Below are 57,671 nucleotides of genomic sequence, written 5' to 3' on the forward strand. Positions count from 1 at the left end.
GCCGAAAGCCTTGTCGTCGGCGTACCAACGCGAGGACCAGTTACGGGTGACCGCGAGACGGAACCCAGTGGGGTGAATTTTCTGACCCATCTTGACTCCTTAAGCTCCGACCTTGACCGTGATGTGGCAGGTCTGCTTCTCGATACGGTTACCACGGCCCTTGGCGCGAGCCGAGAAACGCTTCATCGATTGAGCCTTGTCCACATAAATCGTGGTGACCTTCAGCTCGTCGATGTCCGCGCCTTCGTTGTGCTCGGCATTGGCGATGGCGGACTCGACAGCTTTTTTCAGGATGCCGGCGGCCTTCTTGGGCGAGAAGTTGAGGATGTTCAGCGCCTGAGCGACCGACTTGCCGCGGATCAGATCCGCGACCAGACGGGTCTTCTGGGCCGAGATGTGAACCCCACGGATAATGGCAGTAGTTTCCATCGCTTACCTCTTCGCCTTCTTGTCCGCGGCGTGACCCTTGAACGTACGGGTCAAGGCGAACTCGCCAAGCTTGTGACCGACCATGTTCTCGTTGATATAGACGGGAACATGCTGGCGGCCGTTGTGCACAGCGATCGTCAGACCGATGAACTCGGGCAGGATCGTGGAACGGCGCGACCAGGTTTTGATCGGCTTCTTGTCTTTGCCCGTCACGGCCGCTTCCACCTTCTTGATCAGGTGCGCGTCGACAAACGGGCCTTTCTTGATCGAACGTGACATAGTGTTCGCCTCTTATTTGCGCTTGCGCCGTTGGACGATCATATTGTTCGTCCTCTTGTTGCGACGGGTCTTGAAACCCTTCGACGGAGTGCCCCATGGGCTGACCGGTTCGCGAGCTTCGCCAGTACGACCTTCACCACCACCGTGCGGGTGATCGATCGGGTTCATGGCGACACCGCGGACGGTCGGGCGGATACCACGCCAACGCATGGCACCGGCCTTACCGATTTGGCGCAGGCTGTGTTCTTCGTTACCGACTTCACCGATGGTGGCACGGCACTCAATGTGCACGCGACGCACTTCACCGGAGCGCAGACGGACCTGAGCGTAGGTGCCTTCACGGGCCATCAGCACGGCGGAAGCGCCGGCCGAACGAACCATCTGGGCGCCCTTGCCGGGGATCATCTCGACGCAATGAATCGTCGTACCCACCGGGATGTTACGGATGGGCAGCGTATTGCCGGCGCGGATCGGCGCTTCAACGCCCGAGATCAGGGTCGCACCCACTTCCACACCGCGCGGGGCGATGATGTAGCGGCGCTCGCCGTCGGCGTAGCACAACAACGCGATGTGAGCCGTACGGTTGGGGTCATATTCCAGACGCTCAACCTTCGCAGGAATACCGTCCTTGTTGCGACGGAAGTCGACAACACGGTAGTGCTGCTTATGGCCACCGCCACGATGGCGGATCGTGATGTGACCGTTGTTGTTACGGCCCGAACCACGAGTTTTCTTTTCCAGCAGGGCAGCGTGAGGCGCACCCTTGTGCAGCTTGGGGCTGACAACCTTCACCATGCCGCGACGGCCGGGCGAGGTCGGCTTTACTTTAACGAGGGCCATTTACTTCACCTCCGCAAAGTCGATTTCCTGGCCGTCCTTGAGCGAGACGTAGGCCTTGCGCTCATTGCGACGACGACCAACGAAACGGCCAAAGCGCTTGACTTTGCCCTTACGGTTGAGGACCTGCACGGCTTCGACCTGCACCTTGAAGAGCAGTTCGACGGCAGCCTTGATCTCCGGCTTGGTAGCGTCTGCCACCACACGGAAAGCGATTTGCTGGTTCTTCTCGGCGACGAACGTGGCTTTTTCAGTCACGACCGGCGCGAGAATGACTTGCATCAAGCGTTCGGCGTTCATCCGAGCATCTCCTCGAATTGCGCGATGGCCGGCTTGGTGATCAGCACTTTCTTGTAGTGGATCAGCGAGAGCGGATCGGCATAGCGGGGCTCGACCACGGCAACGTGCGGCAGGTTGCGGGTGGCGAGGTAAACATTTTCATCGACCGTATCGGTGATGATCAGCACGGAGTCCAGACCCAGCGTCTTGAGCTTTTCAGCGGCCAGCTTGGTCTTGGGCGAATCGAGCGAGAAGGTGTCAACCACAGTGATGCGGTCTTCACGAGCCAACTGCGACAGAATCGCACGGATCCCAGCGCGGTACATCTTCTTGTTGACCTTCTGGCTGAAGTTCTCTTCAGGCGAATTCGGGAACGTGCGACCACCCCCACGCCACAGCGGCGACGAGGTCATACCGGCACGAGCGCGGCCGGTACCCTTCTGGCGCCAGGGCTTCTTGGTCGAGTGCTTGACTTCAGCGCGGTCTTTCTGGGCGCGGTTGCCACTACGAGCGTTGGCCTGGAAGGCCACAACGATCTGGTGCACCAGCGCTTCGTTGAAGTCGCGGCCGAAGACGGTGTCGGGCGCGCTAAACGTCGCGGCCTGACCTTGGTCGTTCAGGAGCTTGAGATCCATTTACTTACGCCCCCTTCTTGGCCGGCGCCTTGATAGCCGGACGCACGATGACATCGCCACCAGCGTGGCCAGAGACAGCGCCCTTGACCAGCAGCAGGCCGCGCTCAGCGTCGACACGAACGACGTCGAGGTTCTGAACCGTACGGGTGGCATCGCCCAAATGGCCAGCCATGCGCTTGCCAGGGAAAATGCGGCCCGGATCTTGTGCTTGGCCGATGGAGCCAGGCACGCGGTGCGAACGCGAGTTACCGTGCGAAGCACGTTGCGAGCCGAAATGATGGCGCTTGATGGTACCGGCAAAGCCTTTACCAATCGTGGTGCCCGTCACGTCGACTTGTTGACCGGCTTCGAAGACGGATTCCACAGCGATGACCGAACCGGCCGCGAATTCAGCGGCGCGAGCGGGATCAAGACGGAATTCCTTCAGGTTGCTGCCGGCTTCAGCGCCAGCCTTGGCGAAGTGACCGGCCTCAGCCTTGGTCACGCGCGAGGCGCGACGATTGCCATAAGTCACTTGGATGGCGGCGTAGCCGTCGGTTTCCAGGGACTTGACTTGGGTCACGCGGTTGTTGGACACGTCCAGCACAGTGACCGGGATGGACTCGCCTTCCTCGGTAAAAATGCGGGTCATGCCGACCTTGCGACCCACCAGACCCAGCCGATGCGCGGCGGGCGTGGGTGTCGTATTCGACATCGTTTTCTCCATTCCCGACTGCGATTGGTCGGGGCTAATCAGGCAAAGGGTAACGGCCCTCACCCTACAGTACAAAGAACTTGCTTCAAGCACCCAAGACGTAAATCATGTCCGCGCGCAAAAAGCGATAGTTACTCTTGCCACAAAATGGCAAGCTTGGCATATTAGCATGTTTTTTGCAGCTGGCACAAGCACTTAGCGCCAGGCCTGCGTACTGTGTGACGACAGCAACAACGGCAACGTAGCGCCATAAGCCGGCCTGGCCGCCAAACAAAATGGTCGCACCCCGAATGGAGATGCGGCCATTTCTCGGATCGCGTGCAAGGCACGCAACCCTTTAGCCTTGCTTACTGCAGAGCGATCTCGACGTCGACACCAGCCGGCAGATCGAGGCGCATCAGAGCGTCAACGGTCTTGTCGGTGGGATCCACGATGTCCATCAGACGCTGATGGGTGCGGATTTCGAACTGATCGCGCGACGTCTTGTTGACGTGCGGCGAACGCAGAACGTCGTAACGACGGATGCGCGTGGGCAGGGGAACCGGACCGCGGACGACAGCGCCGGTACGCTTGGCAGTGTCAACGATTTCCGCTGCGGACTGATCGATCAGTTTGTAATCGAAAGCCTTCAGGCGGATGCGGATCTTTTGGTTTTTCATGGCGTTTCCTAAAGAACGAAAAACGAAGGCGGTCGGTAGCCTGACCGCCTTCGTGAAGGGTATTACTTGAGGATCTTGGCGACGACGCCGGCGCCGACGGTGCGACCGCCTTCACGGATGGCGAAACGCAGACCTTCTTCCATGGCGATCGGAGCCAACAGCCTGACCGTCATCGACACGTTGTCGCCCGGCAAAACCATTTCCTTGTCCTGCGGCAGATCGATCGTGCCCGTCACGTCCGTCGTACGGAAGTAGAACTGCGGACGATAGCCGTTGAAGAACGGGGTGTGGCGGCCGCCTTCTTCCTTGGACAGAATGTACACCTCGGCCGTGAAGTCCGTGTGCGGGTTGATCGAACCCGGCTTGGCCAGCACTTGGCCACGCTCGACGTCTTCACGCTTGGTGCCGCGCAGCAAAATGCCCACGTTGTCGCCCGCTTGACCTTGGTCGAGCAGCTTGCGGAACATTTCAACGCCCGTGCACGTCGTCTTCACCGTCGGCTTGATGCCCACGATTTCGATTTCTTCACCGACCTTGACCACGCCGCGCTCGATACGACCCGTCACCACCGTGCCGCGACCCGAGATCGAGAACACGTCTTCGACCGGCATCAGGAACGCGCCGTCAATCGCACGCTCAGGCGTCGGGATGTACGAATCCAGCGCTGCGGCCAGAGCCAAAATCGCCTGCTCGCCCAGTTCGCCCTTGTCGCCTTCCAGCGCCAGCTTGGCCGAACCCTTCACGATCGGCGTGTCGTCGCCCGGGAAGTCGTACTTCGACAGAAGTTCGCGAACTTCCATCTCCACCAGCTCGAGCAGCTCGGCGTCGTCAACCATGTCCGCCTTGTTCAGGAAGACAATGATGTACGGCACGCCAACCTGGCGGCTCAGCAGAATGTGCTCACGCGTCTGCGGCATCGGGCCGTCAGCGGCCGACACCACCAGAATCGCGCCGTCCATCTGCGCCGCGCCCGTGATCATGTTCTTCACATAGTCAGCGTGGCCCGGGCAGTCAACGTGCGCGTAGTGACGCGCTTCCGTCTCGTACTCGACGTGTGCCGTGTTGATCGTGATACCACGCGCCTTCTCTTCCGGAGCCGCGTCAATCTGGTCGTAGCCCTTGGCTTCGCCACCGAACTTCGTCGACAGCACCGTCGTAATCGCCGCCGTCAACGTCGTTTTGCCGTGGTCAACGTGACCAATCGTACCCACGTTCACGTGCGGCTTGGTACGTTCAAACTTGCCTTTTGCCATGATCTATATCCTTTAACTTTCAAGGAAACTTGGATATTTGCCGCGCCCCGGATCACGGGGTCGCGGCGACGGTTATTTACTTGGCCCGAGCGGCGATGACTTCGTCAGCGACGTTCTTGGGAGCCTCGGAGTAATGCTTGAATTCCATCGTGTACGTGGCACGACCTTGCGTGAGCGAACGCAGGTTGGTGGCGTAACCGAACATCTCGGCCAGAGGAACCTCTGCCTTGATGATCTTGCCGCCGCCGACCATATCGTCCATGCCCTGAACCATGCCGCGACGCGAGGACAAATCGCCCATCACGCTGCCAGCGTAGTCTTCCGGCGTCTCGACTTCAACAGCCATCATCGGTTCGAGCAGAACCGGGCTGGCTCTGCGCATACCTTCTTTGAAGGCCATCGAGCCGGCCATCTTGAACGCGTTTTCGTTCGAGTCCACATCGTGGTACGAGCCGAAGAACAGCGTGGCCTTCACGTCCACGACGGGGTAGCCAGCCAGAATACCTGCAGGCAGGGTTTCCTGGATGCCCTTTTCCACCGCGGGGATGAATTCACGAGGAACCACACCGCCCTTGATGGCGTCGACGAACTCGAAACCGCCGCCAGGAGGCAACGGCTCGACCTTCAGGACCACGTGGCCGTACTGACCACGACCGCCGGACTGCTTGACGAACTTGCCTTCGATTTCGTCGCAGACCTTACGGATGGTTTCGCGATAGGCCACCTGGGGCTTGCCGACGTTGGCTTCCACGCCGAATTCGCGCTTCATGCGGTCAACAAGAATTTCCAGGTGCAGCTCGCCCATGCCCGAAATGATGGTCTGGCCGGATTCTTCGTCGCTGCGCACGCGGAACGACGGATCTTCCTGAGCCAAACGCGACAGGGCCAGGCCCATCTTTTCCTGGTCAGCCTTCGACTTGGGTTCAACGGCCTGCGAAATCACGGGCTCGGGGAACTCCATGCGTTCCAGCGTCACATGGGAATCGATGTCGCACAGCGTTTCGCCAGTGGTCACGTCCTTCAGACCCACCACGGCGGCGATGTCGCCAGCGAGAACTTCCTTGATTTCTTCGCGGTTGTTCGCGTGCATCTGCAGAATACGACCGATACGCTCTTTCTTGCCCTTGATGGGGTTGAAGACCGTGTCGCCCGACTTCAGCACGCCCGAGTAGACGCGCACGAAGGTCAGCTGACCAACGAAAGGATCGCTCATCAGCTTGAAAACCAGAGCCGCGAACTTTTCGTCGTCGTTGGCGCTACGCTTGACTTCGTTGCCGTTGTCATCGGTGCCTTCGACCGGCGGAATGTCAACCGGCGAGGGCAGGTAGTCGATCACCGCATCCAGCATGCGCTGCACGCCCTTGTTCTTGAAAGCGGTGCCGCACAGCATCGGATGGATTTCGCCAGCGATGGTGCGTTGACGGACGGCCGTGTTGATCTCGGCTTCTTCCAGCGAACCGGTTTCGAGGTACTTGTTCATAAGTTCCTCGGACGATTCGGCGGCAGCTTCGACCAGCTTTTCACGCCATTCTTCGGCCGTAGCTTGCAGTTCAGCCGGGACGTCAGCGTACTCGAACTTCGTACCTTGGCTGGCTTCGTCCCAAATGATGGCCTTCATCTTGACCAGATCGATCACGCCGGTGAACGTATCTTCGGCGCCGATCGGAATCACGATGGGCACGGGATTGGCACGCAGGCGGGTACGCAGCTGCTCGTAGACCTTGAAGAAGTTGGCACCGGTACGGTCCATCTTGTTCACGAAGGCCAGACGGGGCACACCGTACTTGTTGGCCTGGCGCCAAACGGTTTCCGATTGGGGCTGAACGCCACCCACGGCGCAGTACACCATGCAGGCACCGTCCAGAACGCGCATGGAACGCTCCACCTCGATGGTGAAGTCCACGTGCCCCGGGGTGTCGATGATGTTGATGCGGTGCTCGGGATAGTTGCCGGCCATGCCGCGCCAAAACGCCGTCGTAGCCGCCGACGTAATGGTGATGCCACGCTCTTGCTCTTGTTCCATCCAGTCCATGGTGGCTGCGCCATCATGCACTTCACCAATCTTGTGATTGACGCCGGTATAGAACAGGATGCGTTCGGTCGTGGTGGTCTTCCCTGCATCGATGTGCGCAGAGATACCAATGTTGCGATAGCGCTCGATCGGGGTTTTGCGGGCCATGGTAGGTTAATCCTTAAATTACCAGCGGAAATGGCTGAAAGTCTTGTTGGCTTCGGCCATCTTGTGCGTGTCTTCGCGCTTCTTCATTGCGGCGCCACGACCTTCAGAGGCATCAATCAGTTCGCCAGCCAGACGCAGATCCATCGACTTTTCGCCACGCTTCTTGGCGGCTTCACGGAGCCAACGCATAGCCAGGGCCAGGCGGCGCACGGGGCGCACTTCAACCGGCACTTGGTAGTTGGCACCGCCAACGCGGCGGCTCTTGACTTCGACGATCGGCTTGATGTTGTTGATGGCCAGCGTGAAGACTTCAATCGGCTCTTTGCCGGTCTTGGTCTGGACTTGAGCCAGAGCACCGTAGACGATGCGCTCGGCGACGGCCTTCTTGCCGTCCAGCATCACAACGTTCATGAACTTGGCGAGCTCGACGCTGCCGAACTTCGGATCGGGCAGAATCTCGCGCTTGGGTACTTCGCGACGACGGGGCATTTTTGCTTCCTTGTGTCTGTTCAGTTGAACCGCGCTTTCGCACGGCCATGGTCATCCATACAGAATGACGCCTTACGTGCTGCACACTATTCCAGCGTTCACTGGCGCAGCTGCACACTCTCCGGGCCACGGGCCATCCCGCAACCTGGGTACTGCAGCGAAGGCTTAGGCCTTCTTCGGGCGCTTGGCACCGTACTTCGAACGAGCTTGCTTGCGGTCCTTGACGCCTTGCAGGTCAAGGGAGCCGCGCACGATGTGATAACGCACACCGGGCAAGTCCTTCACACGACCGCCACGCACGAGAACGACCGAGTGCTCTTGCAGGTTGTGGCCTTCGCCGCCGATGTACGAAATGACTTCGTAACCGTTGGTCAGACGCACCTTGGCAACCTTACGCAAAGCGGAGTTCGGCTTCTTGGGGGTGGTGGTGTAGACACGGGTGCAAACGCCGCGACGCTGGGGGCAATTCTCCAGCGCGGGGCTCTTGCTCTTGATGATGCTGACTTCGCGCGGCTTGCGCACGAGTTGGCTAATGGTAGGCATGACCTTTGAAATCCCTTTTACGTACCACTGGTAAGTACTTACGTACTATGTCCTCCGGGCGCCTGATGCTAAGACGCCTGGCGGGGGCAGTTTGCGCAAAACCGCCTCTGACGTGGGTGACGTAAAAGAGCGGGTCTTGCAGACAAGCGCGCAAAGTGTGAGAGATGCCTATTTCACTGCTATTACCCACACAGACGTGGCCTGGCCAAAATCTTGTGATCCTGACCGGGCCGGCAGCCCTGGTGTGGGTGGGTGCGGACAAAACTACCCGAACTCGTGACGCATCCGGCAGTCTTGCTCAATCCGCAGCACCTGTACTTTGCACGCGCATAAAGCAATAAGCCCTTTAGCTTAGCTTAGTTATCCAGTGCTGTCAAAGGCTGTGCGCAAAAAATGCGCGAAGCGACGGCGCTGCCCGTCTATGCGAGGGTCCTCGGTCAGTGACGCGCAAACAAGTAACCGCTGCCGTAGACCGTCCGGATAGGCAGGATAAGGCCCGCCAGTTCCGCTTTGCGCCGCAGCCGGCTTATTACGACGTCGATGCTGCGAGCGCCCGACATCCGATTGACGCCCCCCCCCCGTCCGCACCCAGATCTGCAGACAGCGTGCCGCGACTGACGGCCTTGCCTTCGGCCTTGAGCAAGGTGCGTACCAAGAGCCTTTCGTTGGCCGAAAGCGACAGTGTGGCGCCTGAGGGTGCCGCCAGCGTCCAGTCCTGGTCCCGCAACTCCCATTTGCCGGACGCCGGCAACGCTGTTGGCGCCTCGACGTCCAGGTGGTCCTGCCAGGCAGGGAGTCGGCGCGCCAAAGCCAGCAGGACACAGGCCAGCTCACGATCGTCCAGCGGCGCGCAGAGCGCGGCATCCGCTCCGCTTTGCAGGCAGCGCAGACGCACCTCGACCGGCATGGCATCGCCTTTGACGACAATACCGAGATCGGCCGCGCCGCGCAGACGCGCGATGAGGGCGAAACCCAGTTCGCCGAGTTCGCCCACATCAAGCACGACAAGGTCGTAGTGCTCCTCGTTGAGCAGACCAAACAGCTCCAACGGCGTGGAGCAGCCCTTTGTCGAAATTCCGGCTTGCAGCAGCACCGTGATACTACGAGCGCGGCTGGCCGAATCCGGCACCATGATTAAAGCGCTCAGTTGCTTCATGACCAGGCCCTCTATCAGCTAGAAACGGGTCGCATCCCGGCGTTGCAGGCCCTGATGCGATTGGTGATAGTGTGACGCTCTGTTGCGCGGGCAAGCCAGTCAAGATTCGTCAACTTTGCAATGATTAACACTGTTGTTTCACGCACTTATCACAAAAAACGGGCCTTTTGTGACAACGAGTATGATGGCAATCGCAGGAGGTCGTTACGTGACGTTTTCTGCAATCAGCGGCACCGCATCCACCCTTTCTGAAGCACGGCCCATGAGAATCGCCTCGTTAGAAGATGACCTGGACCAAGCCCGTCAAATACAGCAATTGCTGGAGCAGGCCGGCTACGAATGCACCAGTTTCCAACAGAGCCAAGATTTACTGGCGGCGTTGCGCAACGAGACGTTCGATTTGATCCTGGTGGACTGGCAAGTGCCAGACATGAACGGCGATGAAGTCGTGTGATATCTACGTTCGCGCTATGGGATGCGGCTGCCCATCATTTTTCTGACCAGCCGCAATCAGGAAGAGGATCTCGTGCAAGGTCTGCAAGCGGGCGCCGATGACTACATCGTCAAGCTTCTGCGCCCGGCCGAGCTGCTGGCGCGCATCGGCGCCCTCTGGCGTCGCATGCAACCTGCCGCGGGTGACAACCCACCTTTCGACGTGGGCCCTTACCATATCGATCCGGCACGGCACGCCATCGAGTTGCGTGGTCAACCCATTCCTCTGGCCCCGAAAGAGTACGAACTGGCCTTGCTGTTTTTGCGCAACATCGGTCGTCTGCTGTCACGCGATCTTCTGGCCGAAACCGTGTGGAACCGGGAGATCCCGCCAACCTCCCGCACGCTCGACACCCATCTCTCCAATGTGCGACAAAAGCTGCAACTGCGCCCGCAGAACGGCCTGCGTCTGAGCTCCTCATACGCGCTGGGCTACCGCCTCGAAACCATCTCCGACCTCGCCCATTGATTACCGCGCGGCCTGACCGCGCGCCCCCCCCCAAAAAATCTCCCCAGGAGAGACGCTATGAACCGGAGCATCCGGTGTGCGCTCCTGCCGCTGAGTATTGCTCTGGCCGCCAGCGCGGTTCAGGCTCAGCCGGCAGGCTCGTTGAATGAAGATTTTCTCTATCGGATCAGGCCCGCCGACACCCTCGGCGGATTAGCCAGAACGTATACCGGTACGGCGGACAACTGGCCTGCATTGCAGCGGATCAACAAGATCGTCGACCCCCTGGCGCTGCCGGTGGGACTGGAGCTGCGCATCCCACTGTCCATGATCCCCGAAGTCACCGGTAGCGCTCAAGTCGTCAGCCTGGCGGGCAAGGCGATGCTCAATGGTCAAGCCGTCCGTCCGGGCAGCCTCTTGCCGGAAGGCGGCGTGCTGTCGACCGGTGAACACAGCTTTGTCACCGTCCGATTATCCGATGGCAGCGAAATCACGCTACCTTCCAACAGCGCCGTGCGGCTGCACCATCTGCGCCGTTTCGAGCACGTACCGCTGACCGACACCGTGATTTCGGTCGAGCAGGGCTCGATGGAGTCGCAGGTCGCGCCCGAAGGCAAAGGTGTCGGGCGGTTCGAGATACGAGCACCCGTGGCCGTGACGGGCGTACGCGGCACGCGCTTTCGTGTGCAAGCTGACGCGGCGGGAGCGGCTCAGGCAATACTCGAAGGCAATGTCCGCGTCCAGGCCCACGCCCGTGACCTGGCGCCCACCGAAGCCATCGTCGTGCGTGAGGGCCAGGGAGCCCGCATCGGCGCCGATGGCAGCGTACTTGGTATCCAGCCGTTGCTGCCTGCCCCCAATTGAGCGCGCCACAACGTGCCGGCGCAGGCTGGACGAGCACCCTGTCGCCCGTGTCTGCGGCCGTCGCTTACGACGTACGCGTATCGCGCGATGCACAGGGCATGCGCGTGATTTCGGCACAACGCTTCGCCGCCCCCCAGATTCGCTTTACCACGCCAGAGCCCGGCACCTATTATGTCAATGTCAGCGCGGTAGATCAGACCGGGCTGGCTGGCTACGAATCGAGGCAACCCTTCGAGGGCAGCCTCGCCTTGTTAAGTAGCGACGGGCTACCCGTAACCAGCGGGACCGGTGAGCTGATCGCCTTGCAATACTACTGACAGGGAGCGAAATGCCTGTAGAGGGACGCGCGCTCACGCGCCGCTCGGGCTTTATCCTGACAGCGCTGCTGACGTTGTTGGCTGCGCTGCTGGGCAGCTTCACCGGTCTGGGCCGGACTGACCAGATGCTATACGACCGTGCACAGTCGTTGATCGGCCAACCCGCTCAGGACGATATCGTCCTGGTTGCCATCGACGACGACAGCATCGCCACGCTGGGCCGCTGGCCCTGGAAGCGCGACGTTCATGCCGCACTTTTAGACAAACTGCGTGACGCTCGCGCCGTTGGGCTGGACCTGATTTTTTCGGAGCCCGATCGCGACAATCCCGCGGCCGATCTCGCGCTTGCGCAGGCTATCCGCGCGCATGGCAAAGTGGTGCTTCCCGTCATCCTGGACCATCTCGAGTCGGCAGGCAGTTACCAAGCTCCCATCCCTATTCTTGCGCAGGCTGCAGCGGATATGGGATTCATCAATATCCCGGTCGATAAGGACGGCGTGGTGCGCCGAATAGCCTGGCAACGCACGATCGTGCGAGCACCCGTGGAGCCACTTCTCGCTTGCCATGCTGCGCGCGGGCGGCCAGCACGAACACGCCGAGCACGTCCGTTCCGTTCTCACGAAAAACGGCACTGACCTCATCCCCTTCTCCGGGCCTCCCGGCCACTACACCACCGTCGCGTACCGGGATGTAATCGAAGGCCGCATCCCCGCGAGCCAGTTTCGCGATCGGTACGTCATCGTCGGCTCATGGGCGACGGGTTTGACTGACACATTCCCCACCCCGGTCTCGCATCACGCCAACGGGATGGCTGGCATGGAGATCCTGGCCAATCTCCTGCAAGCCGCGTCCCAGCAGCGGTCGCTACGCATTGCCTCGCCCCTGCAGGGTGCGCTGGCTTGCGCACTGCCTGTCCTATTGCTGTGCGTGGTGATGCGGCATGGATCACCCAAGCTATCACTGGCACTCAACGGCGCACTGCTCATTCTCATCCTGCCACTGACGGCGCTCGTGCTGCGGTACGGCCAGATATGGTTTCCACCTTCGGCCGCCCTGTTCAGCCTGGCGCTGTGTTATCCCATCTGGAGTTGGCGCAGCCAGGAGGCTGTGCTGCACTACCTGGATGATGAGCTCAAACGGCTACGCCGCGAATACACTCCGGTGCTGGATCAGCGTCACCCCGCCCTGCTGCTTGGACACCGGTCAATGGAAGACCGACTCGGGCAGTTCCGCCGCGCGCTTGCGTTGGTCCGCAATCTGCGTCAGGTACTGACCGATGGGCTCAACGGCCTGCCTGATGCCACCCTGGTCTTCGATCAGGACGCTCGCCTGCAGTTTCGCAACCGTGCGGCGGCGAAATTTTTTCGTGCGCTCACCCAGCGTGCGCCTCATTCGAACCAGCCTCTAGGTGAGATTCTCGCTTCGCTGCACGTCTCCGAGGCTATGCAGTAACGCATCGAGGGTTTCATTCTTGAGGCTGCGACCAAGCCGGCGCGCTCGGGCTGGAGCGCGGACGTCGAGACCCGAATACGTAACGCTCGAGACGTGATAGTTAAATGCGCCCCGATTCATTCTGGCGAAGGCCTGTACGTGGGCACCATAGTGACGCTGAGCGACATCAGCGAGATTCGGCAGGCCGAACGTCAGCGCGAAGAGACGCTGCGATTCATTTCGCACGACATGCGGGCCCCGCAAAACTCCATCCTGGCCCTGGTGGCCATGCACGAGAACGACACAGGCAACCCTGATCAGGCTGCGACGCTGCAACGCATCGCCCAACTGTCACGCCGAACACTGGACCTGGTCGACGGGTTTGTGCAACTGACACGCGCCGAGTCCATGAAGATTCATCTCTGCAGCCTGGATATGGCTGATCTGCTGCGAGAGGTGTGCGATGACTTCTGGGCGCCCTCTCGTGAGCGTGGGATCACCATCGAATTGCGCGAGCCGCTGGCCCCGGCATTCGTCATGGCGGATCAAGCGCTATTGCGTCGGGCCATGGCGAATCTGCTGGACAACGCCATCAAGTACAGTCCCCGAGACAGCCACATCGTTTGCGACATCCAGCATCATGCGACGGATTGGGTAATGAGCGTTGCCGATCAGGGCCCGGGCATCGCTGCCGATCAACAGGCGCTGGTTTTTCAGCCGTTTGTGCGCGTAGCCCAGGCGGCACACGCCGATGCCGGCGGCGCAGGGCTGGGCCTGGCCTTTGTGCGCACGGTGGCCGAGCGCCATCATGGCCAGGCCGTCGTGCGCAGCGCGCCGGGGCAGGGATCGATCTTCATCCTGCGTCTCCCGCGACAGGAGGTCTGAAGCCGGTCAAGGAAAGATATGGCGGATCGACGCGCTGCTGCCTGGCTTGACCTCGAGCGTGGCCCGGTAAGGCGATAGATCGGCGTTGCGCACCACCACGTTGTACTTGCCTGGAGCCAGTTTCAGCTCGCGCAACGGCGGAGACACGCCACGATGCACGCCATCGATCCACACCTCGCCCCAAGGCTCGATATGGACGGCGACCGCAACACGGGCGGCGGACGTACTGGGTTTTTGAAGCAACTCTCCGGGCGATGAGATGACCGCAGCCGGTGGTGTGGCTGCGCGCGCCGCGTCAGCAGCCGGATCCGGCGCAGGAGTAGTGGCACTGGCAACCGGGGCCGGCTTCGCGCCCGGCGATACCGGTTCAGGGGGGGGCGGCATTCAGCGCCAGTTGCGAATGGGCGATCACCGGGGAAGGCGTGGCGGATCGCTGGTCCCACCAGTACCACCCGACGGCGGCCGCCACCAGCACCAGCACTGTCCAGAACACCAACCGACGCGGATGAGAGATGGCTGGCTGCACCGCAACGTATTCGGTTCGGGGCGAAGAGGCGCGCAGTGTCAGCGGCGGGATCAATGCCAGATCTGCGGCATCGACGGCCGGGGAAAAAGCCAGGCTGTCGGCAAAGGCAGCAACGGACTGCGGCCTGTCCGGCGGCCTGAGCGCCAGCCCCGCATCGATCGCCTGCAGAAATTCGAGGTCGTAATGCCTGAGCCCTTGGTGGGCCAAGGGCGCATAGCTGTCATGCTCGATGCGCTCCATCGCCGGGGCAGGCAGGCTACCCGTGATCAACGAGTGCGACACCGCGCAAAGGCTGTATATATCACTCCACGGGCCGCGCGGCCACTGCGACGACTGCAGGTAGAATTCGTAGGGAGCGAAGCCGGCTGCTGTGGTCGGCGCCACGCCATCGAGTTGGCGTGGCTGTGTATCGACCGCCATGAGATGGGCCCGGCCATTTTCGTCCAGGCCTACGGAAGATGTCGTGATGTCTCCGCAAATGCGGCCGCGATCGTGCAAGGCCTGCAGCGGTGCGAAAAGGTCGCCCAACAGCCGCTTGATACGTGCCTGTGGAACGCCCCCACCTGCCGTGGCGGCGATGGCGTTCAATGGCCTGTGGGCCAACGGGGCAGCGCCGGCAAACGGACTGCGCGACATTGATGGACCTGCGGGTCGAGACATTTCAATCAACTCTGCGCGGCGTAAAATATCCGCGGCCACTACAAGCCCTGAAGGATTTCCGCACGGCACTGACTCAAAGCGGTGCCACCGTGCGCTTATTATGCCACCCGCCCTGCCCACCTTTGCGTGCGGCGCAAGCCAAGCATAAACTAGCTTTTCCACTGATCGGGATTCCAGTTGAAACGTCTAAACATCCAACGGTATCCGCTCGGCATTGCCTTGCTGTGCGGGCTTGCCGCCTGTTCAGGGCTGCGCACAGCCGACCGTCCCCCTTCCGCCGCCGCCCTCCAGGCCCTGGAAGACGTCCAGACCGAGTACCGGGCAGGTCACTACGGGCAAGTCATTCGCTCTGTCGCCAGATCCGATGAACTGGATACCGCACCATCAACCGTGAAAGTACCGGCCCTCAAGCTGCTGGCGTTTAGCTATTGCGTCAGCGGCTACATCCCGTTGTGCGAGGATGCCTTCCGGCGCATTTTGGCCATCGACCCGGATTTCGAGCTAAAGCCTGCGGAAATCGGGCACCCTGTCTGGGGGCCAGCCTATCAGCGAGCCAAACAGGCGGCCTAGAAAGCGGGCCTTATCCCGCCAAGCAAAAAGCCAGTCTTCGGACTGGCTTTTTGCTTGCTGTACGACGGGGATCCAGCCGTCCGCCTCTGCCCCCCTCCAAAAGAAAACTGCCGGCACAAGGCCGGCAGTTTTCTTCCTCGCAGCCGAAGCTGGTCAGGTGGCTTACTCAGCCGGCGTCTCGTCATCCGAGGTCAGCGGACCATCCGCCTCGATGACTGCCGTCACCGGCGCATCCTCGAAGGGGTTGGCCTGCTGGCGAGCGGCTTCGCGTTCCGCGGCTTCCAGAGCCTCCTTGTCCTTGCGGGCAAGGTGGTAAGCCAGACCGGTACCCGCCGGAATCAGGCGACCGACAATGACGTTTTCCTTCAGGCCACGCAGATCGTCGCGCTTGCCCATGATGGCTGCTTCGGTCAGCACGCGGGTCGTTTCCTGAAACGAGGCCGCGGAGATGAAGGAGTCTGTGGACAGCGAGGCCTTCGTGATACCCAACAGAACGTTGTTGTAATGCGCCGGACGCTTCTCGTCGGCCACCACGCGATCGTTCTCGTTGAGCAGCTCGGAGCGCTCGACCTGTTCGCCCGGGATGAAATCAGCATCGCCCGGATCGGTGATATTCACACGGCGCAGCATCTGACGAACAATCACTTCGATGTGCTTGTCGTTGATCTTCACGCCTTGCAAGCGGTAGACGTCCTGGACTTCGTCGACGATGTAGGTCGCCAGCTTTTCGATACCCTGCAGACGCAGGATGTCGTGCGGGTCGGCCGGACCATCAACGATCATTTCGCCCTTGTTGACCACCTGGCCGTCGTGCACCAGAACCTGCTTTTCCTTGGGAATCAGGAACTCATGGCTCACTCCTTCCAAATCGGTGATCACCAGGCGCTGCTTGCCCTTGGTGTCCTTGCCGAAGGAGACCGTACCCGTGACTTCGGCAAGCATGCCGGCATCCTTGGGCGAGCGGGCCTCGAACAGCTCTGCCACACGCGGCAGACCGCCGGTAATGTCGCGAGTCTTCTGCGATTCTTGCGGAATACGCGCAAGCACTTCACCGACAGCAACCTGCTGACCGTCACGCACCGTGATCAGCGCGCCAACCGGGAAGGAGATGTTCACCGCATGGTCGGTACCCGCGATGCGCACGTCTTCGCCGTTGTCGTTGACCAGCTTGATCTGCGGACGCATGACGATCTTGCCGCCACGCGTTTTGGGCGTGATGACGACCAACGTGGACAGGCCGGTGACTTCGTCGACCTGCTTGGCCACGGTTACGCCTTCTTCGATATTCTCGAAGCGCACCGCGCCACCGTATTCCGACACGATGGGACGCGTCAGCGGATCCCAGGTTGCCAGACGCGTGCCCGCCTTGACGGCTTCGCCATCGCCGACCAGTACAGTTGCACCGTACGGGATCTTGTGGCGCTCGCGTTCACGACCATTGTCGTCGTAAATCGCGAGTTCGCCCGAGCGCGAAATCGCAACGCGTTCGCCCTTGGCGTTGGTCACGTAACGCATGGTGCTGGCAAAGCCGACCGTACCATTGGACTTGGTTTCCACCGCGCTGGCCAGCGCCGAGCGCGATGCCGCACCGCCGATGTGGAAGGTACGCATCGTCAACTGCGTACCCGGCTCACCGATGGACTGCGCCGCGATCACGCCAACCGCCTCGCCCACGTTGACCGGCGAACCACGGCCCAGGTCGCGGCCATAGCAGCTCGCGCACAAGCCATGACGGGTTTCGCAGGTCAGCGGAGTACGGACCTTGACCTCGTCCACGCCGATACGATCGATCAGATCGACCAGGTCTTCGTCCAGGAGGGTGCCGGCAGTGATCGCCGTTTCCTGGCTGTCCGGATTGACGATGTCGATCGCCGCCACACGACCGAGGATACGATCGCGCAGAGGTTCGATGACTTCACCACCTTCGACCAGCGCCTTCATCGAGTAGCCGTGCGAGGTGCCGCAGTCCACTTCGGTGATGACCAGATCCTGCGTCACGTCGACCAGACGACGGGTCAGGTAGCCCGAGTTGGCGGTCTTCAGTGCCGTGTCGGCCAGACCCTTACGCGCGCCGTGAGTGGAGATGAAGTACTGCAGTACGTTCAGACCTTCACGGAAGTTGGCGGTAATGGGCGTTTCAATGATGGAGCCGTCCGGCTTGGCCATCAGGCCGCGCATGCCAGCGAGCTGACGGATCTGAGCGGCAGAACCGCGCGCACCCGAGTCAGCCATCATGTAGATGGAGTTGAAGGATTCCTGGCGCACTTCTTCGCCATGACGGTTGACGACCGGCTCGGTGGCCAGTTGCTCCATCATCGCTTTGCCGACCTTGTCGCCAGCCTTGCCCCAGATGTCCACAACGTTGTTGTAGCGCTCTTGCGACGTGACCAGACCCGACGAGTACTGCTTGTCGATTTCCTTAACTTCGCGGCTGGCTTCGGCCAGAATGACTTCCTTGGCCTTGGGGATCAGCATGTCTTCCATGGCGATGGAGATACCACCACGGGTTGCCAGGCGGAAACCGGACTGCATCAGCTTGTCGGCGAAGATAACCGTGTCGCGCAGGCCGCAGCGGCGGAACGACTGGTTGATCAGGCGCGAGATTTCTTTCTTCTTCAGGGCCTTGTTCAGAACCGTGAACGGCAGGCCGCGAGGCAGAATCTCGGACAGCAGGGCACGACCGACCGTCGTTTCATGACGGCGGATGACCGGCTGCCATTCACCTTGCTCATCACGCTCGTGCTCTTTCAGGCGCACGGTGATGCGGGTCTGCAGTTCGACTTCGCCATTGTCATAGGCGCGCTGCACTTCAGCGACGTCGGCAAAGAAGATACCCTCACCACGGCCGTTGACGCGCTCGCGGGTCGTGTAATACAGACCCAGCACGATATCCTGCGACGGCACGATGGACGGTTCACCGTTGGCCGGGAACAGCACGTTGTTCGAAGCCAGCATCAGCGTGCGCGCTTCGAGCTGAGCTTCCAGCGACAGCGGCACGTGAACGGCCATCTGGTCACCGTCGAAGTCGGCGTTAAACGCCGCGCAAACGAGCGGATGCAACTGAATGGCCTTGCCTTCGATCAGCACCGGCTCGAACGCCTGGATGCCCAGACGGTGCAGCGTGGGTGCGCGGTTGAGCATGACCGGATGTTCGCGAATCACCTCTTCGAGGATGTCCCACACCACCGGTTCCTGGTTCTCGACCAGCTTCTTGGCTGCCTTGATGGTCGTGGCCAGACCCATCATCTCCAAACGATTGAAGATGAAAGGCTTGAACAGTTCCAGTGCCATCAGTTTGGGCAGACCGCACTGATGCAGCTTGAGCTGCGGACCCACCACGATGACCGAACGGCCCGAGTAGTCCACGCGCTTGCCCAGCAGATTCTGGCGGAAACGACCGCTCTTGCCCTTGATCATGTCGGCCAGGGACTTGAGCTGGCGCTTGTTGGCGCCGGTCATGGCCTTGCCGCGACGACCGTTGTCCAGCAGCGAATCGACCGCTTCCTGCAACATGCGCTTTTCGTTGCGCAGGATGATCTCGGGCGCCTTCAATTCGAGCAGGCGCTTGAGACGGTTGTTGCGGTTGATGACGCGGCGATAGAGATCGTTCAGGTCAGAGGTCGCGAAGCGGCCGCCATCCAGCGGCACCAGCGGCCGCAAGTCCGGCGGCAGCACGGGCAGCACTTCCATGACCATCCAGTCCGGCTTGATGCCCGACTTCTGGAAGCCTTCAAGCACCTTCAGACGCTTGGAGATCTTCTTGATCTTGGCTTCGGAACTGGTGGCCTTAAGCTCGCCGTGCAGCGTTTCGACTTCACGGTCGATGTCGATGGTGCGCAGCAGTTCGCGCACGGCTTCGGCGCCCATCAGGGCACGGAAGTCGTCGCCGTATTCCTCGGTCTTGGCCAGGAAATCGTCGTCCGACATGATCTGACCGCGCTTGAGCGGCGTCATGCCGGGTTCGATCACGCACCAGGCTTCGAAGTACAGCACGCGTTCGATGTCGCGCAGGGTCATGTCCAGAACCATGCCCAGACGCGACGGCAGGCTCTTGAGGAACCAGATGTGCGCGACAGGGCTGGCCAGCTCGATGTGGCCCATACGTTCGCGGCGAACCTTGGCAACGGTGACTTCCACGCCGCACTTTTCGCAGATCACGCCGCGGTGCTTCAATCGCTTGTACTTGCCGCACAAGCACTCGTAGTCCTTGATCGGGCCAAAGATCTTGGCGCAGAACAGACCATCGCGCTCGGGCTTGAAGGTACGGTAGTTGATCGTCTCGGGCTTACGGACTTCGCCGTACGACCACGAACGGATCTTCTCCGGCGAAGCGATGCCAATCTTGATGGCATCAAATTGCTCGTCTTGCGAGACTTGCTTGAAGAGATCGAGTAGCGCTTTCATTAGTTACGCTCCAAATCCATGTCCAGGGCCAGCGAGCGGATTTCCTTGACCAACACGTTAAACGATTCCGGCATGCCGGCGTCGATGACGTGATCGCCCTTGACGATGTTTTCGTAAACCTTGGTGCGGCCGGTGATGTCATCGGACTTCACGGTCAGCATTTCCTGCAGGGTGTAAGAGGCGCCATAGGCTTCCAGAGCCCAGACTTCCATTTCCCCGAAGCGCTGACCACCGAACTGCGCCTTACCACCCAGCGGCTGCTGGGTAACCAGCGAGTACGGGCCGGTCGAACGGGCATGCATCTTGTCGTCGACCAAGTGGTGCAGTTTCAGGTAGTGCATGTAGCCGATGGTGACCGGGCGTTCGAATTTCTCGCCGGTACGTCCGTCGAACAGCCAGGCTTGAGCTCGCGACGGGGTCAGTTGCATACGCTTGGCAACCTCGTCCGGATACGCCAGCTCGAGCATCATGGCGATTTCTTCTTCGGTCGCACCGTCGAACACCGGCGTCGCGAACGGCACACCCTTTTTCAGGTTGTGGGCCAGTTCGATGACATCGTCGTCGGACAGCTCGTTGAAGCGCGCGCCAGTACCGGTCGTGTTGTAGACCTTTTCAAGATAAGAACGGATGTTCTTGATCTGGGCGGTACGTTCGTCCCGCAGCAGGTCGGCAATACGCTGACCCACCCCCTTGGCAGCCCAGCCCAAGTGAACTTCCAGCACCTGACCGACGTTCATCCGCGACGGCACACCCAGCGGGTTGAGCACGATGTCCGCCGTCGTACCATCTGCCATGTGCGGCATGTCTTCGACCGGAGTGATCCGCGAGACCACGCCCTTGTTACCGTGGCGGCCGGCCATCTTGTCACCAGGCTGCAGACGACGCTTGACGGCCAGATAGACCTTGATCATCTTCAGCACGCCCGGAGGCAGCTCGTCGCCCTGCGTCAGCTTCTTGCGCTTCTCTTCGAAGGCGAGATCAAACTGATGACGCTTCTGCTCGAGCGATTCCTTGGCCTGCTCCAGAACGACAGCGTGCGGCTCATCGGCCAGACGGATGTCAAACCACTGCCAGCGGTCCAGATCGGCCAGATAGGCCTTGGTGACGGTGGCGCCCTTGGCCAGCTTGCGTGGGCCGCCGTTGACGGCCTTGCCCACCAACAGCTTCTCGATACGATCGAATTGATCGTTCTCGACGATGCGCAACTGGTCGTTCAAGTCCTGGCGATAGCGACGCAATTCATCGTCGATGATGGACTGCGCGCGCTTGTCGCGCACAATGCCTTCACGGGTGAAGACTTGCACGTCAATGACCGTACCGGTCATGCCCGAAGGCACGCGCAGCGACGTATCCTTAACGTCGGAAGCCTTCTCGCCGAAAATGGCGCGCAGCAGCTTTTCTTCCGGCGTGAGCTGGGTCTCGCCCTTGGGCGTGACCTTGCCCACCAGCACGTCATCGGCGCTGACTTCCGCGCCAATGTAGACGATACCCGAATCATCCAGACGGTTGAGCTGGGTTTCGGCCAGGTTGCTGATGTCGCGCGTGATTTCCTCAGGCCCGAGCTTGGTATCGCGAGCGACCACGGTCAGCTCTTCGATGTGAACCGAGGTGTAGCGGTCATCGGCCACAACGCGCTCGGAGATCAAGATCGAATCTTCGAAGTTATAGCCGTTCCAGGGCATGAACGCGATCAGCATGTTCTGGCCCAGGGCGAGCTCGCCCAGATCCGTCGACGCACCGTCGGCCAGCACGTCGCCCTTGGAGACACGATCGCCTCGCTTGACGATAGGACGCTGGTTGATGTTCGTGTTCTGGTTGGAACGCGTGTACTTGATGAGGTTGTAGATATCCACACCCACCTCGCCCGCGACGTTTTCTTCGTCGTTGACGCGGATCACCACACGCTCGGCATCGACGTGGTCGACCAGACCGCCGCGCAACGCCTGCACGGTCGTGCCCGAGTCCACGGCAACGGTACGCTCGACACCGGTGCCGACCAACGGTTTCTCAGGCCGCAGGCAAGGCACGGCCTGGCGCTGCATGTTGGCACCCATCAGTGCACGGTTGGCGTCATCGTGCTCCAGGAACGGAATCAGCGATGCGGCGACCGAGACGATCTGCGACGGCGCCACGTCCATGTAGTGCACATTGACCGGCGAGGTCAGCATGGTTTCGCCTGCTTCACGGCAAGCAACCAGATCATCGACGAAGTGGCCTTCGGCATCCAGCGCGGCGTTAGCCTGCGCGATGACGTAGTGGCTTTCTTCGATGGCCGACAGGTAATCGATCTGGTCGCTGACCTTGCCGTCGATGATCTTGCGATACGGCGTTTCCAGAAAGCCGTACTCGTTCAGGCGCGCATAAAGCGCCATCGAGTTGATCAGACCGATGTTCGGGCCTTCCGGCGTTTCGATTGGGCAGACACGGCCATAGTGCGTCGGATGCACGTCGCGGACTTCGAAGCCTGCGCGCTCGCGGGTCAGACCACCAGGTCCCAGAGCGGAAACACGGCGCTTGTGCGTGATTTCCGACAGCGGGTTGGTTTGGTCCATGAACTGCGACAGCTGGCTCGAACCGAAGAACTCCTTGATCGCGGCGGAGATCGGCTTGGAGTTGATCAGGTCGTGCGGCATCAGGTTTTCGGTCTCGGCCTGGCCCAGACGTTCCTTGACCGCACGCTCGACGCGCACCAAACCGGCACGGAACTGGTTTTCTGCCAATTCGCCCACGCAACGCACGCGACGATTGCCCAAGTGATCGATATCATCGATCTGGCCACGCCCGTTACGCAACTCAACCAACACCTTGATGGTTTCAAGGATGTCTTCGTTGGTCAGCGTCATCGGGCCATTGGCGTCGTCACCACGACCCAGACGGCTGTTGACCTTCATGCGTCCGACACGCGACAGATCGTAGGACTCTTCGCTGTAGAACAGGCGCTGGAACACGGCCTCGACCGCTTCTTCGGTCGGCGGCTCGCCAGGGCGCATCATGCGGTAGATCGCCACACGGGCAGCGGTCTGGTCGGCGGTTTCATCGGTCCGCAGGGTCTGCGAGATGTACGGGCCGCGGTCCAGATCGTTGGTGTAGAGTGCCTGCAGATCCAGCACCTTGGCATCGCGCATGGCAGCCAGCACGCTTTCGGTGATCTCGTCATTGGCATGCGCGATCACTTCGCCGGTGTCGGCATCGACGACGTTCTTGGCCAGCACGCGACCAAAGAGGAAGTCTTCGGGCACGGAAATGCGCTGGATACCGGCGTTGGCCAGATCGCGCAGGTGCTTGGCGTTGATACGCTTGTCTTTCTCGACGATCACCTTACCGGAACGGTCGCTGATGTCGAAACGGGCCATCTCGCCCTTCCAACGCTCAGGAACGAACTCCATCATGGCGCCTTCACTCTTCAATTCGAAATTGTCGAAATCGAAGAAATGCGCCAGGATGGATTCCGGGCTCATGCCGATGGCCTTGAGCAGAATCGTCACAGGCATTTTGCGGCGGCGATCCACACGGAAGAACAGCACGTCCTTGGGATCGAACTCGAAGTCCAGCCAGGATCCACGGTAGGGGATCACGCGGGCCGAGAACAGCAGTTTGCCCGAGCTGTGGGTCTTGCCGCGGTCGTGTTCGAAGAACACACCAGGCGAACGGTGCAGCTGCGACACAATGACACGTTCCGTGCCATTGATCACGAAGGAACCCGTGCTGGTCATGAGCGGAATTTCGCCCATGTAGACTTCCTGTTCCTTCACTTCCTTGATGGTCGGCTTGCTGACTTCGCGGTCCAGCAGCACCAGGCGAACCTTGGCGCGCAGGGGCGAAGCGAAGGTCAGGCCACGCTGCTGACATTCCTTGACATCGAACACCGGCTCGCCAAGCACGTAGCTGACGAACTCCAAGCGCGCCATACCGTTGTGGCTAACAATCGGGAAAATCGACGAAAACGCCGCCTGCAGGCCTTCATTGACCCGATCCGCGGTGGCGGTCTCTGCTTGCAGGAAAGTTAGGTAGGATTGAAGTTGCGTTGCGAGCAGAAAAGGAACGTTTTGAACGTCTTCCCGCTTGGCGAAACTTTTGCGGATGCGCTTTTTTTCGGTGTACGAGTAAGGCATGAGCACTCCGACTCGAGGTTGCATGGGCCGTCAACCACGGCCCCAGGTGATACGACTCCAGGAAACACCCCTAAAAACTGCAATATCAGGAGGGGTTTCCTGGAAACGCAAAAGCCCGGGGACGGCATACTGCGCTGTCCCCGGGCAGATGACGCGAAGGTTTACTTGACTTCGACCTTGGCGCCAGCTTCTTCCAGCTTCTTCTTGGCAGCCTCGGCGTCAGCCTTCGGCAGGGCTTCCTTGACGGGCTTGGGAGCGCCGTCAACCAGATCCTTGGCTTCCTTCAGACCCAGACCGGTCAGTTCGCGCACGGCCTTGATGACGGACACCTTGTTGGCGCCGGCTTCGAGCAGCACAACGGTGAACTCGGTCTGTTCTTCAGCAGCGGCGGCAGCGCCACCAGCAGCCGGAGCAGCCACGGCAACAGCGGCGGCAGCAGCCGACACGCCGAACTTCTCTTCCATTTCCTTGATCAGCTCGGACAACTCGAGCACGGTCATGCCAGCGATGGCGTCAAGGATTTCAGCTTTGCTAAGTGCCATTTTCTTTAGAACTCCAAAATTGGGTAATGCCAGGGTTGGGTGTCGCTTTGTCGTTCAGCGAAGATCCGCAAACCGCGCCTGAAATCAGGCGGCGGCTTTCTGATCGCGCACGGCCGCGAGGCCACGGGCGAACTTGGTCGGAACTTCGTTGAGCGTACGCACGAATTGCGCGATCGGGGCTTGCATGGTGCCCAGCAGTTTCGAGAGCAGCTCTTCGCGCGAAGGCATCGTGGCCAAAGCCTTGACGCCTTCTTGGGTCAGCAAGTTGTTGGGCAAAGCGCCCGCCTTGATAACCAGCTTGTCGTTGCTCTTTGCGAAACCGGCGAGGACCATTGCCGCCGCGACCGGATCGTCGCTGATACCATAGATCAGCGGACCGGTCAGTTGCTCGGCCAACGGCTCGAAAGCCGTGCCAGCAACCGCACGACGGGCCAGCGAGTTCTTCAGAACACGCAGGTAAACGCCCGATTCACGCGCAGTTTTGCGCAGTACGGTGACAGAGGCGACGTCCAGACCACGGTACTCGGCGATAACAATCGATTGAGCCTTAGCGACTTGCGCCGAGACTTCCTCGATTACCACCGCTTTCTCTTGGCGATTGAGACTCACGGTTTGAACACTCCATCAAAAGACGCCTGGGGCTTGAAGCCTTGCGCGTCAACCGAATGCGGCGCCTGGTTGAGTTCTTCGGGTAAAGAATTCTTCCTGGGGACGCCGTCTACGCTGGATCCGGCCTATGTGAGCACCGGTATTAAGCTGCCCGTTCGATACTTGCAACGGGCGACTCCAGCGGTCTTTGACAGCAGCATCCGAAAATCCCGGATGCGGCCCAAAGTACTTTTTGCCAGCAGCCTTAGTTGGCCGACAGCGAAGCGATTTCCACACGCGCACCGCCGCCCATCGTCGACGAGACGGCAAGCTTGCGCAGGTAGATACCCTTGGCAGCAGCCGGACGAGCCTTTTGCAGGGCATCGACCAGGGCGGCCAAGTTGGATTGCAGTTGTTCGACGCCGAACGAAGCACGACCAATGGTGGCGTGAATAATACCGGCCTTGTCGGTACGGTATTGCACTTGGCCAGCCTTGGCGTTCTTGACGGCAGTGGAGACGTCCGGGGTCACGGTGCCGACCTTCGGGTTCGGCATCAGGCCACGCGGGCCCAGGATTTGACCCAGGGCACCGACCACGCGCATGGTGTCGGGCGAGGCGATGACGATGTCGAAATCCATCTGGCCAGCCTTGATCTGCTCGGCCAGGTCATCCAGACCGACGATGTCGGCGCCAGCAGCACGGGCAGCCTCCGCCTTGTCGCCTTGAGCGAACACGGCGACACGCACGGTCTTGCCGGTACCGGCGGGCAAAACCACCGAGCCACGGACCAGTTGGTCGGACTTCTTGGGGTCGATGCCGAGTTGCACTGCCACGTCGATGGACTCATCGAACTTGGCCGTTGCGGTTTCCTTGACCAGATTCAGGGCTTCGGCGACCGGGTAGAGCTTGGTGCGATCGATCTTCTGAGCGATGCCAGCGGCGCGCTTGGACAGTTTAGCCATGATTAGATCCCCTCAACGGTAATGCCCATGCTGCGGGCGCTACCAGCGATGGTGCGAACCGCGGCATCCAGATCGGCAGCGGTCAGGTCAAGCTGCTTGGTCTTGGCGATTTCTTCGGCTTGAGCACGGGTGAGCGTGCCAACCTTGTCGGTATGCGGCTTGGGCGAACCCTTCTGCACGCCAGCGACCTTCTTGATGAGGACCGTCGCGGGCGGGGTCTTCATGATGAAGGTGAAGCTCTTGTCCGCGAAGGCGGTGATCACCACGGGGATCGGCAGACCAGGCTCCATGCCTTGGGTCTTGGCGTTGAACGCCTTGCAGAATTCCATGATGTTCAGGCCACGCTGACCCAGAGCCGGGCCAATCGGGGGGGAGGGGTTAGCCTTACCAGCCGGGACTTGCAGCTTGATAAAGCCGACGATCTTCTTCGCCATGCTTTGCTCCTAACGGGTGATAACGCTCACGTTTTCAGTGAGCTCCCCGGGGTTGAAATCAGGTTTTTTCGACCTGACTGAAATCGAGCTCGACGGGGGTGGCACGACCAAAGATCGTGACCGACACGCGCACCTTGCTCTTCTCGTAATTGACTTCTTCGACGTTGCCATTGAAGTCCGCAAACGGGCCTTCTTTGACGCGGACCATTTCGCCCACTTCGAAGAGAATCTTGGGCCGAGGCTTCTCGACACCCTCTTCCATCTGCGACAGGATCTTTTCGACCTCGCGCTCAGAAATCGGCGTCGGGCGATTGCCCGAGCCACCCAAAAAGCCGGTGACCCGATTCGTGTTCTTGACCAAGTGCCAGGTTTCGTCGGTCAGGTCCATTTCGACAAGGACGTAACCAGGGAAAATCCGACGCTCGGATATCGATTTCTGTCCACCCTTGACCTCGACGACTTCCTCGGAGGGCACAAGAATGCGACCAAAAGACATTTGCAGCTCGGCCCGTTCGATACGCTCGTTCAGGGCCTTCTGTACGCTTTTTTCCATGCCGGAATACACATGGACGACATACCAACGTTTACTCATGCCTGTCCTTATTTCCAGCCCAGCAGCAGGCCGTAAAGTATCCACTCGATGCCCTTATCGAGCACCCACATGAAAATGCCCATCACCGCGACGAACGCAAAAACAATCCCAGTCATCTGGATGGTTTCTTTGCGCGTGGGCCAGGAGACACGCTTGACTTCGTTGTACGACTCTTGGGCAAAGCTGATGGTGCGCCGGCCGGGTTCGCTGAACCAGACAATGACGGCAGAGATCACCAGACCGCCAACAAATACGCCGATGCGGGCTACCATGGGCTGTGCACTCAGCACGGAAAACCCAACGATGCCAGCAATAACGACAAGAACCGCCAACCCGAGCTTGATCCGGTCAGCGGTACTAGTAACGGTTTCTACGCTGGTATTAGACATTTTGCGACACGAGCCCGCCGTGATGGTGCGCAACTCGCGGTACTCTCCGGCGGGTGGTGGCAGGGGCAGTAGGAATCGAACCTACAACCTTCGGTTTTGGAGACCGACGCTCTGCCAATTGAGCTATACCCCTATGGCTTTCACTTGATTTGCAGCTATGATTTATGCAAAGCACCACTGCAACTCGTATGGCACCTCGCGGAACCATACATAATACTACTTTTATTTGCCCGTGTGCAAGTTATTTGTACACAAGGAAATGGGGCCGCTTGGCCCCTTTCCCTTGGCGATACAAATTACTTGAGGATCTTGGCGACGACGCCGGCGCCGACGGTGCGACCGCCTTCACGGATGGCGAAACGCAGACCTTCTTCCATGGCGATCGGAGCCAACAGCTTGACCGTCATCGACACGTTGTCGCCCGGCAAAACCATTTCCTTGTCCTGCGGCAGATCGATCGTGCCCGTCACGTCCGTCGTACGGAAGTAGAACTGCGGACGATAGCCGTTGAAGAACGGGGTGTGGCGGCCGCCTTCTTCCTTGGACAGAATGTACACCTCGGCCGTGAAGTCCGTGTGCGGGTTGATCGAACCCGGCTTGGCCAGCACTTGGCCACGCTCGACGTCTTCACGCTTGGTGCCGCGCAGCAAAATGCCCACGTTGTCGCCCGCTTGACCTTGGTCGAGCAGCTTGCGGAACATTTCAACGCCCGTGCACGTCGTCTTCACCGTCGGCTTGATGCCCACGATTTCGATTTCTTCACCGACCTTGACCACGCCGCGCTCGATACGACCCGTCACCACCGTGCCGCGACCCGAGATCGAGAACACGTCTTCGACCGGCATCAGGAACGCGCCGTCAATCGCACGCTCAGGCGTCGGGATGTACGAATCCAGCGCTGCGGCCAGAGCCAAAATCGCCTGCTCGCCCAGTTCGCCCTTGTCGCCTTCCAGCGCCAGCTTGGCCGAACCCTTCACGATCGGCGTGTCGTCGCCCGGGAAGTCGTACTTCGACAGAAGTTCGCGAACTTCCATCTCCACCAGCTCGAGCAGCTCGGCGTCGTCAACCATGTCCGCCTTGTTCAGGAAGACAATGATGTACGGCACGCCAACCTGGCGGCTCAGCAGAATGTGCTCACGCGTCTGCGGCATCGGGCCGTCAGCGGCCGACACCACCAGAATCGCGCCGTCCATCTGCGCCGCGCCCGTGATCATGTTCTTCACATAGTCAGCGTGGCCCGGGCAGTCAACGTGCGCGTAGTGACGCGCTTCCGTCTCGTACTCGACGTGTGCCGTGTTGATCGTGATACCACGCGCCTTCTCTTCCGGAGCCGCGTCAATCTGGTCGTAGCCCTTGGCTTCGCCACCGAACTTCGTCGACAGCACCGTCGTAATCGCCGCCGTCAACGTCGTTTTGCCGTGGTCAACGTGACCAATCGTACCCACGTTCACGTGCGGCTTGGTACGTTCAAACTTGCCTTTTGCCATGGCTGACTCCTGACCTGGATTGAAGCTTCTGACTGAAGAGAGAAGATATTAGAGAATTCTGGTGCCCATGACGCGGATCGAACGCGTGACCTCTCCCTTACCAAGGGAGTGCTCTACCACTGAGCCACATGGGCATTTTGGAGCGGGTGAAGGGAATCGAACCCTCGTCGTAAGCTTGGAAGGCTTCTGCTCTACCATTGAGCTACACCCGCGGCTACCCTTTCACCTTGCCTCGCTACCATTTTGCGTGTGGTTCGCAACACCCTGGCATGACTGCCTCAGATGCAAATCCAGGCCAATACTGCGCCTGGATTTGAAATGGGTTCTCTTGGTGGAGGAGGTTGGATTCGAACCAACGTAGGCGCAAGGCCAACAGATTTACAGTCTGCCCCCTTTAACCACTCGGGCACCCCTCCTGAGAGAAACGAGATTATGAACACATTTATTATCGGTGTCAAACCAAAGGTACCGCTTTTGCGTAAATATGTTCGCGTGCCTGTCCGTAGTGGTTAAAAAGCTGCTGCAGCGCGACGGGATCCTGGGACTGCATCAGACCCAGGGTCAGCAGAATACGGGCTTTTTGCGGGCTGAGTTCACCGGCCGCGAGGGTGCCGTGGCCGTCGTCATCGACTTCGATATTGCGCGCTACCCGGCCTGAGCCGGTACGAGTGGCGCGAACCACCACCAGCCCTGCGGCCACCGCGCGATCCAGCGCCAGAATGGCATCGGCCGTTGCATTGCCGTCCCCTACCCCTGCCAGTACGATGCCCTGCGCGTAAGTAGCCATGAAATCGATCAGCCTCCCATCCATATCCACGCAGGCATAGGCGATCTCGACCCGCGGCCAGCTGCGCTCAGGCATCAATCACCCCTGCCAGACCCTGCCGCTCGAGCAGCGCATTGAGGTGATCCCAGCCGTGGAAATCAATCATGAGCTGGCCTCTGTCGCGCGCGCCGATTTTCAGTGTCACGCGCGTGCCCAGATGATCGGACAGTGCATCTTCCAGGCGGGTGACATCGCGAGACGCCCCGGCGCTCTTTTTCCTGGGATTGGCCTCGGCGTCCTTGACGGTTTTGGCCACGAGCTTTTCGGTCTCGCGGACCGACAGCCGGCGCGCGATGATCAGATTGGCCAGCTGAATCTGCATGGCGGCATCCACCGCGAGCAAGGCTCTTGCATGCCCCATGTCGATATCGCCGGCCAGCAGCATGGTCTGGACGGGTGCGGCCAGGTTAAGCAGACGCAGCAGATTGCTCGTCGCCGAACGTGATCGGCCTATGGCCTGAGCGGCGTGTTCATGGGTCAGCCCAAATTCGTCGAGCAGACGGCGCACGCCCTGCGCTTCTTCAAGCGGATTGAGATCTTCGCGCTGGATGTTTTCGATCAGCGCCATGATGGCCGCGTTCTCGTCAGCCACTTCACGCACCAGCACCGGCACTTCCTTCAAGCCGGCGATCTGAGCAGCGCGGAAACGCCGCTCGCCGGCGATGATCTCGTACACGCCACCGCTGGCGCCAGCGAGCTGCCGCACCAGAATAGGCTGCATGATGCCCTGGGTGCGAATTGACTCGGCCAGCTCGTTCAGGGCGCCTTCATCCATACGCGTGCGCGGCTGATATTTGCCTGCGCGCAGCTTGTCGATGCCAAGCACAGTGGGCGGGCCTTCCAAGCTCGGCGCTGCTGCCTTGCCGATGTTATCGATTGCTGGAGCATCCGCCCCGAGCAAGGCGTCCAGCCCCCGGCCCAGGCCTTTGGGTTTCTTGGTAGCCATCTTATGTGTCCTCTTTCTTCAACGCAGCAAGATGCATTGTCTTGAATCATTTACGGAACGGGCCCCCCGGGCCCGGGCCGCTCACTACATTGCCTTTACACGCTCTATCATTTCGGCGCCAAAGGCGATGTAGGCTTGGGCGCCCCGCGATGCCCGGTCGTACACGACGCCGGGCATGCCATAGCTGGGCGCTTCGGCCAGCCGCACATTGCGCGGCACGATCGTCTTGAAGACCTTGTCGGCGAAGTGCGCCTCAAGCTGGGCCGACACCTGCTGCTGCAGGGTCATGCGTGGGTCGAACATCACGCGCAACAGACCAATGACCCGCAGATCATTGTTGATATTGCGATGCACGCGTTTGATGGTGTTGACCAGGTCCGACAGGCCTTCCAATGCAAAGTACTCGCACTGCATGGGTATGATCACGCCGTGCGCCGCAGCAAGCCCGTTAAGGGTCAAAAGCGACAGCGTGGGCGGGCAATCGATGAGAACGAAATCATACTGGCTGGAAATGTTCTCGATCGCAAACTTCAGCTGCCGTTCACGCTCCTCCATTTGCACCAGGTCGATCTCGGCACCGGAGAGTTCACGATTGGCCGGCAGGACATCGTAGCCGCCGGACTCGGAGCGCACCCGCGCATCCTCGATGCTAGCCTCTCCGATCAAGACCTGATAGAGATTGGACTGCAGGGAATTCTTGTCAATACCGCTGCCCATGGTGGCATTACCCTGGGGGTCGAGATCGACGAGCAGGACTCGCTGTTGGTGGGTAGCCAGGCCCGCCGCAAGATTGATCGCCGTCGTGGTCTTGCCCACGCCGCCCTTCTGGTTGGCGATACAAAAGACACGAGCGGATTTGGTGGGCGGAATAGTATTCATAGAGTTCCTTGACTACGGCGCATCCAGATGAGGCAACGCTCGGCATCGAGTTCGGGCACTTGCAGTGGTTCAATGCGATCGACCTGCCAGCTGGTCGGCAACGCTTCGATCTCCTCGCTGGGGACCTTGCCCTTCATCGCGACGAGGGTACCATCGGGGCGCACATGCCGGCCGGCCCAATTGGCGAAATCCTGCAAAGAGGCAAAGGCGCGCGAAATCACGATATCGCAATCTGCGGGCGCCACGCGCTCGATACGGGCATGCATAGCATGCAGATTGGGCAACATCAGTGCACCCGCCATTTGCTGAACGAAGGCCGTCTTTTTCTCGACAGCATCCACACAGGTAACCTCCCAGTCAGGCTGCATGATGGCCAGGACGACGCCAGGCAGCCCGCCGCCCGATCCGACATCGTAGATCTTGGCTGGGCGCCCATGCAGGGTGCGAGCCAGAGGTTCCACAACGGACAAACTATCGAACAGATGCTGAATCAGCATCTGTTCCGGATCTCGAATGGCGGTGAGGTTGTAGGTGCGATTCCAGCGTTGCATCTGCGCCATGTAGCGCAGCAGCTTTTCCTGCTGCTCTGGAGCAGCAGGAAGATTCAAGATCTGGCAAGCCTGTTCCAACCGCTGTGAAGCGGCGATGTCCATGGGTATGGTGCTCATGCTGCCTGCTTACGCGAGCCGTAGTGCAGGCGCTTCAGATGGATAAGCAACAGTGAGATCGCCGCAGGCGTCACGCCGGAAACACGCGCGGCCTGACCTACGGTCTGCGGGCGATGCGTTTTTAGCTTCTGCCGGACTTCAAATGACAGGCTGGTAACGGCATCGTAGTCAAGATCAGCGGGTATGGGCTGTTGCTCCTGAGAGGAGTGCTTTTGTACCTCATCACGCTGGCGAGCAATGTAGCCGGCATACTTGATTTGAATCTCGACCTGTTCTGCCAAGACATCGTCGCCGAGCACGCCTGGACCGGCAAGCAACTCGCCTTGACCGTCGAGGGCTTGCATCAATGCCTCATAGTTGATGTTGGGCCGCTTGAGCAAGTCTGCCAACGAATACTCGCGCTCGATGGCTTTACCCAACAAGGCTTCGGCGGGCCCTTCGGGCAGCAGGCGCGGATTGACCCACGTCGACTGCAGGCGCTGAACTTCAGCCTCGACAGCATCGCGCTTGCGGTTGAAGGCATCCCAGCGGGCATCATCGACTAAGCCAAGTTCGCGGCCGATTTCCGTCAGACGTAAATCGGCATTATCTTCGCGTAAGCTCAAGCGATATTCCGCCCGCGACGTGAACATGCGATACGGTTCCGTAACCCCGCGCGTCACGAGATCATCAACCAATACCCCAAGATAGGCTTCGTCGCGACGCGGCACCCAGAGTTCGCGCTCCAGCGCATGTCGGGCCGCATTCACGCCAGCCAACAGCCCCTGGGCTGCTGCCTCTTCATATCCCGTGGTCCCATTGATCTGGCCGGCGAAAAAAAGACCGCTGATGGCCTTGGTCTCGAGACTGCTGTTTAGTCCACGTGGATCAAAGTAGTCGTACTCGATGGCATAACCGGGTCGCAGAATGTGCGCGTGCTCCAGACCAGGTAACGAATGGATCAGCTCGTACTGCACATCGAAGGGCAGGCTGGTCGACACCCCATTGGGATACACCTCGTGGGTATCGAGCCCCTCCGGCTCCAGGAATACCTGATGCGAAGATTTGTCGGCGAAACGAAGGATCTTGTCTTCGATGGAAGGGCAATACCGCGGCCCCACCCCCTCGATCACTCCGCTGTACATCGGTGACCGGTTCAGGCCGCCGCGGATGATGTCGTGCGTGCGCTCATTGGTATGAGTAATCCAGCAGGACAACTGTCGCGGATGCAGGGACGCCGACCCCATGAACGAAAACACTGGGACGGGATCGAGATCGCCGGATTGCTTTTCCAATACGTCGTAATTGATCGTCCGGCCATCGATACGAGGAGGCGTGCCTGTCTTTAGCCGGCCTTGCGGCAGCTTCAGTTCCTTGAGACGTTGACCCAGCGAGATGGAGGGAGGATCCCCTGCCCTGCCCCCCGAGTAATGTTCAAGCCCCACGTGAATCAGCCCATTGAGGAAGGTACCGGCCGTCAGCACTACAGAACGGGCACGAAACTTTAGCCCGATCTGCGTTATGGCACCGACGACCTTATCCCCTTCGACGATTAGATCCTCGACCGCCTGCTGGAACAGAGACAGATTGGGTTGATTCTCCAGGCGATGACGAATGGCCTTACGGTACAGAACACGATCGGCCTGCGCACGAGTCGCGCAAACCGCGGGTCCCTTTGAACCGTTGAGAATGCGGAATTGAATACCCGCTTCATCGGTCGCGATAGCCATCGCGCCACCCAGGGCATCGACTTCCTTGACCAGATGACCCTTGCCGATGCCCCCAATAGAGGGGTTGCAAGACATTTGGCCTAAGGTTTCGATATTGTGCGTCAGCAACAAGGTTTGCGCGCCAGTACGGGCAGCCGCCAAGGCCGCCTCGGTACCGGCGTGGCCGCCACCTACGACGATCACGTCAAATTCGCGGGGGTAATCCATGGTGTGGGAGGGAGAGCAAGAATGGACTTCTTGGGGCATTATAGAGTCAGCTCCGCTGATGTTTCACGTGAAACATCGTAAGCCCGCCAAATCCGTGAGTTTATCGGCACGAAAACTTTCGATTTGAACAACTACTGGATGGATACTCAGGATTCCGCCTACGGCGCAGAAATTGGCCCTTATGCCACTGTTTCACGTGAAACACGGTGGCCACACAAGCTGAGAAATGTTCCACGTGGAACACAACCGACGCGTCTCCGAACAGCCGAGTGTTCCACGTGAAACACCTCCAACTATAAAACGCCGATGTCTAGCGAGGAATCTCTCTTTGTGAGAAAGGCCATCGTGTCGTAGCGCCCGTTTGATGTCGACAGTTCGAAAAAGTTCAACCTTGCATGAGTAACCATAACCTCCCTGTTCGGAGGTTTCCTATGCCGCATCCCGGTACGCGCTAAGTCGTGATTCGGAGCTCCGACAATGAGTTATTCACAGTTTCTGGCCGATCGGGAGTTTACGTTCGCCTTCCGCCTCTCATCCAGGTCAAGCGGCATCACCAGAGTCAATGCCCGCCATTACCTGCACAGCGGAGCCTACCCCCGGGAGTCCCGATAGCACCGAAGCAGGATTGTGGCAAAACTATCGCGACAATAGGTCCAATACGTTGTCCACAACATTGCTAACCGCACGTTCCGGTGAGCAACTCTGTTGATAAGTCCTAGCGTGCAGGATTACTGACTTATTGACCACCCAGCTCGCCGCCTGGACACTAATCCCCAAAACTATCCACAAGCCAAGGCTATCAACAGCAACTGCTTCGGATAACGAGGAAGCCAAGAAGATGGGGATATCTTTGTGAAGAATTGGGTGTCGTCGGCGGTGGAAAACTCAGGCTCGGCGATGCATCTGGCAGAGAAGTTATCCCCGCTGCGCAGAAACACTTTCGTGGCGGAGAACGCTAATTGCGTGATAAATCACAGTTTTTTCTCGCCCGAGAATATGGAGCGCAAGCATTGCTCAGCAAAAAACCTGTTCCCAGGCTGGGTAAAACTATGTGGAAATCGGCCTTCAACGTTTGTGAAGAAGTCGGCATGCACGCGGCCGGACCACCGTTATCAGCTCCGGCAAAATGCCGTGCCCGGAATTTTTATCCACAAAGTTATCCAGAGGTTCGGACCCCTGCTGCCCGCGAGGAATTCATTGGGTAGGCGGCGCGCGAGGAAGGCTGTTTGTTAGTGAACACTAACAAACTATCCACAAATGACAACGCCCCAGACACTACGGTGCTGGGGCGTTGCGCCAGGAGGTGAGCCTGGTAACGGGAAAGAGATTTCCCGATTTAGAGCGGACGAATTTAGGCCGCTTGAGGCCCCTTCGGGCCATCCTTGACGTCGAATTCGACTTCCTGGCCCTCGTTAAGGCTGCGGTAGCCTCGGCCTTGAATCGCGGAGAAGTGCGCGAACACTTCAGTACCACCGGCGTCTGGGGTAATGAAGCCATAACCCTTGTCGGCGTTGAACCACTTAACTTTGCCCTTTTGAGCCATTTTTATAGCGTCCTGAAAAAAAACACGAATTGCAAATGAATCAAGGACGCTGACACCAACTTGTCGTACAACGGTCACCGCTGAACGCTTTGTTTGCCGCTTGCCGCCAATGGCTTTAACCGGGCTTGCGCACTGCTTGAATCAACTGCAGGGCCAGCATACTCATCCCGTATTGCGCACACATATTATTGTTTACCCGTATGTGGCTTTTTTCACTCGTTTCGCAAGCGAAGCAGTATCAGACCATAGGCATGTTTCAGCATTTCGCGGGGCTCTCCAGCGGCATATGGTCATGCCCACATGATGGTTACCGTTTTTGGGATACTTATGCCCAATTGCAGCCGTTTACCCAGCTCCCTACCCTACACGCCATGATCCGTTCAAAACTGCCCGACGTCGGCACCACCATTTTCACCATCATGAGCCGCTTGGCCATCGATCACCAGGCCATCAATCTAGGGCAGGGTTTCCCGGACTTTGATCCCGACCCACGGCTGCTCGATCTGGTCACCAGGGCCATGGCCCAGGGACATAATCAGTACCCGTATATGCCTGGCGTAGCACCGCTGCGCGCCGCCATTGCGGACAAGGTTGCCGCGCTCTACGAACACCGATACGACCCGGAAACTGAGATCACTGTCACCAGCGGGGCCACCGAAGCCCTGATGGCCACGGTTCTGGCCGCGGTGGGCAGCGGCGACGAGGTCATCGTCATCGAGCCGTGTTACGACTCCTATCTGCCCGCGATACGCCTGGCCGGCGGGACGGCTGTACCGGTGCCCATGCGCGCCCCGACCTTGAATGATCCGCATTACCGCATCGACTGGCAGCGTGTACGTGATGCCATCACCCCGCGCAGCCGCTTGCTCATGCTCAACTTCCCGCATAACCCAACGGGAGCCATTCTCGATGACAGTGATCTGGATGCCTTGGAAGCCATCGTGCGCGACACAGGCATCCTGCTGTTGGCCGACGAGGTCTATGAACACATTGTGTTCGACGGCAAACCACATGCCAGCATCGCACGCCGGCCACTGCTGGCCGAACATGCTTTCGTGATTTCGTCCTTCGGAAAAACCTATCACGCGACAGGCTGGAAAATCGGGTATTGCTGCGCGCCGAGGCAGCTAAGCGCAGAGCTGCGCAAAGTGCATCAATTCATGGTGTTTACCGTGTCCTCACCCATGCAATTTGCTCTGGCCGAGTTCATGGCGGATCCCAAGCCGTATCTTGAGTTGCCCGCGTTCTACGAATCCAAGCGCAAGCGCCTGGCCGAAGGACTGGCAGGCACACGCTTCAAGGCGCTCCCCAGCCCGGGCACCTTCTTCATGCTGGCCGACTACAGCGAAATATCGCGCCAGAACGAAGCTGATTTCGCCCGTAGCTTGACAGTGGACTATGGCGTGACCGTCATCCCTGTCTCAGCGTTTTATCGTAACCCCGATGCGCCAGAATCCAACCACGGGCTGGTGCGCTTTTGCTTTGCCAAGAAAGACACCACCCTGGATGCAGCCATCGAGCGTCTGTCTCAGGTCTGATCAGAAAAAAAAACGGCGTATCACTTGATACGCCGTTGATCAACGTGCCTGATCAGGCCGCTGGACGCCGTTTGCGGCGTAGATAGCGCATGCCTTGCGGTACAACAACGACGGCCACGGCAGCGATCCACAGGCCCACCGACACCGAACTATCGAACAGCACGCGCACGTCACCGTTAGTGATAGACAGCGCGCGGCGCAGGTTCTGCTCCATCATGTCGCCGAGCACGACCCCAAGCACCAGCGGCGCCATGGGGACCTCGAACTTGCGCAGGAAATAGCCAATGGCTCCGATCGCCACGACCATCAGCAAGTCGAAGCTGCCGGCATTGATCGCATAAACACCGATATAGCTGATGCACAGAATACCGGGCACCATCATCCATGCAGGTACGGAAAGCACTTTGGAGAAGATGCGCACCAGCGGCACGTTCATCACAAACAACAACACGTTCGCGATGAACAGCGATGCAATCAAACCCCATACCAGCTCAGGCTTGGTTTCGAACAAGGCCGGACCCGGTGTGATGTTGTAGAGCGTCAGCGCCCCCATCATCACCGCCGTCGTGCCAGACCCTGGCACACCCAGGGTGAGCATCGGCACAAATGAGCCGACTGCCGACGCAGTCGCCGCAGCTTCCGGCGCCACCAGACCTCGCATATCGCCCTTGCCAAATTTGGCATTGGGGTCCTTGTTTTCAATGATGCGTTTTTCCTGGGAGTACGCCACCGCTGCGGCCACGCTGGCGCCAGCGCCGGGCAACACGCCAACGCCAAAGCCTACCAGTGCACTGCGCACCACACTCCACCAAGTAAAAGCGAGTTCTTGAAGGTTGAACAGCTTTCGTCCGCTCGGCTTGACTTCAACGCTGTGACCGCCGACGACTTTCTCAAGCATCTCGAGCATCTCGGCCACTGCAAACAGCGCGATGACCACTACAACGAAATCGATACCGTCGGCCAGATGCACAGAATCGAACGTATAGCGATAGACGCCCGAATTGGAGTCCACGCCAATCGCAGAAATACCCAGGCCAATCATGGCGGCCAAGACACCCTTGACCGGCTGCTTACCCAGAAGACTGGTCAGACAGCAAAAGGCAAACACCATGAGGACAAAGTATTCAGCCGGCCCGAACGCCAAGGCCCATTTGGCCAATGTCGGTGCCAGGAGAATGATCCCGGTGACCGAAACAATAGACCCGAAGAAAGCCGACCAGGCCGACAAAGACAACGCCACGTTGGCAAGACCTTGGCGAGCCAGCGGATAGCCATCCAACGTCGTCATGATGGCGCTGGCTTCGCCCGGAACATTCAACAGAATGGACGTGATGCGACCGCCGTACTCAGCGCCGACATAGACCGCGGCCAGCAGAATCAACGCAGTTTCCGGCGGCAGATTCATGGCAAAGGCGATGGGGATAAGCATCGCCACACCGTTGATCGGCCCCAGCCCTGGCAGCACACCCACCATGGTGCCAAAAAAAGAACCCACGGCCGCAACAAGCACATTGGTCAGCGAGAAAGCAACGCCAAATCCCAAAGACAAATGATCGAGAACGCCGTTCATATCAGGCCCTCCAGCACACCGCCCGGCAACACCACGTCCAGGACCTTGTCAAACAACAGAAAGAAGAGCAGACCCATCACAACGCCATCGATGGCCGTCTTAACCCAAGAGCCGCCAAACAGACGGCCTACGGCCACCGTCATGATGGCCGTGGCAATAACGAAACCCAACCACTCAAACAGAAAGGCATAGGCCGCAGCAAACAACAGCATCAGCACGATGCGTCCGTTGGCTCCCGGAGGATTGGGATGAATGGGGTTACCCCCTTTGATTGCCAGCCTCAGTCCGCACAAGCCGATGATCAGGGCGATCAGCAGCGGGAAGGCTCGCGGGCCGACAGGTTCATAGGCGAAAGGCGCCTCGATGTCCCAGCCCGCCCAGGTCATAAAGGCGGCCAGAACCAGGGCAATAATGCCCAGCAAACGATCATTCATGATCCGGGATCCAAGCGAAGAAAAATAGCTGCGGCGCGCCTGAGGTCTTTCTGACAGGCGCGCCGGGGGATTACTTCTTGATCAAACCGAAGGAGTTGGCCAGTTCAGCGTATTGCTTGACCTGTTCCTTGACGTAAGCGTCGAGCTCCGGCCCCGTCTTGGAAAAGGGAAAGAGACCTTGCTGCTCACGCAATTTGGCGAACTCGGGCGAAGCCATCGTCTTGTTGAAGGCGTTTACCCAGAACTGATAGTCTTCATCGGAGACCTTCGGGCCCACATAGAAGCCACGAATAATGGGCCAGACGATGTCATAACCCTGTTCTTTGGCCGTTGGAATATCGGCCAGCTTTCCAGGCAAACGCTCGTTGTTGAATACGGCCAACACGCGGATCGGCGCGCCGCCTTCAAGCATCGTGAAAGCCTCTGCGGCATCGCCCATATACGCCTGGATGTGCCCGCCACGCAGCGCGGTCACGGCCTCGCCACCGCCTTCGAACGCGACAAAGCGCATCTTGCGGAAATCTACATCAGCCGCCTTGGCGGTCAACGCGGCCTTCATCCAATCCTGACTTCCCACCGTGCCGCCAGCACCCAGAACGATTTTGGTGGGATCCTGCTTAAAGGCCTCCATCAGGCTCTTCAAGTCCTTGTAGGGGGAATAATTGCGTACCACGGCCACACCGTAGTCCGTGCCGATCCCCGCCAGCCAGCGTACGTCGTTGACGTTGTACTTGCCGAACTTCCCTTGCGCCAGATTCAGTAGTGAGCCGCCTGAGAAGGCCACGATGGTGCCCGGCTCCTTGGGATGCTGGGCCACGATGTTGTTATAGGCCACCGCGCCGATGCCGCCAGGCATGTAGACGATGCGCATCGGCGCCTTGAGCGCGCCACTCTGTTTGAGGCCTTCGGTGGCCAGGCGGCAGGTCAGATCGAAACCGCCTCCGGGCTGAGCGGGGGCGATGCATTCGGGACGGCGCGGCTCGCCTTCGGCCTGAGCGCTCAGGCTGGCGCCCACGCTCAATATTCCCAGCGCGGCAATAGTGCCAATACGGATTTTTTGCAGAATCTGCATGAGATGCGGTCTCCGTTGTTGTTTGGATTTCTGGCCGGCGCACAGGATTGCGCCGGCTGGTAGCGCACCGTACAAAATCTACCCTTTCCGTTTCCTTTCAAATCGGCCAGTTTTTCTGACGCAACGCAGCATTCCGCTCAAAACCTAGGGAAAACACCAGTGTGGCGCGCAAGCCCGGAGCAGGCTCGCGGTTATCCAACCGTAACGTCCCCCCATGAATGCCGACGATAGTGCCGACAATGGCCAGACCCAGTCCCGCGCCTGGTTTGTTCTTGCCTGCCGCTCCCCGGCGAAAACGCACACTGGCATGCGCGATATCCTCAGCGGACATCCCTGGCCCGGCGTCTTCCACACATATCCATGCGTTCTCCTGATCGCTGCCAACGCGAATGGTGACCTCAGCGCCAGCCGGGCTGTAACGCAACGCGTTATCCAACAGGTTGGACAGGGCTTCGCGCAACAAACCCTCGACGCCGCGGATGCATACCGACTCGGCAGGCCGCTCAAGCCCGAAATCGATGTGTTTCATGCGGATGGCCGGCAGCAGGGAACGGCCCACACTATCTGCCAAGGCTGCCAGATCCACGTTCTCGAGGGGCAGTCCACCTTCGGTCCAGGGCGCATCCTTGGCCCGGGCAAGGGTCAACATTTGATTGGTCGTGCGTACTGCCCGATCCAAACCTTCCCGCATGGCCAGCAACGCCGTATGGATCTCTTGCGGGTCAGATTCGCGCAGGGCGTAGGAGGTTTGGGTCCGCAAAACGGACAGCGGGGTACGCAATTGGTGCGAAGCGTCGTCCAGAAACTGCCGTTGCACCCTCGCCTGAGCCTCAAAACGGCCCGTGTGGAGATTTATAGCCTCGAGCAGGGGTAGGACCTCACCCGGAACATCGGAAGCGCTGATGGGGCTTAAATCGTCCGCAGAACGGCTGGCAACTTCGTCCCTGAGCCGCTCAAGGGGTCGCAGAGCCATCAGAACGCTCCATATGACCGCCAAAACGCTGATCAGCAGCATGACGACGTCCCGCTCGACCGAACGCAACAGCGCCCGATTCAAGAAGTCCTCGCGGGTGTCCAGGCCCTCGGCGACCTGAACAATCACGCGCCCTCCTTTGTTGGCATACAGGGGGGGATCCATGGGCCGCGCCAACGCCGCTACGCGCAAGGGCTGACCATCGTAACTGGCGTAGAAAAATTCGGGCTTGCCGGATTTCAGTGGATGGCCAGGAAGAGGCAGGTCCGGATTGCCGATTTCGGCCAGCCCGTCCTCGGTGGCGACCCTGTAATACACGTTGCCGTTGGCCGTGAGTTCGAAAAATTCCAGCAACAGGTATGGCAGTTCCAGACTTAATCCACCACTGGCTGTGGATATGTTGTGATCGATGGAACGCAACGCGCCAGCCAGTGCGCGATCGTAGGCGATATCGACCTGTTCGCGCAGTTGCTGGTTCGACAGCCATAGGCCGGCCACCAGAATGGTGACCAGTGCCGGGATCAGCCACAGCAACAATGTGGCGCGCAAAGTGCGCGCCACCGGTGTATCACGAGTTTTCAACAGCTATCTCCAGGCTGTAGCCAATTCCGCGCATCGTAACGATGTGCACGCCCGTGCCCGTCAATTTTTTTCGCAGCCGGTGCACCAGCACCTCTATGGCTTCGAGGTTCACGTCGCTGTCTTCTCTCTGGATGCGATCCAGGATTTGCTGTTTGTTGATGGGTTCCCCGCTGCGCTGGATGAGCACACGCAATACGGCGTATTCCTTTGGGGATAAGTGCAGGTTCTGCCCACTGACCGTAAACCGCTGCGCCGAAGTATCCAAAACGAGGCTGCCTAGCGATAAGCGGGGATGTTCACGACCGCGGCTGCGCCGGATGAGGGCCGTCAATCGAGCTTCGAGTTCTTCAAGCACAAAGGGTTTGGGCAAAAAATCATCCGCGCCTTCATGCAGGGTGCCGACTCTTTCGGCCAGTGAGTCTCTAGCGGTCAGAACCAAAACCGGGGTGCGGTCATCGCGAGACCGCATTTTGGTGAGCAATGTATGCCCATCCATTCCTGGTAGACCCAGATCCAGGATCACAGCGTCGAACTCTTCCAGCGTCAGCCGACGTTCCGCAAGTAGGCCATTGTCAGCCCAGTCAACGACGAAGCCGGCGTGCCGGGCAAGGCTGCGGGACAACCAGTGAGCCAGGTCAGCTTCATCTTCTATCAAAAGAATGCGCATAGCGGGGACCCCGTGGGGCGATGGCGGTGGGAAAGCATGTTTTGGCTTTTCCTTTTTTTTTCTTTATAAAAAGACTAATGATTAATAAGGGCTGTGGATAACTACCTTAACGTTGGAAACTCCATATTTTTCAAGATCTTGGACAATTTTTTTGCTGTGCAAGAACTCTGTTTGGCAAGAAAGCCCAAGTTGAACAAGTTTTTGGGTACTGACCAAAACCCCTGCTTGTTCAACTTTGGCACACACAATGTGCACAACCCGCCCACCTAGTAGTTATCCACAGGGTCGTTTCGGATTCCTTCCCCTCTTTTTAGCCCAAAAGGGCCGGAAAGCCGCCGCTACAGGAGCACGAAAATCGTCCTCCACAGGGGGTGAAATCAGGCCCCTGGGCTTCTAAAAAACGTGGGGGCGGCCCCCGCGTCGCGCGTTGGCGATACGGGATGCTGTGGAGGGCATGATGCGCAGAAAATGCGCGAGAAAAGAATCACGCGAACTTTTGGTTTGGGTGTTGCTTCGCGTGCGCGCTAAAAAAAACCGCCGTCTGATGACGGCGGTTTGCCAGAAGACTCTGTAAAGGTGTCAGGTCGGCCGGTTCGCATCGATGACAGTCAGCGCTGCCATGTTGACAATGCGACGCACAGTGGCGCTGGAGGTCAGGATAGTGACCGGCGCATTGGCGCCCAGCAGGAAGGGGCCGACTGCCACATTGCCGCCGGCAGCCGTCTTGAGCAGGTTGTAGGCGATATTGCCCGAATCCACGTTGGGGCAGACCAGGAGGTTGGCCGAACCCTTGAGTGTGGAGGACGACAGAATCCGCAGGCGCAGGGCCTCGTCCAAGGCGCAATCGCCATGCATCTCGCCATCGATCTCGAGGTCTGGGGCTTGCTGACGAACTCGATCCAAAGCTTCGCGCATCTTGGCGCCGGACGCCGAGCTGCCGGAGCCGAAGTTAGAGCGCGACAGCAGGGCTACTTTGGGCGCCAGATTCAGGCGGCGCATCTCTTCGGCTGCGGCGATGGTGAACTCGGCGATTTGTTCAGCACTCGGGTCATCGTTGACATGAGTGTCGACCAAGGCCACTGTGCGTTGATCGAGCAGCAGAATATTCATGGCCGCATAGGTCTTGGCCCCCGGGCGCATGCCGAGCACTTCGTCGACGAAGCGCAGGTGGTCGTGATAGGCGCCTACTGCCCCGCAAACCATGCCGTCGGCGTCGCCCAGACGTACCATCATGGCGCCGATCAAGGTCATGCGGCGGCGCATTTCCACGCGAGCCATTTCCTTGCTGATACCCCGGCGGTTCATCAGCTCCCAGTAGGTCGTCCAGTACTGATGAAAGCGCTCGTCGTATTCAGGATTGGTCACTTCGACATCTTCGCCCAGGCGCAGGCGCAGGCCGAATTTTTCGATGCGTGACAACAGCACCGAAGGCCGCCCCACCAGAATGGGTTTGGCGAGTTTTTCGTCAACGATGACCTGTACGGCACGCAAGACACGTTCGTCTTCGCCTTCGGTAAACACGATGCGTGCGCGGCCTTGATCGCGCACGACTTGCTTGGCGATGGCAAACAGGGGCTTCATGAACGCGCCCGAGTGATAGACGAATTGCTGCAGCTGCTCGACATAGGCGTCGAGGTCGGCGATGGGGCGCGTGGCCACGCCATCTTCCATGGCCGCACGTGCCACGGCCGGTGCGATGCGTACGATCAGGCGCGGGTCGAACGGCTTGGGGATGAGGTAATCCGGGCCGAAGGACAAGTCATAAGTGCCATAGGCAGCAGCCACGACGTCATTGGCTTCTTCCTGAGCCAGGCCGGCGATGGCATAGACGGCCGCCCGCTCCATGGCGGGCGTGATGGTGGTGGCGCCGACGTCCAACGCGCCGCGAAAAATATACGGAAAGCACAGGACGTTGTTGACCTGGTTGGGGTAGTCCGAGCGGCCGGTGGCCATGACGATGTCATCGCGTACGGCGTGTGCCTCTTCAGGCAGGATTTCGGGCGTCGGATTGGCCAGCGCCAGAATCAGCGGGCGCGCCGCCATGGTGGCCACCATCTCGGGCTTGAGCACGCCCCCGGCCGACAGGCCCAGAAACACGTCGGCGTCGGCGATGACCTCGGCCAGCTTGCGGGTATCGGTCTTTTGCGCAAAACGCGCTTTGTCCGAATCCATCAGCGCGGTGCGGCCTTCGTAGACCACGCCTTCGATATCGGTAACCCAGACGTTTTCGATAGGCAGGCCCAGATCGACCATGAGACTCAGGCAAGCCAGGGCCGCCGCGCCCGCGCCCGAACTGACGACCTTGACCTTGGCGATGTCCTTGCCCACGACCCTCAAGCCGTTGATGAAGGCCGCGCTCACGGTGATCGCCGTGCCATGCTGGTCGTCATGGAAGACGGGGATCTTCATGCGCTCGCGCAGCTTGCGCTCGACGGTGAAACACTCCGGCGCCTTGATGTCCTCGAGATTGATCCCACCAAAGGTGGGCTCCAGGCCCGCAATGATGTCGACCAGTTTGTCCGGGTCGGTCTCGTTGATTTCGATGTCAAACACATCCAGGCCGGCAAACTTCTTAAAGAGCACGGCCTTGCCTTCCATCACGGGCTTGGAGGCCAGCGCACCGATGTTGCCCAGACCCAGCACTGCCGTGCCGTTGGATATCACGCCCACCAGATTGCCGCGCGCGGTATAGCGAAAGGCGTTGACCGGGTCGTCGACGATTTCTTCACAGGCCGCGGCCACGCCAGGTGTGTAGGTCAGACCCAGATCGCGTTGCGTGACCAGCGGCTTGGAAGCGGTGATGGCGATTTTTCCCGGAACGGGAAACTCGTGGTAATCCAGCGCTGCCTGGCGGTCGTTGGGATGTTGGGGCATGAATATCTCGCTTGTAACGTGCCGGCATCGGGGCGATGCGGGTTGGCAATGATGCGAGTCTAAAGTCAACCCATAAGCTAGTGATTTGAGGTTTTTATAAGTACATAAGTATTGATTTATAGTGCTGGGAATCAAATCGAACGTTAACCGGGGTCATATCGTGTCGTTGCATGCGGCGGAAATTCTGCACCGCCTGGCCTCGCGGCTTAAAATGCGCCATCTGCGCCTATTGCTGCTCATCCGCCAGCATGGATCGTTGACTCGGGTCGCACAACACATGGCGACCAGTCAGCCCGCAGTGACCAGTGCGCTGGCCGAGATCGAGTCCATGTTCGGCGCGCCGCTGTTTACCCGTTCGGCGCGGGGAATGGTGCCAACGGCGTTGGGGGATATTGCACTGGCCCGGGCTCAGACGATGTTGCAGGACCTGGATCATCTGGCCCGCGACATGGAGGCTGCTGCCAGTGGCCACGCCGCCCACATAAACGTGGGGGTCATTCCCTTTGTTTCGGGACAATTGATTTCGTCCGCCATTGCGCGCGCGCTGCCGGGTGGCAGGCGTTTGACGGTGACGGTGCACGAGGCGACCAGCGATGTCCTGCTCGGACTGCTGCAGGAACATGCCCTGGACGCGGTGCTGGCCCGGGCCGCGGCGCGGCCTATGCGGGATATGCTGCAGTTCGAAGTGCTGTACCGGCAACGGCCGCGATTGGTGGCGAGCCGCCGTCTGGCGGCCCGGTTGGCGCGTGGTCGGGTTGATTGGGAGGATCTGGCCGGACTGGATTGGATATTGGGCACCGCGCAGACGCCTATGCGCGATCAGGTGGCGGCGCTTTTTCTTGGCCAAGGGTTGGCTCCACCCAAGCCGGTGGTGGAAACCAACTCTTCCAAACTCATCGGGGAGATGGTGGCCGCTAGCGAGCGCGCGGTTTCTGCCCTGCCGGCAGATATCGCCGACGAGCTCGTGCGCATCGCCGGCGTGGCCATCGTGCCTTTCAGCTTTGAATGGGCACTGCCGCCGATCGCACTTTTCACGCGTAAAGACAGTCAGGCCCGAGAGGTGGATGGCCTGTTTGCCCAGGCCTTGCGCGATGTATGCCGTCAGATATATGGCAGCGCGACCTGAGACAAGCGCGTCGCCTCAGGCCGGGGGCCACGCGTTGCTCATTGTGTGACGGATCTCCACAGAAAGCAGGTTTCCAGCGCTTCGGCGTGCGCAATGCTGCGCGCCTCGACACCGGCGCCGTGGCCGCCATCGCGGCGTTCCAGGTACCAAACCCGGTCATGGCCTTGCGCCTGCATTCTGGCGGCCATCTTGCGGGCATGAGCCGGGTGCACTCGGTCATCAGAGGTTGACGTCGTAAAAAGCACGGCGGGGTATTTCACGCCCGCTTTGACTTGATGATAAGGCGAATACGCCAGCAACCAGCCGCGCGCCTTGGCATCATCCGGGTCGCCATACTCATCGATCCAGGTGGCGCCTTGCAGAAGTCGATGAAAGCGCAGCATGTCCAGTACCGGTACTGCGCACAGCACCGCTGCGAAGAGTTCGGGACGTTGCACCATGCATGCGGCCACCAGCAGACCGCCATTGCTTGCACCACTGATGGCAAGCTGCTGCGCGGTGGTGGCTCCGGTATCCGTCAGAGCCTGCGCCACGGCGATGAAGTCGTCGAAGGCAACCTGACGTTTTTCGCGCAGGGCGGCCTGATGCCAGGCTGGCCCGAACTCACCGCCGCCGCGGATGCAGGCAATGGCATAAAGGCCGCCCGCCTCCAGCCAACTGGCGCCGGCTGTGGCCAGATAGGCGGGCTCGTCCAGCGCCTCTTCGAAACCGCCGTAACCGTAGAGCAGGCAAGGCTGTGGCTGCGCAGACAGGCGGCCGATCAACCAATAGGGAATCTGCGTGCCGTCGGCGGCGTCGGCGTAGCGCAATTCGGCGCGCATGCCCGTGGTATCAAACTGTGGCGGCAGGCGTGCCAATAAGTGCCAGTCATTGGGACTGACATCACTGGCCTGGGCATGATAGAGGGCAGTGGGTTGCAGAAAATGGTCGACATGCACCAGCACGGAGTCATCACGCAGGCTGTCTATCGCTGTCATGGTCACCGCGCTGTCCGCGGGCGTGACGATGGGTTCGGATTGCCAGCCTGTCGCGCCGGGTTTCAGGCGGCGCAAGTGCGTGACGCAATCGTGGCGCTCGGTGAGGATGAGGTAATTGAGCGTGAAGTCCAAGTCGGCCAGTACGGGGCGTGGGCCTGCATGAAACAACACGTCCGCGCGCATATCGGCCGCCAGAAAGCGTTCACGTTCGATGGCCAGCAAACTGCCGCTGGCATAGTTGCCGCCGGCAGTTTTCCATTCGGATCGCAGATGGATGAACATCCACTCATGCCACTCGCTTATCTCCGCGTCGGCCGGAACGTCATACCGACGCCATTGGCCGGCAGCTTCATCCAGCCATAGCCAGTCGGTACTCCACATGCTGAGATAACGCACGGCGAGATGGCGTTTCAGCTCATAGTCATACCAAGCATGAACCGAAATGTCGGTGCTGGCACACTCTAACGCGATGGGCGCCTGATCCAGCGGCGTGCCGCGCCGCCAGCGGCGTACAAAACGCGGATGACCGGCATCGGTGAGCTGCGCCTTGTCGTTATCGGCACTATCGTCCCATCCCACATAGACGGTGTCGCGATCGATCCAGTCCATGCTGTTTTGACCGGGCTGCAATAGCTGGAAACCATCGGGCACGAAGCTGCGCGTTGCCACATCGAATTCACGAATGATGCAAGCATCCGAGCCGTCCGGAGCAAGTGCGACCAACGCGCGTTCGCCATCAGGGTAGCGCAGATCAAAATCCGCCAGCGTCCAGCGTGTTCCGTCAGAATGGGTGCTATTGATGGCTAACGCATCCACATCGAGCACGGTTTCCCACACGGCCGTACCGGCAAGCCAGTCCTGCCATGGCGCGCGTCGCACAAGGCCGAGTGGATGTTCAGCATCCGTCCAGGTGTTATAGGCCCAATCGCCGTGCCGCGAGCACGTCACGATGCGATCCGGAGAATCATAGATGTCCACCAGGCGCTCGGTCAGCGCGGCGATGGAGGGATCCTGGTCAAGGTGTTCAAGGGTACGCGCGTTCTGCGTGCTGACCCACTGTTCTGCCTTACGACTGTCCAGCGACTCCAGGAAAAGAAAAGGATCTTGGGGCGTATCCGGTGCGTTCAAGCTGCGCGGTCCTGTGGTGGTTGCGAATTCGCCATCATAAGCGTTGAACAAAGGTGCTCGCTCGACGTTGGGAGCACCTTGCCAGCCTGCCGGCAAGGTGCCGGGTGGCGCAAGGTTTACTTCCCGATGCAGAAACTGGAGAAAATCTCGCCCAGCAGATCGTCGCTGGTAAACCGGCCCGTAATGCTCGACAGGCTGTCATGCGCTAAACGCAGCTCTTCGGCAAACAGATCCAGTACACGGTCGTCGTGGCTGGCGTGCAGGGCGGCAATGTCCAGATGCTCGTGCGCGGCCTGCAAAGCATGCAGGTGACGTTCGCGAGCCAGCCAGGGGGATTCTGCGCCGGGGTTCCAGCCGGCCAGCCGCAGCAGTCGCGCGCGCAGTGCATCCAGACCCAATCCTTGCTTGGCGGAGATGCCGATCTGGTCGGCACGCAGTTCCGCAGGCAAGGTCAACAGGTCTATCTTGTTCAAGACCGTAAGCACTGGCGTGCGCGCAGGCAGGCGCGCGGTGATCTCGGCATCGAGGATGTCGCCGGGGGCGCTGGCGTCCTGCAGATGCAGAATGACGTCGGCGCGTTCGATTTCTTTCCAGCTGCGCGCAATGCCTATGCTCTCGACCGTGTCCTCGGTGTCGCGCAAACCCGCCGTATCGACAATATGCAGCGGTACGCCGTCAATGTGGATTTCCTGCACGACCTTGTCACGTGTAGTCCCGGCGATGGGAGTGACGATGGCGACGTCGTCGCCGGCCAGCGCATTGAGCAGACTGCTTTTGCCCACGTTGGGTTGGCCGGCCAGCACGACATGCAGACCCTCACGCAGGATGACGCCCTGACGGGCCTGAACAATGAGCGTGTCGAGGTCGGTGCGCAGGCCGTCCAGGGTCGGGCGGGCCTGATACTTTTCGAGGAAGTCGATTTCTTCTTCGGGAAAATCCAGAGTGGCTTCGACCAGCATGCGCAGATGAACGATACGGTCGGCCAGGGCCGTGACACGTTGGGAAAACTCGCCTGACAGCGAAGCCATCGCGCCGCGCGCCGCGGCTTCGGAAGAGGCGTCGATGAGGTCGGCAACGGCTTCGGCCTGGGCCAGGTCGATGCGGTCATTCAGAAAGGCACGGCGTGTGAACTCGCCCGGTTCGGCCAGACGCAGACCGATGTCGCGACCGGCTTCCAGACAGCGTGCCAACAGGCGTTTGAGCACGGCCGGGCCGCCATGGCCCTGCAACTCGAGCACGTCTTCGCCGGTGTAGGAGCTCGGGCCTCGGAAATAGATGGCTATGCCTTCGTCGATGGCTTGTCCATGCGCGTCGGTAAATGGCAGGTAGTGCGCATGGCGTGGTGCGAGTTCGCGGCCCAGCAGCGCGCGGACATAGGTGTGCAGGCTGGGGCCGGAGACACGCACCACGCCGATGCCACCGCGGCCAGGAGCGGTGGCGATGGCGGCGATGGGAAAAGCATTGCTCATGGCAGTTGGAATCAGAACAGCGGTAAGGGGCAATAGGGGAATATAACTGTTGCGCAGCACAAAGGTTGCTGGTTATGTTGACTGCGCGGCACTCGGATTCGAAACTCTCTTGGAGATCCAGATGGCATGTCGATTTTCGCGTAGTTTGAGCTGTGGCGCGGCGGCAGTTTTGCTCGCATTCTGTACGCAGGCTTCAGCGCGTGACCTCGTCATCGCGTTGAAGACCGAACCCAGTTCGATGGATCCGCAGTACCACGCACTCACGCCCAACACCCAGATTTCCGGGACGTTGTTCAATGCCCTGGTCGAAACGGACGAGAAGTTGCAGCCGCAGCCGGGATTGGCCGAATCGTGGACGGTCGATGGCAAGGTGTGGACGTTCAAGCTGCGGCCCGGTGTGAAGTTCTCCGACGGGTCGCCTTTTACGGCCGAGGATGTGGTCTTCAGTTTCGACCGTATTCCCAAGGTTCCCAACAGCCCTTCGCCGTTTACCCTCTATCTTGGCGCGGTGGCCAAGACCGAGGCCCTGGACCCGATGACGGTGCGCATCACCACCAAGGAGCTTGCGCCGAACCTGCTGGTCAATTTGGCGCAATTGCCCATCATGTCCAAGAAGGCCGCTTCGGGGCCTGCTCCCGAAGGAAAGACGACGACCGAACTCAACGGTGGTGATGGCCTGGTGGGAACGGGGCCGTATAAATTCGAGTCCTGGAAGCGTGGCGCCGAATTGGTGTTTTCGCGCAACGACAACTATTGGGGACCCAAGCCTGCCTGGGACAAGGTGGTTTATCGCCCCATGACCAATGCAGCGGCACGGGTTGCGGCGCTTCTGGCCGGCGACGTGGATCTGATCGAGGATCCTCCGACCGATGATCTGCCCAAGCTCAAGAGCAATAAGAAGCTCCATGTTGAAGAAACGCCTTCGGTACGAGTGGTCTACGTGGCGTTGGACCAATTTGCCGAACCCAGCCCAGGGGTCAAGGGCACGGACAAGAACCCCATGAAGGACAAACGGGTGCGCGAGGCATTGTCGCTGGCGTTGAACCGCGATGCCATTGTCGAGCGTGTCATGGGTGGAGTGGCCAAGCCTGCGGGTAATCTGCTGCCCTACCCTATGTTCGGCGCATCCAAAGAACATGCCCAGGCTCCTAAAGCGGATGTGGAGAAGGCCAAGGCATTGCTCAAGGAGGCGGGCTATCCGAATGGGTTTGAGATCACACTGGGTGCGCCCTCGGGCCGCTATGTCAACGACGCCAAGGTCGCTCAGGCCATTGCCTCGATGTGGACACGTATCGGGGTAAAGACCAATGTGGATGCACTGGCGCCCCCGGTGTTCTTCAAGGCCCGCGACAGCTACGCGTTAAGCGCCTACCTGGCAGGCTGGTCGGTGACCAGTGGTGAGATGTCCAATGCGCTGGCCTCGTTGCTGGTGACACGTAACCCGGAGGCCGGTCTGGGCACGACCAATCGCAGCCGTTACTCGAACCCGGACATGGACAAGCTCGTGATCGAGGCCTCCGGCACGATGGACGATGGCAAGCGCGCCGAGCTGCTGCAAAAGGCCAGCAATCTGGCCATGGACGATTACGCCATGCTGCCGGTGCATTTCGAATTGTCGGTCTGGGCCATGAAGGACGATGTGCGCTACAAGGGGCGGCCGGATCAGACGACATTGGCGCAGAACGCGACGCCTAAGCCGTAATCGGGCGGCCGCATGCTTGCAACCATCATACGCAGGCTGCTGCAGACTGTAGTCGTGATGCTGGTCATGTCGGCAGTGGTCTTTGCCGGCATCTACATGGTGGGCGACCCGGTCTCGATGCTGGCCAGCCCTGAAGCCACGGAGGCGCAACGCGGCGCCATCCGCGCTGCTTTGGGTCTGGACCAGCCGCTGTGGCGACAGTATCTGATTTTTATCGGCCAGGCCGTGCAAGGCAACTTCGGCAACAGTTTCCTGACCGGCGAGCCTGCCATGCGGCTGATTCTGCAGCGCATGCCCGCCACGATGGAGTTGGCGGTGGTGGCCATGACGCTGTCGGTAGTGATCGGCGTACCCTTGGGCATCCTGGCGGGCTTGCGGCCGAGATCGCTGGGCGCGCGGGCCATCATGACCGGATCCGTGTTGGGATTTTCGCTGCCCAATTTCTGGGTAGGGTTGATGCTCATCATGGTGTTCGCCGTCAGCCTGGGTTGGTTGCCAGCCAGCGGCCGCGGCGCCACCGTGAGCGTGGCGGGCATTCCGCTGAGCGTGTTGACGCTCAATGGATGGATGGCCATCATTTTGCCGGCCAGCACTATCGCACTGGCCAAATGTGCGCTCATCGTACGGGTCACGCGCGCGGCCACACGTGAGAGCTTGCCGCAGGACTACATCAAGTTCGCTCGCGCCAAAGGCCTGTCGGAAAAGCGAGTGCTGGGCGTGCATTTGCTCAAGAACATTCTTATCCCCATTGTGACCATCGCGGGGCTGGAACTGGGGCAGGTGGTGGCGTTCGCCGTCGTGACCGAAACCGTTTTCTCGTGGCCCGGCATGGGCAAGTTGTTGATTGACTCGATCATCACGCTGGATCGACCGGTGGTGGTGGCCTATCTGATGTTGATCGTGTTCTTTCTGGTCATGCTCAACCTGGTGGTGGACATCATCTACACCGTGCTTGATCCTCGCGTGCGTCTGGAGGCCCGCCGATGAGCAGCTCCTCTTCCGCGCTGGCACGGCCGCTGACGCCGTCACGCCGTTTCATAAGCGACTTTTTTGCCAGCAAGCTGGCGGTGCTGGGCCTGGTGATGTTGATCATCATGATCGGAGCGGCCATCTTCGCCCCCTGGATCGCGCCCCAAGATCCTTTCGATATTGGCGGCCTCGATATCCTGGACTCGAAACTGCCGCCAGGCAGTGCCAGCGGAGATGGCGGCATGATCTATTGGTTGGGCACCGATGGGCAGGCGCGAGATATGTTCTCGGCCATCGTGTATGGCATGCGGACCAGCCTGCTGGTCGGTGCGGTGTCGGTGGCCGCGGCGTTTGTGATTGGCGCGGCAGTCGGTTTGGTCGCCGCGTATTTTGGCGGACGCATCGATGCCTTGCTCATGCGCCTTGTGGATATCCAGTTGTCTTTTCCGGCCATTCTCGTGGCGTTGATTCTGCTGGCGATCCTGGGAAAAGGTGTGGATAAGGTCATCATCGCACTGGTCGTCGTGCAATGGGCGTACTTCGCACGTGCGGCGCGCGGCGCGGCACTGGTCGAGCGTGGCAAAGAATATGTAGAAGCGGCGCGCTGCATGTCGCTGAGCTGGACACGAGTGCTGTTTCGCCATGTGCTGCCCAACTGCATGCCGCCCCTGATTGTCATCGCGACCATCGATCTGGCGCATGCCATTGCCTTGGAGGCCACGTTGTCTTTTCTCGGGGTGGGCGTGCCGGTCACAGAGCCTTCGCTGGGCATGTTGATCGCCAACGGATTCGAATACCTGTTGTCGGGGACTTATTGGATTTCGTTTTTCCCCGGTATTGCTCTGGCGTTGCTGATCATCGCGATCAACTTGGTCGGCGATCATCTGCGCGATGTGCTCAACCCGCGCAATCAGACTTAGAGACGAGCCTCATGCATACCGCGCCTGTACTGGAAGTAGAGAATCTGAAGACGCAATTTTTCACGCGTGCCGGAGTGGTCAAGGCTGTCGACGGCGTGGATCTGCATCTGCAACAAGGCGAGATACTGGGGCTGGTTGGAGAGTCGGGTTCGGGCAAGAGCATCACGGGCTTTTCGTTGATGGGCTTGCTCGACGAGCCGGGTCGAGTGGTCGAGGGCGCCATACGGCTGGAGGGTGAGGATTTGCGCCAGGCCGACGCCAGGCGTTGGCGTGCCCTTCGAGGTTCTGAGATGGCCATGATTTTCCAGGACCCGATGATGACGCTCAACCCCGTGTTGCGGGTGGATACCCAGATGGTCGAGGCTGTGCAGGCGCACCACGATGTCAGCCGTTCGAAGGCCATGGCGCGGGCGCTGGAGGTCCTGACCATGGTGGGAATTCCTTCTCCTCGCGAACGGTTGCGGACCTATCCACATGAGCTCTCCGGTGGCATGCGTCAACGCGTTGCCATTGCCATCGCGCTGTTGAATTCGCCGCGAGTGATCATTGCCGATGAGCCCACCACGGCGCTGGATGTGACTATTCAGGCGCAGATCCTGTACGAGGTCAGACGCTTGTGCCGCGAGACTGGTACGGCACTGATCTGGATCACCCATGATCTGGCCGTCGTGGCGGGCCTGGCAGACCGCATCGCGGTCATGTATGCGGGGCGCATCGTCGAGACAGGTTCCACCGAAGACGTCATCGAGCATGCGCTGCACCCTTATACCCAGGGTTTGATGGCCAGTATTCCGAGCGCGCGCTTGCGCGGCCAGCCTTTGGCACAGATACCGGGCATGACGCCGTCTTTACTCAATCTGCCCGAAGGGTGTGCGTTTCGCCAGCGCTGTCCCCGGGCCACCGAGGCCTGTCTGCGCGAACCGCAATTACAGTCGTTGCAGCCTGGGCATGAGGTGCGGTGCTGGCATGCGGGGCCGGCATGATGGACAAGTCTGTGGATAGTCCCTTGTTGTCGTTGCAGGGTCTGGAGATGCGTTTTGAACGCAAGGTGGATCTTGCCGGCCGTATCGCCAATTGTTTTGGCGCCGGCTTGAAGAATCAGGTCGTGCAGGCGGTCGCCGGCGTGGATCTCGATGTGGGCGCGGGAGAGGTCATCGGCATCGTCGGAGAGTCTGGCTGTGGAAAATCCACGCTGGGCCGCATGGTGGCGGGTATTTTGCCGCCGACGGCGGGAAGCATCCGATACCGGGGAGAAGACGTCGCGCGGCTGAACGCGCCTTCACGTCGCCGTTATGAGCTGGCCGTACAGATGATCTTCCAGGATCCCTACGCTTCGCTTAATCCGCGTATGCGCGTGACCGATATCATCGGCGAAGCGCCGGTGGCCCATGGCCTTGTCCGGCGCGCCGAGCGCGATGCGTATGTGGCCGGGTTGATGCGCCAGGTTGGGCTGGATCCGACTTATGCACAGCGTTATCCGCATCAGTTCTCCGGTGGGCAGCGTCAGCGGATCGGGATCGCGCGTGCACTCGCCTTGCAGCCGACGATCATTGTCTGCGACGAGGCCGTCGCGGCACTGGATGTCTCCATTCAGGCTCAAGTGATCAATCTGTTCGAACAGTTGCGCCGCGAACTGGGGCTCACCTATCTGTTCATCAGCCACAATCTGGGCGTGGTGGCTTATATCTCGGATCGCGTGGCCATCATGTATCTGGGGTGCATCGTCGAGCTGGCCAGCACGGAACGTATTTTCGGCCAGGCCAATCATCCCTATACACAGGCATTGCTGCGCGAGTTACCAACCTTGGACACCGCGCGGCGCGAGTACCGGCCCATACAGGGTGAGCTGCCTTCACCATTGGCGCCTCCTCAGGGATGCGCCTTTCATCCTCGGTGCCCGAACGCTCTGCCGCTGTGCCGCCAGCAACGGCCCGTGTTGCGCGAGATATCCCCAGGGCATTGGAGCGCCTGTCATTTGAACGGCGTTCCCTGAAATGCGTGTGCTACAAGCAAACCTGTTCTCTCCTTTCCGGTAATCACTATGAAAACCATTGATGAAATCCAACGCGCTCACGGCGACCTGACGGCTTTGCGGCGTGATATCCACGCTCACCCGGAACTGGCGTTCCAGGAAACGCGCACGTCCACGCTGGTGGCCGAGCGCCTGCGCGCGCTGGGATTGGAAGTCCACACCGGGCTGGGGAAAACGGGTGTGGTGGGCGTGTTGCGTGCCGGCAGCAGCAAGAGATCGGTGGGCTTGCGCGCGGATATGGATGCCCTGCCAATGCCAGAGCACAACCGGTTCGAGCATAAGTCTACCATCGCCGGTCGCATGCATGGCTGCGGCCATGACGGGCATACAGCGATACTGCTGGGCGCAGCCCAGTATCTGGCAGCGCATCCCGATTTCGATGGCACGGTGAACTTCATTTTTCAGCCTGCTGAAGAAGGAGGCAATGCTGGCGCGCGTGCCATGATGGAAGACGGTCTGTTCGAACGCTTTCCCTGTGACGCGGTGTTTGGCTTGCACAATATGCCGGGCATGCCAGTCAATCAGTTCGGTTTTCGAACCGGCCCCACGATGGCGTCGAGCAACCGCTGGGACATCGTGATCAAAGGCTTGGGCGGCCACGCGGCTCAGCCCCATGTGGCGGTCGATCCCATCGTGATCGCCTCGGAGATGGTGCAGGCCTTGCAGACGGTGATTTCCCGCGGCCGCAACCCGCTGGATCCGGCAGTGCTGTCGATTACCCAGATTCACGCCGGTGACGCCTACAACGTCATTCCTGGCGAAGCCGTATTGCGTGGCACCGTGCGCACCTACACCCTGGAGGCGCTGGATAAGATCGAGGCCGACATGCGCCGCATCGCCACCACCCTGCCCCAGGTCTATGGCGGCAGCGGCGAGCTGGATTTCGTGCGCGCCTACCCGCCGCTGGTCAACTGGGAGAACGAGACGGCTTTCGCCACCCGCGTGGCTCAGGACGTGTTTGGTGCCGAAAACGTCAATCCCCAGGTGCCGCAGTTCATGGGGGCGGAGGACTTCTCCTTTTTCCTGGAGAAAGTCCCAGGGTGTTATCTCTTTCTGGGCAATGGGGATGGCGATCACCGTCTAGAGAGCTACCACGGCATGGGACCCTGCCAGTTGCATAACCCCAATTACGACTTCAACGATGCCTTGTTGCCGGTAGGAGCGACCTATTGGGTCAAATTGGTGCAAGCCTTCCTGCCTATCGCCTGAAGTTGCGCACAGGCTGTACATAGCTTATCCACCGGCTGCGCACATTTTGCTCACATGCTTGTTCCCAAGGTTATCAACAGCCTGTGCCCAGTGAAACCACCTCCGATTGGCCCAGGATAATCACAAGCTCATCGTCAGCAGATGAGCACGGAACAAGCGCTGTGTCATATGACTGCAGGGATTTAACAAAGGCAGATTTATTCGTTTGCGCACGGGTGCGGCGTTTCCATAATCTGGTCATGGCCTCCATACCACGAGGCCGGTCTCAGGAAACTACATGCGCACCCGTCTGGCCGATTATGTCGCTGGCGCCACCCTGGCGCTGTTCATTGCCTTGTTGGCCTTGGCCTCTCCGACGCCTGCTCAGGCGGCCATCTCTTTGACCCAGACCCGCTGACAGGGTTCGGATGCGCGGCGTGGTGATTTTGAAATTTATTAATCCGGCTTATTTTTCATAGCTGCACGCTATTGCGTGTATTGCAGCAATCAACCCAGGTTGCACATCCCTTCGTAT

General features: G+C 59.8%; 48 protein-coding genes, 4 tRNA genes and 3 pseudogenes (1 of these 55 cut by a window edge). 14 read left to right on the plus strand and 41 right to left on the minus strand.

The genetic code is table 11. The features are described 5' to 3' along the window. From rpsC to LK440_RS16535, 13 genes are all read right to left on the minus strand, one after another. Positions 1 to 90 carry the 5' portion of a 30S ribosomal protein S3 gene (rpsC, locus tag LK440_RS16475; protein ID WP_005017286.1) on the minus strand. Its footprint begins 696 nt before the window's first position, so only the first 90 of its 786 coding nucleotides appear in the window; the start codon lies at positions 88 to 90; its stop codon lies beyond the left edge, outside the window. Positions 91 to 99: 9 nt separating this feature from the next. Further along, entirely contained in the window at positions 100 to 429 is a 330-nt protein-coding gene (rplV, locus tag LK440_RS16480) for a 50S ribosomal protein L22 (protein WP_005017285.1), read from the minus strand. 3 nt (positions 430 to 432) lie between these two features. Then, a complete protein-coding gene (rpsS, locus tag LK440_RS16485; RefSeq protein WP_005017283.1) occupies positions 433 to 708 on the minus strand; it encodes a 30S ribosomal protein S19 in 276 nt (91 codons plus the stop codon). A gap of 12 nt (positions 709 to 720) precedes the next feature. Further along, the gene (rplB, locus tag LK440_RS16490) at positions 721 to 1,548 is read right to left on the minus strand and encodes a 50S ribosomal protein L2 (RefSeq protein WP_005017280.1); all 828 of its coding nucleotides are present in this window, start codon (positions 1,546 to 1,548) and stop codon (positions 721 to 723) included. Beyond that, entirely contained in the window at positions 1,549 to 1,845 is a 297-nt protein-coding gene (gene rplW / locus LK440_RS16495) for a 50S ribosomal protein L23 (protein ID WP_005017278.1), read from the minus strand. Next, a complete protein-coding gene (gene rplD / locus LK440_RS16500) occupies positions 1,842 to 2,459 on the minus strand; it encodes a 50S ribosomal protein L4 (protein WP_005017276.1) in 618 nt (205 codons plus the stop codon). The genes rplW and rplD overlap by 4 nt, the downstream gene beginning before the upstream one ends. 4 nt (positions 2,460 to 2,463) lie before the next feature. After that, the gene (gene rplC, locus LK440_RS16505) at positions 2,464 to 3,153 is read right to left on the minus strand and encodes a 50S ribosomal protein L3 (RefSeq protein WP_005017274.1); all 690 of its coding nucleotides are present in this window, start codon (positions 3,151 to 3,153) and stop codon (positions 2,464 to 2,466) included. A 347-nt stretch (positions 3,154 to 3,500) separates the two neighbouring features. Then, entirely contained in the window at positions 3,501 to 3,812 is a 312-nt protein-coding gene (rpsJ, locus tag LK440_RS16510) for a 30S ribosomal protein S10 (RefSeq protein WP_003806903.1), read from the minus strand. Between the two features lie 62 nt (positions 3,813 to 3,874). After that, positions 3,875 to 5,065 carry an elongation factor Tu gene (tuf, locus tag LK440_RS16515; RefSeq protein WP_005017271.1) on the minus strand — a complete coding sequence of 397 codons (1,191 nt, stop codon included), beginning with the start codon at positions 5,063 to 5,065 and terminating at the stop codon, positions 3,875 to 3,877. 76 nt (positions 5,066 to 5,141) lie between these two features. Then, positions 5,142 to 7,244 (minus strand): elongation factor G, encoded by a 2,103-nt coding sequence (gene fusA / locus LK440_RS16520; RefSeq protein ID WP_005017269.1) that lies wholly within the window; start codon positions 7,242 to 7,244, stop codon positions 5,142 to 5,144. Between the two features lie 18 nt (positions 7,245 to 7,262). Further along, positions 7,263 to 7,733 carry a 30S ribosomal protein S7 gene (rpsG, locus tag LK440_RS16525; RefSeq protein WP_005017267.1) on the minus strand — a complete coding sequence of 157 codons (471 nt, stop codon included), beginning with the start codon at positions 7,731 to 7,733 and terminating at the stop codon, positions 7,263 to 7,265. Positions 7,734 to 7,898: 165 nt separating this feature from the next. Continuing rightward, positions 7,899 to 8,276, minus strand: a complete 378-nt coding sequence (gene rpsL / locus LK440_RS16530; RefSeq protein ID WP_005017264.1) for a 30S ribosomal protein S12 — start codon at positions 8,274 to 8,276, stop codon at positions 7,899 to 7,901. A 529-nt stretch (positions 8,277 to 8,805) separates the two neighbouring features. Next, positions 8,806 to 9,408, minus strand: coding sequence for a response regulator transcription factor (locus LK440_RS16535; RefSeq protein ID WP_227944744.1), 603 nt, complete (start codon positions 9,406 to 9,408; stop codon positions 8,806 to 8,808). A gap of 286 nt (positions 9,409 to 9,694) precedes the next feature. Between LK440_RS16535 and LK440_RS16540 the strand changes: the two are divergent. The 5 genes and pseudogenes from LK440_RS16540 (at position 9,695) to LK440_RS18000 (ending at position 13,869) form a co-directional block, all read left to right on the plus strand. Then, positions 9,695 to 10,393, plus strand: a pseudogene (locus LK440_RS16540) (response regulator transcription factor). A gap of 57 nt (positions 10,394 to 10,450) precedes the next feature. Beyond that, positions 10,451 to 11,553, plus strand: a pseudogene (locus tag LK440_RS16545) (FecR domain-containing protein). A gap of 11 nt (positions 11,554 to 11,564) precedes the next feature. Further along, positions 11,565 to 12,188 (plus strand): CHASE2 domain-containing protein, encoded by a 624-nt coding sequence (locus LK440_RS18160; RefSeq protein ID WP_025341281.1) that lies wholly within the window; start codon positions 11,565 to 11,567, stop codon positions 12,186 to 12,188. After that, positions 12,118 to 13,005 carry a CHASE2 domain-containing protein gene (locus LK440_RS17995; protein ID WP_305954713.1) on the plus strand — a complete coding sequence of 296 codons (888 nt, stop codon included), beginning with the start codon at positions 12,118 to 12,120 and terminating at the stop codon, positions 13,003 to 13,005. The genes LK440_RS18160 and LK440_RS17995 overlap by 71 nt, the downstream gene beginning before the upstream one ends. A 138-nt stretch (positions 13,006 to 13,143) precedes the next feature. Continuing rightward, positions 13,144 to 13,869, plus strand: a complete 726-nt coding sequence (locus LK440_RS18000; RefSeq protein WP_025341279.1) for a sensor histidine kinase — start codon at positions 13,144 to 13,146, stop codon at positions 13,867 to 13,869. 6 nt (positions 13,870 to 13,875) lie between these two features. Here LK440_RS18000 and LK440_RS16560 read toward each other — a convergent pair. Further along, a pseudogene (locus LK440_RS16560) lies at positions 13,876 to 15,055 on the minus strand (hypothetical protein). Between the two features lie 177 nt (positions 15,056 to 15,232). Here LK440_RS16560 and LK440_RS16565 point away from each other — a divergent pair. Continuing rightward, the gene (locus LK440_RS16565; protein ID WP_005017252.1) at positions 15,233 to 15,625 is read left to right on the plus strand and encodes a TssQ family T6SS-associated lipoprotein; all 393 of its coding nucleotides are present in this window, start codon (positions 15,233 to 15,235) and stop codon (positions 15,623 to 15,625) included. Between the two features lie 162 nt (positions 15,626 to 15,787). On the opposite strand, the gene rpoC is transcribed toward LK440_RS16565, so the two are convergent. The 19 genes from rpoC to LK440_RS16660 form a co-directional block, all read right to left on the minus strand. Further along, positions 15,788 to 20,029, minus strand: a complete 4,242-nt coding sequence (gene rpoC, locus LK440_RS16570) for a DNA-directed RNA polymerase subunit beta' (protein ID WP_005017250.1) — start codon at positions 20,027 to 20,029, stop codon at positions 15,788 to 15,790. Further along, the gene (gene rpoB, locus LK440_RS16575; protein ID WP_005017247.1) at positions 20,029 to 24,141 is read right to left on the minus strand and encodes a DNA-directed RNA polymerase subunit beta; all 4,113 of its coding nucleotides are present in this window, start codon (positions 24,139 to 24,141) and stop codon (positions 20,029 to 20,031) included. The genes rpoC and rpoB overlap by 1 nt, the downstream gene beginning before the upstream one ends. Before the next feature lie 161 nt (positions 24,142 to 24,302). Next, positions 24,303 to 24,683 carry a 50S ribosomal protein L7/L12 gene (gene rplL, locus LK440_RS16580; protein ID WP_005017245.1) on the minus strand — a complete coding sequence of 127 codons (381 nt, stop codon included), beginning with the start codon at positions 24,681 to 24,683 and terminating at the stop codon, positions 24,303 to 24,305. Between the two features lie 84 nt (positions 24,684 to 24,767). Continuing rightward, entirely contained in the window at positions 24,768 to 25,292 is a 525-nt protein-coding gene (rplJ, locus tag LK440_RS16585; RefSeq protein WP_005017243.1) for a 50S ribosomal protein L10, read from the minus strand. 244 nt (positions 25,293 to 25,536) lie between these two features. After that, a complete protein-coding gene (gene rplA, locus LK440_RS16590; protein ID WP_005017241.1) occupies positions 25,537 to 26,235 on the minus strand; it encodes a 50S ribosomal protein L1 in 699 nt (232 codons plus the stop codon). A gap of 2 nt (positions 26,236 to 26,237) precedes the next feature. Continuing rightward, positions 26,238 to 26,669 carry a 50S ribosomal protein L11 gene (rplK, locus tag LK440_RS16595; RefSeq protein WP_005017239.1) on the minus strand — a complete coding sequence of 144 codons (432 nt, stop codon included), beginning with the start codon at positions 26,667 to 26,669 and terminating at the stop codon, positions 26,238 to 26,240. A gap of 58 nt (positions 26,670 to 26,727) precedes the next feature. After that, positions 26,728 to 27,261, minus strand: coding sequence for a transcription termination/antitermination protein NusG (gene nusG, locus LK440_RS16600; RefSeq protein ID WP_005017237.1), 534 nt, complete (start codon positions 27,259 to 27,261; stop codon positions 26,728 to 26,730). Positions 27,262 to 27,269: 8 nt separating this feature from the next. Next, positions 27,270 to 27,650 carry a preprotein translocase subunit SecE gene (secE, locus tag LK440_RS16605; protein ID WP_005017233.1) on the minus strand — a complete coding sequence of 127 codons (381 nt, stop codon included), beginning with the start codon at positions 27,648 to 27,650 and terminating at the stop codon, positions 27,270 to 27,272. A 57-nt stretch (positions 27,651 to 27,707) separates the two neighbouring features. Continuing rightward, a tRNA-Trp gene (locus tag LK440_RS16610) sits at positions 27,708 to 27,783 on the minus strand. Between the two features lie 163 nt (positions 27,784 to 27,946). After that, positions 27,947 to 29,137: an elongation factor Tu gene (tuf, locus tag LK440_RS16615; protein ID WP_005017230.1), complete on the minus strand. Its 1,191-nt coding sequence runs from the start codon at positions 29,135 to 29,137 to the stop codon at positions 27,947 to 27,949. 59 nt (positions 29,138 to 29,196) lie between these two features. Then, positions 29,197 to 29,271: transfer RNA gene (locus tag LK440_RS16620), tRNA-Thr, on the minus strand. Between the two features lie 4 nt (positions 29,272 to 29,275). Continuing rightward, a tRNA-Gly gene (locus LK440_RS16625) sits at positions 29,276 to 29,349 on the minus strand. A gap of 117 nt (positions 29,350 to 29,466) precedes the next feature. Further along, positions 29,467 to 29,553: transfer RNA gene (locus tag LK440_RS16630), tRNA-Tyr, on the minus strand. Positions 29,554 to 29,591: 38 nt separating this feature from the next. Beyond that, positions 29,592 to 29,999 carry an L-asparaginase family protein gene (locus LK440_RS16635; RefSeq protein WP_005017228.1) on the minus strand — a complete coding sequence of 136 codons (408 nt, stop codon included), beginning with the start codon at positions 29,997 to 29,999 and terminating at the stop codon, positions 29,592 to 29,594. Next, complete coding sequence (locus tag LK440_RS16640) at positions 29,992 to 30,909, minus strand: ParB/RepB/Spo0J family partition protein (RefSeq protein WP_005017225.1); 918 nt, start codon at positions 30,907 to 30,909, stop codon at positions 29,992 to 29,994. The genes LK440_RS16635 and LK440_RS16640 overlap by 8 nt, the downstream gene beginning before the upstream one ends. Positions 30,910 to 30,993: 84 nt before the next feature. Continuing rightward, positions 30,994 to 31,788 (minus strand): ParA family protein, encoded by a 795-nt coding sequence (locus LK440_RS16645; protein ID WP_005017224.1) that lies wholly within the window; start codon positions 31,786 to 31,788, stop codon positions 30,994 to 30,996. After that, a complete protein-coding gene (rsmG, locus tag LK440_RS16650; RefSeq protein ID WP_005017222.1) occupies positions 31,785 to 32,456 on the minus strand; it encodes a 16S rRNA (guanine(527)-N(7))-methyltransferase RsmG in 672 nt (223 codons plus the stop codon). The genes LK440_RS16645 and rsmG overlap by 4 nt, the downstream gene beginning before the upstream one ends. Beyond that, positions 32,453 to 34,372: a tRNA uridine-5-carboxymethylaminomethyl(34) synthesis enzyme MnmG gene (gene mnmG, locus LK440_RS16655; RefSeq protein ID WP_005017219.1), complete on the minus strand. Its 1,920-nt coding sequence runs from the start codon at positions 34,370 to 34,372 to the stop codon at positions 32,453 to 32,455. The genes rsmG and mnmG overlap by 4 nt, the downstream gene beginning before the upstream one ends. 1,351 nt (positions 34,373 to 35,723) lie before the next feature. Further along, entirely contained in the window at positions 35,724 to 35,915 is a 192-nt protein-coding gene (locus LK440_RS16660; protein WP_005017217.1) for a cold-shock protein, read from the minus strand. Positions 35,916 to 36,286: 371 nt separating this feature from the next. On the opposite strand from LK440_RS16660, the gene LK440_RS16665 reads away from it, so the two are divergent. After that, positions 36,287 to 37,453, plus strand: a complete 1,167-nt coding sequence (locus LK440_RS16665; RefSeq protein ID WP_025341277.1) for a pyridoxal phosphate-dependent aminotransferase — start codon at positions 36,287 to 36,289, stop codon at positions 37,451 to 37,453. A 52-nt stretch (positions 37,454 to 37,505) separates the two neighbouring features. Here LK440_RS16665 and LK440_RS16670 read toward each other — a convergent pair whose 3' ends face one another. The 6 genes from LK440_RS16670 to LK440_RS16695 all read right to left on the minus strand — a co-directional run bounded on the left by LK440_RS16670 (position 37,506) and on the right by LK440_RS16695 (position 45,625). Further along, positions 37,506 to 39,023: a tripartite tricarboxylate transporter permease gene (locus LK440_RS16670; protein WP_005017212.1), complete on the minus strand. Its 1,518-nt coding sequence runs from the start codon at positions 39,021 to 39,023 to the stop codon at positions 37,506 to 37,508. After that, complete coding sequence (locus LK440_RS16675; protein WP_005017210.1) at positions 39,020 to 39,457, minus strand: tripartite tricarboxylate transporter TctB family protein; 438 nt, start codon at positions 39,455 to 39,457, stop codon at positions 39,020 to 39,022. Before LK440_RS16675 ends, LK440_RS16670 begins: the two co-directional genes overlap by 4 nt. 70 nt (positions 39,458 to 39,527) lie before the next feature. Then, positions 39,528 to 40,529 (minus strand): Bug family tripartite tricarboxylate transporter substrate binding protein, encoded by a 1,002-nt coding sequence (locus tag LK440_RS16680; protein ID WP_005017208.1) that lies wholly within the window; start codon positions 40,527 to 40,529, stop codon positions 39,528 to 39,530. A gap of 97 nt (positions 40,530 to 40,626) precedes the next feature. Next, positions 40,627 to 42,063, minus strand: coding sequence for a sensor histidine kinase (locus LK440_RS16685; RefSeq protein WP_005017206.1), 1,437 nt, complete (start codon positions 42,061 to 42,063; stop codon positions 40,627 to 40,629). Between the two features lie 7 nt (positions 42,064 to 42,070). Beyond that, entirely contained in the window at positions 42,071 to 42,751 is a 681-nt protein-coding gene (locus LK440_RS16690; RefSeq protein ID WP_005017203.1) for a response regulator, read from the minus strand. A 579-nt stretch (positions 42,752 to 43,330) separates the two neighbouring features. After that, on the minus strand, positions 43,331 to 45,625 hold the full coding sequence (locus tag LK440_RS16695; RefSeq protein ID WP_005017200.1) for an NADP-dependent malic enzyme: 2,295 nt from the start codon (positions 45,623 to 45,625) through the stop codon (positions 43,331 to 43,333). A gap of 121 nt (positions 45,626 to 45,746) precedes the next feature. On the opposite strand from LK440_RS16695, the gene LK440_RS16700 reads away from it, so the two are divergent. Further along, positions 45,747 to 46,751, plus strand: a complete 1,005-nt coding sequence (locus LK440_RS16700; RefSeq protein WP_005017196.1) for a LysR substrate-binding domain-containing protein — start codon at positions 45,747 to 45,749, stop codon at positions 46,749 to 46,751. Between the two features lie 38 nt (positions 46,752 to 46,789). Here the strand turns inward: LK440_RS16700 and LK440_RS16705 are convergent, their stop codons facing one another. Both LK440_RS16705 and mnmE read right to left on the minus strand, forming a co-directional pair. After that, positions 46,790 to 48,952, minus strand: coding sequence for a prolyl oligopeptidase family serine peptidase (locus tag LK440_RS16705; protein ID WP_005017194.1), 2,163 nt, complete (start codon positions 48,950 to 48,952; stop codon positions 46,790 to 46,792). A gap of 20 nt (positions 48,953 to 48,972) precedes the next feature. Continuing rightward, positions 48,973 to 50,325 (minus strand): tRNA uridine-5-carboxymethylaminomethyl(34) synthesis GTPase MnmE, encoded by a 1,353-nt coding sequence (gene mnmE / locus LK440_RS16710; protein WP_005017193.1) that lies wholly within the window; start codon positions 50,323 to 50,325, stop codon positions 48,973 to 48,975. Between the two features lie 121 nt (positions 50,326 to 50,446). On the opposite strand from mnmE, the gene LK440_RS16715 reads away from it, so the two are divergent. From LK440_RS16715 to LK440_RS16740, 6 genes are read left to right on the plus strand one after another with little or no spacing between them, the layout of a single operon-like run. Then, entirely contained in the window at positions 50,447 to 52,027 is a 1,581-nt protein-coding gene (locus LK440_RS16715) for an ABC transporter substrate-binding protein (RefSeq protein WP_025341274.1), read from the plus strand. A gap of 12 nt (positions 52,028 to 52,039) precedes the next feature. Next, positions 52,040 to 53,014, plus strand: coding sequence for an ABC transporter permease (locus tag LK440_RS16720; RefSeq protein WP_005017190.1), 975 nt, complete (start codon positions 52,040 to 52,042; stop codon positions 53,012 to 53,014). Next, positions 53,011 to 53,916, plus strand: coding sequence for an ABC transporter permease (locus LK440_RS16725; protein WP_005017189.1), 906 nt, complete (start codon positions 53,011 to 53,013; stop codon positions 53,914 to 53,916). The genes LK440_RS16720 and LK440_RS16725 overlap by 4 nt, the downstream gene beginning before the upstream one ends. Positions 53,917 to 53,927: 11 nt before the next feature. Next, complete coding sequence (locus LK440_RS16730; protein ID WP_005017185.1) at positions 53,928 to 54,899, plus strand: ABC transporter ATP-binding protein; 972 nt, start codon at positions 53,928 to 53,930, stop codon at positions 54,897 to 54,899. Continuing rightward, a complete protein-coding gene (locus LK440_RS16735) occupies positions 54,896 to 55,909 on the plus strand; it encodes an ABC transporter ATP-binding protein (RefSeq protein ID WP_227944745.1) in 1,014 nt (337 codons plus the stop codon). Before LK440_RS16730 ends, LK440_RS16735 begins: the two co-directional genes overlap by 4 nt. A 48-nt stretch (positions 55,910 to 55,957) precedes the next feature. Then, positions 55,958 to 57,157, plus strand: coding sequence for a M20 aminoacylase family protein (locus LK440_RS16740; RefSeq protein ID WP_005017179.1), 1,200 nt, complete (start codon positions 55,958 to 55,960; stop codon positions 57,155 to 57,157). The last annotated feature ends 514 nt before the right edge of the window (positions 57,158 to 57,671 follow it).

Source organism: Bordetella holmesii, assembly GCF_020735985.1.
GTDB classification, from domain to species: domain Bacteria; phylum Pseudomonadota; class Gammaproteobacteria; order Burkholderiales; family Burkholderiaceae_B; genus Bordetella; species Bordetella holmesii.

Coding starts and splice junctions, on each gene's coding strand:
- rplV (WP_005017285.1), bottom strand. CDS start 429: ATGGAAACTACTGCCATTATCCGTGGGGTTCACATCTCGGCCCAGAAG.
- rpsS (WP_005017283.1), bottom strand. CDS start 708: ATGTCACGTTCGATCAAGAAAGGCCCGTTTGTCGACGCGCACCTGATC.
- rplB (WP_005017280.1), bottom strand. CDS start 1,548: ATGGCCCTCGTTAAAGTAAAGCCGACCTCGCCCGGCCGTCGCGGCATG.
- rplW (WP_005017278.1), bottom strand. CDS start 1,845: ATGAACGCCGAACGCTTGATGCAAGTCATTCTCGCGCCGGTCGTGACT.
- rplD (WP_005017276.1), bottom strand. CDS start 2,459: ATGGATCTCAAGCTCCTGAACGACCAAGGTCAGGCCGCGACGTTTAGC.
- rplC (WP_005017274.1), bottom strand. CDS start 3,153: ATGTCGAATACGACACCCACGCCCGCCGCGCATCGGCTGGGTCTGGTG.
- rpsJ (WP_003806903.1), bottom strand. CDS start 3,812: ATGAAAAACCAAAAGATCCGCATCCGCCTGAAGGCTTTCGATTACAAA.
- tuf (WP_005017271.1), bottom strand. CDS start 5,065: ATGGCAAAAGGCAAGTTTGAACGTACCAAGCCGCACGTGAACGTGGGT.
- fusA (WP_005017269.1), bottom strand. CDS start 7,244: ATGGCCCGCAAAACCCCGATCGAGCGCTATCGCAACATTGGTATCTCT.
- rpsG (WP_005017267.1), bottom strand. CDS start 7,733: ATGCCCCGTCGTCGCGAAGTACCCAAGCGCGAGATTCTGCCCGATCCG.
- rpsL (WP_005017264.1), bottom strand. CDS start 8,276: ATGCCTACCATTAGCCAACTCGTGCGCAAGCCGCGCGAAGTCAGCATC.
- LK440_RS16535 (WP_227944744.1), bottom strand. CDS start 9,408: ATGGTGCCGGATTCGGCCAGCCGCGCTCGTAGTATCACGGTGCTGCTG.
- LK440_RS18160 (WP_025341281.1), top strand. CDS start 11,565: ATGCCTGTAGAGGGACGCGCGCTCACGCGCCGCTCGGGCTTTATCCTG.
- LK440_RS17995 (WP_305954713.1), top strand. CDS start 12,118: ATGCTGCGCGCGGGCGGCCAGCACGAACACGCCGAGCACGTCCGTTCC.
- rpoC (WP_005017250.1), bottom strand. CDS start 20,029: ATGAAAGCGCTACTCGATCTCTTCAAGCAAGTCTCGCAAGACGAGCAA.
- rpoB (WP_005017247.1), bottom strand. CDS start 24,141: ATGCCTTACTCGTACACCGAAAAAAAGCGCATCCGCAAAAGTTTCGCC.
- rplL (WP_005017245.1), bottom strand. CDS start 24,683: ATGGCACTTAGCAAAGCTGAAATCCTTGACGCCATCGCTGGCATGACC.
- rplA (WP_005017241.1), bottom strand. CDS start 26,235: ATGGCTAAACTGTCCAAGCGCGCCGCTGGCATCGCTCAGAAGATCGAT.
- rplK (WP_005017239.1), bottom strand. CDS start 26,669: ATGGCGAAGAAGATCGTCGGCTTTATCAAGCTGCAAGTCCCGGCTGGT.
- nusG (WP_005017237.1), bottom strand. CDS start 27,261: ATGAGTAAACGTTGGTATGTCGTCCATGTGTATTCCGGCATGGAAAAA.
- secE (WP_005017233.1), bottom strand. CDS start 27,650: ATGTCTAATACCAGCGTAGAAACCGTTACTAGTACCGCTGACCGGATC.
- tuf (WP_005017230.1), bottom strand. CDS start 29,137: ATGGCAAAAGGCAAGTTTGAACGTACCAAGCCGCACGTGAACGTGGGT.
- LK440_RS16635 (WP_005017228.1), bottom strand. CDS start 29,999: ATGCCTGAGCGCAGCTGGCCGCGGGTCGAGATCGCCTATGCCTGCGTG.
- LK440_RS16640 (WP_005017225.1), bottom strand. CDS start 30,909: ATGGCTACCAAGAAACCCAAAGGCCTGGGCCGGGGGCTGGACGCCTTG.
- LK440_RS16645 (WP_005017224.1), bottom strand. CDS start 31,788: ATGAATACTATTCCGCCCACCAAATCCGCTCGTGTCTTTTGTATCGCC.
- rsmG (WP_005017222.1), bottom strand. CDS start 32,456: ATGAGCACCATACCCATGGACATCGCCGCTTCACAGCGGTTGGAACAG.
- mnmG (WP_005017219.1), bottom strand. CDS start 34,372: ATGGATTACCCCCGCGAATTTGACGTGATCGTCGTAGGTGGCGGCCAC.
- LK440_RS16660 (WP_005017217.1), bottom strand. CDS start 35,915: ATGGCTCAAAAGGGCAAAGTTAAGTGGTTCAACGCCGACAAGGGTTAT.
- LK440_RS16665 (WP_025341277.1), top strand. CDS start 36,287: ATGATCCGTTCAAAACTGCCCGACGTCGGCACCACCATTTTCACCATC.
- LK440_RS16670 (WP_005017212.1), bottom strand. CDS start 39,023: ATGAACGGCGTTCTCGATCATTTGTCTTTGGGATTTGGCGTTGCTTTC.
- LK440_RS16675 (WP_005017210.1), bottom strand. CDS start 39,457: ATGAATGATCGTTTGCTGGGCATTATTGCCCTGGTTCTGGCCGCCTTT.
- LK440_RS16680 (WP_005017208.1), bottom strand. CDS start 40,529: ATGCAGATTCTGCAAAAAATCCGTATTGGCACTATTGCCGCGCTGGGA.
- LK440_RS16690 (WP_005017203.1), bottom strand. CDS start 42,751: ATGCGCATTCTTTTGATAGAAGATGAAGCTGACCTGGCTCACTGGTTG.
- LK440_RS16695 (WP_005017200.1), bottom strand. CDS start 45,625: ATGCCCCAACATCCCAACGACCGCCAGGCAGCGCTGGATTACCACGAG.
- mnmE (WP_005017193.1), bottom strand. CDS start 50,325: ATGAGCAATGCTTTTCCCATCGCCGCCATCGCCACCGCTCCTGGCCGC.
- LK440_RS16715 (WP_025341274.1), top strand. CDS start 50,447: ATGGCATGTCGATTTTCGCGTAGTTTGAGCTGTGGCGCGGCGGCAGTT.
- LK440_RS16720 (WP_005017190.1), top strand. CDS start 52,040: ATGCTTGCAACCATCATACGCAGGCTGCTGCAGACTGTAGTCGTGATG.
- LK440_RS16725 (WP_005017189.1), top strand. CDS start 53,011: ATGAGCAGCTCCTCTTCCGCGCTGGCACGGCCGCTGACGCCGTCACGC.
- LK440_RS16730 (WP_005017185.1), top strand. CDS start 53,928: ATGCATACCGCGCCTGTACTGGAAGTAGAGAATCTGAAGACGCAATTT.
- LK440_RS16735 (WP_227944745.1), top strand. CDS start 54,896: ATGATGGACAAGTCTGTGGATAGTCCCTTGTTGTCGTTGCAGGGTCTG.
- LK440_RS16740 (WP_005017179.1), top strand. CDS start 55,958: ATGAAAACCATTGATGAAATCCAACGCGCTCACGGCGACCTGACGGCT.